The sequence below is a fragment of the Saccharopolyspora sp. 7B genome (assembly GCF_020177435.1).
GTDB lineage: Bacteria > Actinomycetota > Actinomycetes > Mycobacteriales > Pseudonocardiaceae > Saccharopolyspora_C > Saccharopolyspora_C gregorii.
Genome location: NZ_JAIUKC010000093.1, coordinates 1 through 51,532, shown reverse-complemented (window position 1 = coordinate 51,532; position 51,532 = coordinate 1). Strand labels below are relative to the sequence as shown.

General features: G+C 74.4%; 17 protein-coding genes and 1 riboswitch. Of the genes, 14 read left to right on the top strand and 3 right to left on the bottom strand.

All coding sequences use genetic code 11. The annotated features are described in order from the left end of the window. Positions 1 to 45: 45 nt before the first annotated feature. From LCD33_RS15850 to LCD33_RS15820, 7 genes are all read left to right on the top strand, one after another. A complete protein-coding gene (locus tag LCD33_RS15850; protein ID WP_224977998.1) occupies positions 46 to 5,109 on the top strand; it encodes a beta-ketoacyl synthase N-terminal-like domain-containing protein in 5,064 nt (1,687 codons plus the stop codon). Positions 5,110 to 5,149: 40 nt separating this feature from the next. Then, complete coding sequence (locus LCD33_RS15845) at positions 5,150 to 29,638, top strand: SDR family NAD(P)-dependent oxidoreductase (RefSeq protein ID WP_224977996.1); 24,489 nt, start codon at positions 5,150 to 5,152, stop codon at positions 29,636 to 29,638. Further along, positions 29,635 to 35,772 (top strand): SDR family NAD(P)-dependent oxidoreductase, encoded by a 6,138-nt coding sequence (locus tag LCD33_RS15840; RefSeq protein WP_224977995.1) that lies wholly within the window; start codon positions 29,635 to 29,637, stop codon positions 35,770 to 35,772. The genes LCD33_RS15845 and LCD33_RS15840 overlap by 4 nt, the downstream gene beginning before the upstream one ends. A gap of 1 nt (position 35,773) precedes the next feature. Then, positions 35,774 to 38,311: a PfaD family polyunsaturated fatty acid/polyketide biosynthesis protein gene (locus LCD33_RS29410; RefSeq protein WP_224967252.1), complete on the top strand. Its 2,538-nt coding sequence runs from the start codon at positions 35,774 to 35,776 to the stop codon at positions 38,309 to 38,311. Further along, positions 38,311 to 39,324: an NADP-dependent oxidoreductase gene (locus LCD33_RS15830; protein WP_224977994.1), complete on the top strand. Its 1,014-nt coding sequence runs from the start codon at positions 38,311 to 38,313 to the stop codon at positions 39,322 to 39,324. The genes LCD33_RS29410 and LCD33_RS15830 overlap by 1 nt, the downstream gene beginning before the upstream one ends. A 398-nt stretch (positions 39,325 to 39,722) precedes the next feature. Beyond that, on the top strand, positions 39,723 to 40,544 hold the full coding sequence (locus LCD33_RS15825) for a cyclopropane-fatty-acyl-phospholipid synthase family protein (protein ID WP_224977993.1): 822 nt from the start codon (positions 39,723 to 39,725) through the stop codon (positions 40,542 to 40,544). Between the two features lie 109 nt (positions 40,545 to 40,653). After that, positions 40,654 to 41,859 carry a cytochrome P450 gene (locus LCD33_RS15820; RefSeq protein WP_224977997.1) on the top strand — a complete coding sequence of 402 codons (1,206 nt, stop codon included), beginning with the start codon at positions 40,654 to 40,656 and terminating at the stop codon, positions 41,857 to 41,859. Between the two features lie 3 nt (positions 41,860 to 41,862). Here LCD33_RS15820 and LCD33_RS15815 read toward each other — a convergent pair whose 3' ends face one another. Continuing rightward, the gene (locus LCD33_RS15815) at positions 41,863 to 44,052 is read right to left on the bottom strand and encodes a DEAD/DEAH box helicase (RefSeq protein ID WP_224977992.1); all 2,190 of its coding nucleotides are present in this window, start codon (positions 44,050 to 44,052) and stop codon (positions 41,863 to 41,865) included. Positions 44,053 to 44,237: 185 nt separating this feature from the next. On the opposite strand from LCD33_RS15815, the gene LCD33_RS15810 reads away from it, so the two are divergent. From LCD33_RS15810 to LCD33_RS15785, 6 genes are all read left to right on the top strand, one after another. Next, complete coding sequence (locus LCD33_RS15810; protein ID WP_224959605.1) at positions 44,238 to 44,558, top strand: multidrug efflux SMR transporter; 321 nt, start codon at positions 44,238 to 44,240, stop codon at positions 44,556 to 44,558. Beyond that, positions 44,555 to 44,929 (top strand): multidrug efflux SMR transporter, encoded by a 375-nt coding sequence (locus LCD33_RS15805; RefSeq protein WP_224959606.1) that lies wholly within the window; start codon positions 44,555 to 44,557, stop codon positions 44,927 to 44,929. Before LCD33_RS15810 ends, LCD33_RS15805 begins: the two co-directional genes overlap by 4 nt. Beyond that, positions 44,904 to 45,440 carry a TetR/AcrR family transcriptional regulator gene (locus LCD33_RS15800; RefSeq protein WP_224959607.1) on the top strand — a complete coding sequence of 179 codons (537 nt, stop codon included), beginning with the start codon at positions 44,904 to 44,906 and terminating at the stop codon, positions 45,438 to 45,440. The genes LCD33_RS15805 and LCD33_RS15800 overlap by 26 nt, the downstream gene beginning before the upstream one ends. 295 nt (positions 45,441 to 45,735) lie before the next feature. After that, positions 45,736 to 45,869: riboswitch (cobalamin riboswitch) on the top strand. 83 nt (positions 45,870 to 45,952) lie between these two features. Beyond that, the gene (locus LCD33_RS15795; protein ID WP_224959608.1) at positions 45,953 to 46,969 is read left to right on the top strand and encodes an ABC transporter substrate-binding protein; all 1,017 of its coding nucleotides are present in this window, start codon (positions 45,953 to 45,955) and stop codon (positions 46,967 to 46,969) included. Beyond that, a complete protein-coding gene (locus LCD33_RS15790; protein WP_224977991.1) occupies positions 46,966 to 47,988 on the top strand; it encodes an iron ABC transporter permease in 1,023 nt (340 codons plus the stop codon). Before LCD33_RS15795 ends, LCD33_RS15790 begins: the two co-directional genes overlap by 4 nt. Beyond that, complete coding sequence (locus LCD33_RS15785; RefSeq protein ID WP_224959612.1) at positions 47,985 to 48,758, top strand: ABC transporter ATP-binding protein; 774 nt, start codon at positions 47,985 to 47,987, stop codon at positions 48,756 to 48,758. Before LCD33_RS15790 ends, LCD33_RS15785 begins: the two co-directional genes overlap by 4 nt. On the opposite strand, the gene LCD33_RS15780 is transcribed toward LCD33_RS15785, so the two are convergent. After that, entirely contained in the window at positions 48,748 to 49,581 is an 834-nt protein-coding gene (locus LCD33_RS15780; RefSeq protein WP_224967255.1) for an LLM class flavin-dependent oxidoreductase, read from the bottom strand. The two genes, LCD33_RS15785 and LCD33_RS15780, sit on opposite strands and share 11 nt — an antisense overlap. 424 nt (positions 49,582 to 50,005) lie before the next feature. Between LCD33_RS15780 and LCD33_RS15775 the strand changes: the two genes are divergently transcribed. Beyond that, positions 50,006 to 50,584, top strand: coding sequence for a TetR/AcrR family transcriptional regulator (locus tag LCD33_RS15775; protein WP_224967250.1), 579 nt, complete (start codon positions 50,006 to 50,008; stop codon positions 50,582 to 50,584). Between the two features lie 180 nt (positions 50,585 to 50,764). On the opposite strand, the gene LCD33_RS15770 is transcribed toward LCD33_RS15775, so the two are convergent. Beyond that, a partial coding sequence (locus tag LCD33_RS15770; protein ID WP_255617539.1) for a putative glycoside hydrolase occupies positions 50,765 to 51,532 on the bottom strand: 768 nt, incomplete at its 5' end.

The following is a 51,532-nucleotide window of genomic DNA, read 5'->3' as shown; positions in this document are numbered from 1 at the left end:
GGGTAGCGCCCCGCCGACCCCCGCCACGACCCCGGCCGGCACGACATCGCCGTCGTCGGCATGGCCGGGCGCTACCCCGGAGCGGACACCCTGGAGGAGTTCTGGGACCTGCTCAGCGAAGGCAGGCACAGCTTCGAGACCGTGCCCGCATCCCGCTGGCGCCACGGCGACATCCACTTCGACGAGCGCGACGTGCTCGGCAAGACCGTCGTGCGCACCGGCACCTTCCTGCGCGACGTGGACGCGTTCGACCCGCGCTACTTCAACATCTCCCAGCGCAACGCCGAGATCATGTCCCCGGAGGTGCGGCTGTTCCTGCAGACCGGGGTGACCGCGCTGGAGGACGCCGGGTACTCGCGGGAGACGCTGCGCCGCCGCTACGACGGCGACGTGGGCGTGCTCGTCGGCTCGATGAACAACAGCTACGCCTACTACGGCTTCCAGAACATGCTGCAACGCGGCACCACCACCAGCGGCAGCGAAGTCGGCGTGATGGCGAACATGCTGTCCTACCACTACGGGTTCACCGGCCCGTCGGTGTTCGTGGACACCATGTGCGCCTCGTCCGCGGCGTGCGTGCACCAGGCGGTGCGGCTGCTGCGCGACGGCGAGACCCGGATGGTGGTGGTCGGCGGGATCAACCTGATGCTGCACCCCTACGACCTGATCTCCACCTCGCAGGCGCACTTCACCACCAAGTCCGCCGACGTGGTGCGCAGCTACGGGCTCGGCGCGGACGGCACCATCCTCGGCGAGGGCGTCGGCGCGGTGGTGCTCAAACTGCTCGGCGAGGCCGTCGCCGACGGCGACCACGTGTACGGCGTGATCAAGGGCAGCGGGCTCACCAACGCGGGCGTGCGCAACGGGTTCACCGTGCCCAGCCCGCAGCAGCAGGCCCGCGCCGTCGAACGCGCGCTGGACGACGCCGACGTGGACGCCCGCACCATCAGCTACCTGGAGGGGCACGGTTCGGCGACCTCGCTGGGCGATCCGATCGAGATCAAGGGCGCGAGCCTCGCGTTCGGCCGGGACACCGACGACACCGGGTTCTGCGCGCTGGGCTCGGTGAAGTCGAACGTGGCGCACCTGCTGTCCGGCTCCGGGCTGGTGGGGCTGACGAAGGTGCTGCTGCAGCTGCGGCACCGCACCTTGGCGCCGTCGCTGCACTCCGAGACGCTGAGCCCGGCCATCGACTTCGCGGCGACGCCGTTCGCGGTGCAGCGGGAACGCGCCGCGTGGGAACGGCCGGTGGTGCGCGGTGAGCAGGTACCGCGCCGGGCCGGGATCACCTCGATCGGCGCGGGCGGCATCAACGTCCACCTGGTGGTGGAGGAGCACGACGGCACCGTGGTCGCCGCCCCGGACAGCGGCGGGCCGCAGCTGCTGGTGTTCTCCGCGATGACCCCGCAGGCGTTGCGCACGGTGCTCGGCGACCTGCGCGACCACCTGGGATCCGCGCGACCCGGGCTGGACGCGCTGGCCTACGGGTTGCAGACCGGCAAGAACGAGCTGCCGTGCCGGCTGGCGTTCGTCGCCACCGACGCGCGGCACGCGCTGGAGCGGATCACCGCGCTGTCCGGGGTGGACCTGACCGCCGATGCTCCGGTGCTCCCGGAGGGCGTGGAGTTCGTCGCCAGCACGCTGCGGCAGCGCCGCGCGGCGAACGCCGCCACCGTCGAGCAGGCCGTCGCCGGCCGCGACCTGGCCGCGCTCGCCCGGCACTGGTCGCAGGGCGCCGGGGTCGACTGGGACCGGCTGTGGCCGCTCGGCACCCGGCCCGCGAAGCTCTCGCTGCCCGCCTACCCGTTCGAGCGGGTCCGCTGCTGGTATCCCGAGTTCGACGACGCGCCCAGCGTGCTGCGGCCGCTGGCGTTCACCCGCCGCGCACACCCGTGGGTGGGGGAGAACCGCTCCGACCTGCACGGCGTGCGCTACGAGCTGAAGCCGCGCGGCGACGAACTGCTGGACTACGTGCACACCGCGGGCCGCAAGCGGCGGTACGCCACCCTGGCGCTGCTGGACGGCGCGCTGGCCTTCGCCCGCGTCGCCGGGATCACCGGTCCGCTGCGGGTCCGCGACGCCGAGTGGGCGGCGCTGCCCGCGCCCGCCGACGAGACCGAGACCCTGGAATGGCGGCTCGGCGGCGCGTCCGGGGCGCACCGGGTGGAGCTGCGGCACGCCGACGGCACGACGCGGTTCGCCGCCACCGTCGAAACCGTTGCGGGAGAACGGGTTCCGGACGTCCCGGTGGACGTGCCCGACGAACTCGACCAGGACGGTTTCTACGCGGCGCTGGGCGAAGCGGGCCTCGACGCGCGGCCCTACTCGCGCAGCGTCGAGGGCGTGGCCCGGCTCCGCGACGGGCGGCTGCTGGTGCGCGTCGGCGAGCCCGCGCTGTGCCAGGACCCGCACAAGCGGCACGTGCACGTCCCGGCCTGGGTGCTCGCCGGGGTGCTGCAAGGCGTGCAGCACGCGCTCGGCGACCCCGACGCGACCGTGCTGCGGGTCGCCGCGCTGCACGGCGAGGAGCTGGACCGCACCCGGGTGCTGGTGCTGGACCGGGTCGCCGACGCCGAGTTCCGCATCGACCTGGCCGACGAGCGCGGCCGGGTGCTGGGCCGGATCGAGCGGGCCGAGTTCGGGGCCGGGGAGCTGCCCGGATCGGTGCGCGGGTCCGCGGTCGCGGTGGTTCCGGCGCTCGCCGCGCCGGTGGCGGACCCGAGTTCCGCCGCCGCGCCCGAGTCCACATCGGACGATGAGTCCCGGTTGGTCCGAGCGCTGCGGAAGACCGTCGCCGACCAGCTCAAGTTCGACCTCGCCGAGATCGACGCCGACACCCACTTCCACGCCTACGGGTTCGAGTCCATCGCCCTCGCCACGCTCGCCACCGAGCTCAACGGCCTGCTCGGCGTGGAGCTGAGCCCGGCGGTGTTCTTCGAGTGCCCGAACATCCGCAGCCTGGCCGAGCACCTCCGCGAGCGGTGGCCGGACCGCGCGGCGGCACCCGCGCAGACCGCACCGACGCCCGCGCAGACCGCACCGGCACCCGCGCAGGCGCCACCGGAGCGCGCTCCTGCGGCCCCGGCTCCGCACGGCCCGGCGCAGCAGCCTCCCGCAGCCGGGTCCGCCTCGGACGCGGTCGCCGTCGTGGGCGCCGCCGGTCGGTTCCCCGGCGCCGCCGACCTCGACGAGTTCTGGCGGCGGCTGCGCGCCGGGGACGACCTCGTCACCCCCTACCCGGGCGACCGGTTCGACGAGCGCTACGCGGACACCGTGGCCCGCACCGACTTCCCGAAGTTCGCCGGGCAGCTCGCCGACGTGGACCGGTTCGACGCCGGCTTCTTCAACCTGTCCCGCCTGGAAGCCGAGCTGATGGATCCGCAGCAGCGGCTCGCACTGGAGACCACGTGGGCGGCGCTGGAGGACGGCGGGTACGCGCCGGCGCGGCTACCGGAACGCACCGGCGTCTACTTCGGGGTGTCCGGCAACGACTACCACCAGCTGCTCAACGCCAGCGGCGTCGCACCCGACGGCTACACCGCCACCGGGAACGCGCATTCGGTGCTGGCCAACCGGATCTCGTTCGTGCTCGACGTGCACGGGCCCAGCGAACCGATCGACACGGCCTGCTCCAGCTCGCTGGTGGCGCTGCACCGGGCGGTGCAGGACATCAGGTCCGGGCGCTGCGAGATGGCGCTCGCCGGTGGGGTGAACCTGCTGCTCAGCGGCGACACCTTCGCCGCCACCCAGCAGACCGGGATGCTCAGCCCCGACGGCCGGTGCAAGACGTTCGCCGCGGACGCCGACGGCTACGTGCGCGCCGAAGGCGTCGCGGTGGTGCTGCTCAAGCCGCTGGCGGCCGCGGTCCGCGACGGCGACGCGATCTGGGGCGTGGTGCGCGGCAGCGCCGAGAACCACGGCGGCCGGGCCGGATCGCTCACCGCGCCCAACGGCGTGGCGCAAGCCGCGCTGGTGCGGGAGGCGATGGGCGAGCTCGATCCCGGCAGCATCGGCTACGTCGAGGCGCACGGCACCGGCACCGCCCTCGGTGACCCGGTGGAGGTCAACGCGCTCGCCACCGCCTATCGCGACCTCGGCGGGCCCGGCCCGGACGGGCGGCCGTGGGCGCTGGGCTCGGTCAAGACGAACATCGGCCACGCCGAATCGGCCGCGGGCCTGGCCGGGGTGCTCAAGGTGCTGCTGGCGATGCGGCACCGGGAGCTCCCGCCGACGCTGCACTGCGACCGGCTCAACCCGCACCTGCCGCTGTCCGGCGGCGAGTTCGAGGTGGTGCGCCGCGGTCAGGTCTGGGAGCCGCGCGCCGACGCGGACGGGCGGGCGTGGCCGCTGCGGGCCGGGGTGAGCAGCTTCGGCTTCGGCGGCGCCAACGCGCACGTCGTCCTGGAAGCACCGCCGCGACCGCGGCGCGCCCCGGCCGACGGCGGACCGCAGGCCGTGCTGCTGTCCGCCCGCGACGACGAACGGTTGCGGGAGGCCGCGCGGCGGCTGCGGGACCACCTGCGCGGCGCCCCGGCGACCGCGCTGCCGGACCTCGCGCACACCCTGCAGGTCGGCCGGGAGGCGATGGAACGGCGGCTCGGACTGGTCGCGGACAGCGTCGAGCAGCTGGCCGGCGCCCTGGACCGCTATCTGGCCGGGGACAGCACCGGGCTGCACGTGGGCGGTGTCCCGCGTTCGCGCGGCACCGGGGTGCGGCGCGGCACCGCGCACTCCCCGGAGGTGGCCCGGGCGCTGCGGGACGGGCGGCTCGACGAGGTCGTGCGGCTGTGGTGCGCCGGGTCCGATGTGGACTGGTCGGTGCTGCACCCGGCGGGTACCGGCGTGCTCCGGTTGCCGGGCTACCCGTTCGCCCGCGAGCGGTACCGGGTACCGGACGCCACGCCCGGAAACCACTGGAACGACCGGGGAAACCCCGGTGCGCGGCCGGGAACCGGTTCGGTTGTGCGGAAAACCGCAGCGCCCGCGGAGGAAACTGCGGTGGTGGAAGGGAGATCCCCGGAGCCCGGTTTCGACACCGGTGCCTACGCGGCGCTGCTGGACGCGGTCCTCGACGACCGCCTCGGACCGGACGCCCTCAGCGATGCCTGACCACGAGCCCGCGCCACCGCGCCCCCGAACGGAGCCCCACGTGAGTCGACAGATCCTCCGCCTGCCGATCTGGCGCGACGCACCGGCGCGGCCCGGCGCCGAACCGGTCGACGCCCGGCGGCTCGTCGTGCTCTGCGACGTCCCCGGCACCGAGGCCGTCGCGCTGCGGTCCGCCGCGGTGTCGGTGGCGCAGGTGGACGGTCGCGCTGACGGTGCCGCCGCAGGCTTCGAGCACGCCTCCACCCGGCTGCTCGGCGAGCTCCAGCGGGTGCTCACCGCGGGCGGCCCGTGCCACGTGCAGGTCGTGTGCCCGGCGGGCACCGCGACCGGGTACGCCGGACTCGTCGGGCTGCTGCGCACCGCGTCCCAGGAAGACCCGGGGCTGCGCGGGCAGCTCGTCGAGTTCGACCGGGTCCCCGCCGGGCCGGAACTCGCGCGGGTGCTGGCCGCCGAGCTCGGCTCCGCCGACGAGCACGTCCGGTACGACGGCGGCCGCCGCCGGGTGCGGGACTGGGAACCGGTGTCGCGCCCGGACGCGCCGGTGCCGTGGAAACCCGGCGGCGTCTACCTGATCACCGGGGGAGCGGGCGGTCTCGGCGCGCTGCTCGCCGCCGACGCCGCCCGGCACGCCCCCGGCGCGCACCTGGTGCTGTGCGGGCGGTCCGAGTCGCGGGAGGTGCCGCACGGCGAGTACCGGCGCCTCGACGTCACCGACCGCGCCGCCGTCGCCGCACTCGTCGCCGACGTGGTGCGCGCGCACGGCCGGCTCGACGGCGTGCTGCACGCCGCCGGGCTCGTCGAGGACGACTACCTCATCCGCAAGTCCTTCCAGCAGGCGCAGCGGGTGCTGGCGCCGAAGGTCGCTGGTCTGGTGCACCTCGACCACGCCACCCGCGACCTGCCGCTGGACTTCTTCGCCGCGTTCTCCTCCGGCGCCGGGACGCTCGGCAACGCCGGGCAGGGCGACTACGCCGCCGCGAACGGCTTCCTGGACGCCCACCTGGCGCACCGCGCCGAGCTCGTCGCCGCCGGGGCCCGCTCCGGGACCAGCACCTCGATCGGCTGGCCGCTGTGGCAGGACGGCGGCATGCGCGTCGCCGCCGAGGAGATCCCGGCGCTCACCGCCCGCTTCGGGCACCCGCTCGCGACCGGCACCGCGCTGCGCGCCCTGCGCGAGGCGCTGGCCGTCGGAGCACCCCAACTGCTGGTCATCGACGAGGAGGGCGACGTGCCGGAGCGACCGGGAGACCTGCGGGCGGCGGTGCTGCCCGCGCTGAAGGAACTGGTCGCCGCGACGGTGCGGCTGGACCCGGCGAAGCTCGACGCGGCCGCGCCGCTGGACTCCTTCGGCATCGACTCGCTGGCGGTGACCCGGCTGAACCGCGGCTTCGCGCGCTGGTTCGGGGCGCTGCCGAAGACCCTGCTCTACCAGCACCCGACGTTGCACGACCTCGCCGGGCACCTCGCCGAACGGGACCCGGAGGGGTGCAGGCGGTGGCTCGCCGAGAGCGCGCCCGAGCAGCCGATGGCCGACACCGGCCCGACCCGCGCTGAACCGACCCGCGCTGAGTCGCTCAGCACCGGCCCGGCCAGCGCCGAGTCGGTCCGCACCGGATCAGCCGGCACCGGATCAGCCAGCGCCGAACCGGCCGGCACCGAACCGCGGCCCGCCCGCCCGCTCGATCCCGCCGAACCCATCGCGATCATCGGCCTCACCGGCCGCTACCCGGATGCCCCCACCCTCGACGAGTTCTGGCACAACCTGCGCACCGGGCGCGACAGCGTCCGCGAGATCCCCGCCGAGCGCTGGTCGCTGGACGGCTTCCACGAACCCGATGCGCAGCGCGCCGTGCAGCGGGGCGCCAGCTACGGCAAGTGGGGCGCGTTCCTGGACGACTTCGACCGCTTCGACGCCGCGTTCTTCGGCATCGCCCCCCGCGAGGCCGCCGACGTGGACCCGCAGGAACGGCTGTTCGTGGAAGCCGCCTGGTCGGCGCTGGAGGACGCCGGTTACACCCGGGAGCGGATCGCCGACCGGCACGGCGGCCGCGTCGGCGTGTTCGCCGGGATCACCAAGAACGGCTTCGACCGGACCGGTCAGCGCACGGACGCGGCGCCGCGGACCTCGTTCGCCTCGCTGGCCAACCGCGTCTCCTACCTGCTGGACCTGCGCGGGCCGAGCATGCCGATCGACACCATGTGCTCGTCCTCGCTGACCGCGATCCACGAGGCCTGCGAGCACCTGCGCCACGGCGACTGCGAACTGGCCGTCGCCGGGGGCGTGAACCTCTACCTGCACCCGTCGACCTACGTGGAGCTGTGCCGCTCCCGGATGCTCGCCTCCGGGCCGGCCTGCCGCAGCTTCGGCGTCGGCGGTGACGGCTTCGTGCCCGGGGAAGGCGTCGGGGCGGTGCTGCTCAAACCGCTGTCGCGGGCGGAGGCCGACGGCGACCCGATCCGCGCGGTGGTGCTCGGCTCCGCCATCGGTCACGGCGGCCGGAGCAACGGCTACACCGCGCCGAACCCGCGCGCGCAGGCGGCCGTGGTGCGCGAGGCGCTGGACCGCGCGGGCATCTCCGCCGGGGACGTGGGCTACCTGGAGGCGCACGGCACCGGCACCCGGCTCGGCGATCCGATCGAGGTCGAGGGGTTGACCGAGGCGTTCGCCGGGCAGGCCGAGCGGTGCGCACTGGGCTCCGCCAAGTCCAACATCGGCCACCTGGAAGCGGCGGCGGGCGTCGCCGGGCTCACCAAGGCGGTGCTGCAGCTGGAACACGGCGCGCTCGCGCCCACGCTGCACGCCGAACGGCCCAACCCCGACATCGACTTCGCCGCCACCCCGTTCGTCCTGCAGACCACCGCCGCCGACTGGCCGGCCGCGGCGGGCCGGCCGCGCATCGCCGGGGTGTCCTCGTTCGGCGCGGGCGGCGCCAACGCGCACCTGGTGCTCGCCGAGCACCGGCCCGCGCCCGTCGCGCCCGCCGAGCCGCACGCGGTGCTGCTGCCGCTGTCCGCCCGCACGACCGAGGACCTGCTGGCCCGCGCCGCGCAGCTCGCCGGGTGGCTGGACGCCGCCGCGGACCCGGACCTGCCCGCCGTCGCCGCGACCCTGCAGCTCGGGCGCGAACCGATGGACGAGCGGGTGTGCTTCCGCGCGAGCACCGCGGCCGAATTCCGCGAGCGGCTGCGCGACTTCCTCGCCGACCCCGACGGCGGCGGGCCGTGGCACCGCGGCCGGGTCCGCACCACCCGGGAGACGCTGAACGCGTTGGCGGGCAAGGAAGAACTGCGCGCGCTCGTCGCGCAGTGGATCGCCCGGGACGAGCTGGGCGAGCTCGCCGCGTTCTGGGCGAAGGGCATGCCGCTGGACTGGACCGCGCTGCGGCCGGTCGCGCGGCGGGTGCACCTGCCCGCCTACCCGTTCGCGGGGCGCCGGTTCCCGCTCGGGGGCGCCGGTGACGTCCGCGCGGAGAACTCGTCACCCGCGAACGGCACCGCTGCGAACGACCTCGCTGAGCAAGGCATCGCGGCGAACGGCGCCGCCGCGGGAGACCTCGTCGAGCAGGGCACCGCCGCGAGCACTCCCGAGCGGCCCGCGGCCTCCCCCGCCGAGGTGGAGCGGGTGCTGCTCGACGCGGTCGGCGAGGCACTGGACGTGCCGATCGCCGAGATCGATCGGCGCCGCCCGTTCGCCGACCACGGCCTGGACTCCATCCTCGGCGTCAACCTGGTGCACACCCTCAACGCGGCCTTCGGCACCGAGCTGGAGACCACGGACCTGTTCGACCACGGCAGCGTCGAACGGTTGCGGACCCACCTGCTCGACACCTACGGTCCGGCGCTGCGCTCGCCCGGGGCCGAGCGGGACGGGATCACGACCGGCCCGGGATTCCCCGCCGGAACGGGGAGAACCGCCGCGGCGGAAGCGGACTCCGCCGCCGGGCGGGAGGAGGCGATCGCCGTCGTCGGCATGGCCGCCCGCTACGCCGACGCCGAAGACCCGCACGCCCTCTGGGACCACCTCGTCGCGGGCGCGGACCTGCTCGAACCCGTCACCCGCTGGCAGCTCGGCCCCGAGATCACCTGCCGCTCCGGCAGCTTCCTGCGCGGCATCGACCGGTTCGACCCGGTGTTCTTCGCGATGTCCGGCGTCGAAGCCACCTACACCGACCCGCAGCAGCGGATCTTCCTGGAGCAGTGCTGGAACGCCCTCGAAGACGGCGGCTACACCGGCGAACGGCTGCGCGAGCGCAACTGCGGCGTGTACGTCGGCTGCTACACCGGCGACTACCACGACCACCTCGACGACGCCCCGCCCGCGCAGGCGCTGTGGGGCACGATGGGTTCGGTCGTCGCCTCCCGCATCGCCTACCAGCTCGACCTGCGCGGACCGGCGCTGACCACCGACACCTCCTGCTCCAGTTCGCTGGTGGCGCTGCACCTGGCCTGCCGCGACCTGCTCTCCGGCGCGACGGACCTGGCGATCTCCGGTGGCGTGTTCGTGCAGACGACGCCGCGGCTGTACCGCTCGGCGAGCCCCGCGGGCATGCTCTCGCCGACCGGGCGCTGCCACGGCTTCGACGCCCGCGCCGACGGGTTCGTGCCCGGGGAGGGCGCGGGCGCGGTGCTGCTGAAGCGGCTCGCCGACGCCGAGCGCGACGGCGACCACGTGTACGGGCTGGTCCGCGCCACCGGCGTCAACCAGGACGGCACCACCAACGGCCTGACCGCGCCCAGCGCCGCCTCCCAGGAGCGGCTGCTGCGCGAGGTGCACGCCGCGGCGGGCGTCGAACCCGGCGGCATCCAGCTGGTGGAGGCGCACGGCACCGGCACCCAGCTCGGCGACCCCATCGAGTTCCGCGCGCTCAGCCGCGCCTTCGCCGGCGCCCCCGCCGGATCGGCCTCGCTGGGCACCATCAAGCACAACCTGGGCCACACCCAATTCGCCGCCGGGATCGCCGGGGTGCTGAAGTCGCTGCTGGCGCTGCGGCACCGGCGGATCCCCGGCTGGCCCGGCTTCGGCGAGCCGAACGCGGCGCTCGCCCTCGACGGCAGTCCGTTCCGCATCGACCGGCACACCCGCGACTGGCCGGAACCCGCGTCGGGGCCGCGCCGCGCCGCGGTGAGCTCGTTCGGCGCCAGCGGCACCAACGCGCACGTGGTGCTGGAGGAGCATCGCGGCGGACCGGTCGCCGCCATCCCCGGCGAGCACGCGTTCCTGCTCTCGGCGCGGACTCCGGCCGCGCTGCGCGAGGTGGTGCGGCGGCTGCTCGCGCACCTGAACCGGGAACCGGGCCTGCCGACCGGGGTGGTGGCGCACAGCCTCGCCGCCGGGCGCGCGCACTTCCCGCACCGGCTCGCCACGACCGCCGCCGACCTGCCCGCGCTGGCCGAGCGGTTGCGCGGCTGGCTCGACGGGACCGCAGGGCCGGAGGTGCTGACCGGGGAGACCGCCGCCGATCCGCGGCCCGCGGACGGGGACCGCGCGCTCGCACCGCAGGAGCTCGCGCGGGCCTACGTGCGCGGCGAGGTGGACCGGTTCTCCGCGAGCTTCCCGGCCGCCGCGCGCCGCCAAGTGCCGCTGCCGACCTACCCGTTCGAGCGGCAGCGGTACTGGATCGAACGACCCGCCGCGACGGGCCTCGGCGCACCCGCCACCACCGCCGTCGCCGGGCCCGTGGAACCGCGGACCGCGCAGGCCACCGCCCGGACCGCGGAGGTCACCACCCGGGTGAACCCCGCCTACCGCACCCGGCTCACCGGCGACGAGTTCTTCCTCGCCGACCACCACGTCAACGGCCGGGCCGTGCTGCCCGGCGTGCTCTCGCTGGAGTTCGCCCACCGCGCCGCCACCGGGGATCGCACCGCGCCGCTGCGGCTGCGCGACGTGGTGTGGCCCGCGCCGTTCCCCGTCGCCGAGGGCGGCGCGGAACTGGCGGTGCGCCTCGACGGTGACGCGTTCCGGGTGCTGCGCGACGGCACCGAGGTGCACGCCCAGGGGCGCATCGCGGAACCCGCCGCCGCGCAACCGGAATCCCTCGACGTGCTGCGCGCCCGCTGCTCCCGCCGCACCCTCACCCGGCAGCAGTGCCACGACGCGCTGGAGGCCGTCGGCATCCGGCACGGCGACCGGCTGCGCGCCGTGCGAAGTCTGTCCATAGGGGACGGTGAGGTGCTGGCCCGGCTGGAACTGCCCGCGGACACCGGTGATCCCGGCGAGTTCGCGCTGCACCCGGCGATGCTGGACAGCGCCGTCCAAGCCGTCGTCGGCCTGCACGGCGACGCGACCGGCGCGCTCGCCGAACGCCGCGGCGCCCCCGCGCTGCCGTTCGCGCTGGAGCACGTCGACCTCTTCACCCCCACCACCGCGCGCATGTGGGCACACCTGCGCCACACCGCGGGCTACGAGCCCGCCCCCGACCGGGACGTGACCAAAGTGGACATCGACCTGTACGACGACGGCGGACGACTCAGCGCGAGCCTGCGCGGCTACGCCTCCCGCCAGGTGACCGGTGCGGAGGAGCCCGCTGCCACGCTGCTCGCCCCGGCCTGGGACGCACTGCCCGCGGACGAGGACGCGCCGCTCTGGCCGGCGCCGCAGGCCCGGGTCGTGCTCGCCGGTGGCACCCCCGAGGAGCAGGCGGAGCTGCGCCGCCACCACCCGGGCGCCACCGTCCTCGACGTCACCGCCGAGGCCACCGTCGATCAGCTCACCGGACTGCTGCCCGCCGAGGTCGAGCACGTGTACTGGACCGCCCCGGCGACCGATCGGCCCGAGCAGGCACCGATAGCGCTGTTCCGCCTGGTCAAGGCGCTGCTGGCCGGAGGTGCCGACGCCCGTGGGCTCGGCCTCACCGCGCTCACCCGGCGCGCGCGGCTGCTGCCCGGGGACACCGGATCTAACCCGGCGCAGGCCGGGGTGCACGGGCTCCTCGGCACCCTCGCCAAGGAGTACCCGCACTGGCAGGTCCGGGGCGCCGACCTCGACGGACCGGTGCCGTGGTCGGAGGTGCGCGCGCTGCCGGCCGACCCGAACGGCGAAACCCTCGCGCACCGGCACGGCGAGTGGTACCGCCAGCGCCTGCTCGAAGTCCCCGCGCCCGGCACCACCGCCGCGCCCCCGCGGCCCGGCGGCGTCGTCGTCGCCATCGGCGGCGCGGGCGGCATCGGCCAGGTGTGGACCGAACACCTGCTGCGCCACCACGGCACGCAGGTCGTGTGGCTCGGCCGCCGCCCGCAGGACGCCGAGATCACCGCCAAGCAGGACGCGCTCGCCGCGCACGGCCCCCGCCCCGACTACGTGCGGGCCGACGCCACCGACCGGGACGCGCTCGTCCGTGCCCGCGACGAGATCGTGCGCAGGCACGGCCCCATCACCGGGGTGCTGCACTCGGCGATCGTGCTCGGCGACCAGACCCTCGCCCGGATGGACGAGGAGCGGTTCCGCACCACCTTCGCCGCCAAGGCCGACGTGACGGTCAACCTCGCCGAGGTGTTCGCGGGCCAGCCGCTGCGGTTCGCCGCGTTCTTCTCCTCGATGCAGGCGTTCTTCAAGGCGCCCGGCCAGGCGAACTACGCGGCGGGCTGCACCTTCGCCGACGCCTGCGCCGAAACGCTCCAGGAACGCCTGGGCTGCCCGGTGAAGGTGCTGAACTGGGGCTACTGGGCGGGAGTCGGCATCGTCACCGCCGACGGCTACCGGCAGCGGATGGCGCAGCTCGGGCTCGGCTCCATCGAACCGGAGGAGGGAATGGCCGCGTTCGACGCGCTGCTGGCCTCCCCGCACCCGCAGCTGGCGCTGCTCAAAGCCACCGACACCCGCAGCATCGACGGCCGCTACTCCGCGGACGCGCTGACCCACCTGCCCGCCACCACCCCGTCGCTGATCGAGGCCCTGCGCGAGGGCAGGCCCGACCGGCGCGAGGAGGTGGCGCGGCTGCGAGCGGGCGCCGACGGGCACGCCGGGTCGATGCACGACGCGCTGGTGCGCATCACCTGGGCGCTGCTGCGCTCGCTCGGGCTGTTCGCCGACGACCGCGCCGCCACCGCCGCGGAATGGCGCGCGGTCGGCGGCGTGCAGGACCGCTACCAGCGGTGGATGCAGCACAGCCTCACCGTGCTCACCGAATCCGGGCACCTGCGCCACGACGGCGACGGCCGTTACGCCCGCACCGACGGTCGCCCGGTCGACCTGGACGCCGCCTGGGCGGACTGGGACCGGGACAAGGACCGCTGGCTCGCCGAGGACGCCAAGCGCGCCCAGGCCGTGCTGGTGGACACCACGCTGCGGGCGCTGCCGGACATCCTCACCGGGCGCCGCCCCGCCACCGACGTGATGTTCCCGGGCACCTCGCTGCACCTCGTCGAGGCCGTGTACAAGAACAACCCGGTCGCCGACCACTTCAACGACGTGCTCGCCGACACCCTCGTCGACTACCTGCGGCGGCGGCTGGAACAGGACCCCGGCGCGCGGCTGCGCATCCTGGAGATCGGGGCGGGCACCGGCGGCACCAGCGCCGTCGTGTTCCGCCGGTTGCAGCCGTGGGCCGAGCACGTCGAGACCTACCGCTACACCGACATCTCGAAGGCGTTCCTGCTGCACGCCAAGAAGACCTACGGCCCGATCGCGCCCTACCTGGACGGCCGGATCTTCAACGCGGAGCAGCCGCTCGCCGGGCAGGACACCGATCCCGGCCAGTTCGACGTGGTCATCGCCACCAACGTGCTGCACGCGACCCGCAACATCCGGAACACGCTGCGCAACGCGAAGGCCGCGGCCCGGCCGAACGGGGTGCTGCTGCTCAACGAGCTGTCCGACAACATCGTGTTCAGCCACCTCACGTTCGGGCTGCTGGACGGCTGGTGGCTCTACGACGACCCGGCGCCGCGCATCGCCGGATCTCCCGGGCTGTCCCCGCGGAACTGGACGCGGCTGCTGGCGGAGGTCGGGTTCCGCGGCGCGTTCGTCGGTGCCGAGGGGGCCGACGACCTCGGCCAGCAGGTGATCGTGGCGGAGAGCGACGGCGTGGTGCGCCAGCCGCGCGAGGGCTCCGCGTTCCGCGGGGTGCTGGCCGACGCGGCTCCGGTGCGCTCGGCCGCCGCGCCCGAACCGGTCGAAAACCCAGCAGTGGCGGCGGAAAGCCGTTCGTCCGATGTGGATGGTGAGCGGCGAGTCCGGGATGCCGCCGCCGACTACTTCCGGGGGCTGGTGGCCGAGACGCTGCAGCTGCCCGTCTCCGACATCCGCTCCGACGTGTCCTTCGACCGCTACGGCATCGACTCCATCCTGGTGGTGCAGCTGACCGACGCGGTGCGCCGGGTGCTCGACGGGGTGGGCAGCACGCTGTTCTTCGAGGTCCGCGACGTGGACGGGCTGGTGGCGCACTTCCTGCGGACCCAGCCGGCGGCGCTCGCGGCGCTGGTCGGGGTGACCGCGGAGGAGGAACCGGCGGCCGCGGCCGTCCAGGCACCGGCCGACACCACGAGTCCGGCCACCGCGAGCCCGGGCACCGCGAGCCCGGCCGCTGCGACTTCGGGCACCGCGAGCCCGGCCACCGCCACGTCGCCCGTCGTCACCTCGCTCGCCGCCGCTCCGGCCGCCGCCGCTCCGGCCGCCGCCGAGCCGGTGCCCGCCGAGCACGGCACCGCCATCGCCGTCGTCGGCATGGCCGGGCGTTACCCGGGCGCCCGCGACCTCGACGAGTTCTGGGCGAACCTGCTCGCCGGGCGGGACGGCATCACCGAGATCCCGGTGGACCGCTGGGACCACGACCGCTACTTCGACGAGCGGCCCGGCGTGCCCGGCAAGACCTACGCCAAGTGGGGCGGTTTCCTGGACGGCGTCGACGAGTTCGATCCGCTGTTCTTCGGCATCTCCCCGAAGGCGGCGTCCACGATGGACCCGCAGGAGCGGCTGTTCCTGCAAACCGCGTACTCGGCGCTGGAGGACGCCGGCTACACCCGCGACGCGCTGCGCGCCGCCGCCCGGGCGCGGGTGGGCGCCGACGCCGGGGACGTGGGCGTGTTCGTCGGCGCCATGTACTCCGAGTACCAGCTGCACGGCGCCGAGCGGACCGCGCTGGGCGACCCGGTGGTGGTGCCCGGCAGCCTCGCCTCCATCGCCAACCACGTCTCGTACTTCTTCGACGCGGGCGGCCCGAGCATCGCCGTCGACACCATGTGCGCCTCGTCGCTCACCGCGATCCACCTGGCCATGGGCGCGCTGGAACGCGGCGAGTGCGGGGTGGCGCTGGCCGGGGGCGTGAACCTGTCGCTGCACCCGAGCAAGTACCTGATGATCGGCGAGAGCCGGTTCGCGGCGAGCGACGGGCGCTGCCGCAGCTTCGGCGAGGGCGGCGACGGCTACGTGCCCGGCGAGGGCGTCGGTGCCGTGCTGCTGCGGCCGCTGGCCGATGCGCTGGCCGACGGGGACCGGGTGCTCGGCGTGATCCGCGGCAGCGCCGTCAACCACGGCGGGCACACCCACGGCTTCACCGTGCCGAACCCGAACGCGCAGGCCGCGGTGATCCGCCGCGCCTGGCGCGAGTCCGATGTGGACCCGCGCGGCATCGGTTACCTGGAGGCGCACGGCACCGGCACCTCGCTGGGCGACCCGATCGAGATCGCCGGACTCTCCGCCGCGTTCGCCGAGTTCACCGAGGACCGCGAGTTCTGCGCCATCGGCTCCGCCAAGTCCAACATCGGGCACCTGGAGTCGGCCGCCGGGATCGCGGGGCTGAGCAAGCTGCTGCTGCAGCTGCGCCACGGCACCCTGGTGCCCTCGCTGCACGCCGAGCGCACGAACCCGAACATCGACTTCCCGCGGACCCCGTTCGTGCTGCAGCGCGAGGCCGCGCCGTGGGAGCGCGACGGCGACGAGCCGCGGCTGGCCGGGCTCTCCGCGTTCGGCGCGGGCGGCGCCAACGCGCACCTGATCGTCGAAGAACACCTCGCTCCCGAGCCGGCGCCGCGTGCCGTGGAACCGGTCCTGGTGGTCCTCTCCGCCGCCGACCCGGAGCGGCTGCGCGAGTCCGCCGGTCGGTTGCGGGACGCGCTGCGCGCGGGGGAGTGGTCCGACGCGGACCTCGCCGACATCGCCTACACGCTGCAGGTCGGCCGGGAGGCGATGTGCGCCCGGTTCGCCGTGGTGGTGCGGGACCTGGACTCGCTGATCGAGGCGTTGGACACCTGCGCGCGCGGCGGGACGCCCCCGGGCGGGCACGTGCGCGACGGCGAGACCGGTGCCGCGCAGGGCTTCCTCGCCGACGAGGACTTCCAGGAGACCGTGCTGCGCTGGGTGCGGCGCGGGAAGCTCGCGCCGCTGGCCGAGGCGTGGGCCGGTGGGCTGCACGTCGACTGGGCGCGGGTGCACGCGGACGGGCCGCGGCCGCGCAAGGTCGGGCTGCCCGGATATCCGTTCGCGCGGGAGAAGTACTGGTACACCGACGGGCTCGGGGAACTGCCCGCGAACCCGGTGGTGCGGGTGGAGGTCGGCTCGGGCCAGGGCCAGGGCCAGGGCCAGGGCCAGGGCCACGGCCACAGCCACAGCCACAGCCACAGCCACAGCCACAGCCAGGGCCGGAGTCGGGCGCTGCCCGCGGCGGCCACCGGTGCCGAGGTGACCGCAGTGATCCCGGGCGCCTCGACCCCCGTCACCTCGAGCTCGGCCACCTCGACCCCGAACTCCACCACTCCGACCGCGAAACCCCACGAGATCCCCGCGGGCGACCTCACCCTGCACCCCGTGTGGGAACCGGCGCGGCTGCTGCGCGGCAAGCCGTTCCCCGCCCGGGACGCGCGGCTGGTCGCCATCGGCCTGGAGCCCGCCGAGCTCGCCGCGCTGCGCGAGCGGCACCCGCACCTGGTGGAGCTCGGCGCCGACGACGCGGACCGGATCACCACCCCCGTCGACCACGTGATCATGCGGTTCCCGACGCGGATCGCGGCGGACGCGGCCGGGCAGATCGCCGAGCAGCGCACCGCGACCCGGCGGCTGTTCCGGGTGCTGCGCGCGATCACCGCGCTCGGCCTGGACGACGAGCCGCTCGGGCTCACCCTGCTCACCCGCGACGCCTTCGACCCGGAGGGCACCGGCACGGCCGATCCGGCGCAGGCCGGGCTGCACGGGCTGCTCGGCGGGCTGGCGAAGGAGCAGCCGCACTGGCGGCTGCGCGCCGTGGACCTCGCCGACGGCGAACCGTTCGTCCCGGCCGAGGTGTTCGCGCTGCCCGCGGACCGGCGGGCGCACCCGTTCGCCCGCCGCGGCGGCCAGTACCTGCGCAGGCAGCTGCTGCCGGTGGCGGACGTCCCGGCACCGGCGGAGCCGGTGCTGCGCCGGGGCGGCGTGTACGTGCTCATCGGGGGCGCCGGCGACCTCGGGGTCGTGCTCACCGAGTACCTGCTGCGCGCCCACGACGCCCGCGTCGTGTGGGTCGGACGCCGCGCCGAGGACGACTCGATCCGGGCGAAGGCCGCGCAGGTCGCCGCCGGTGGCCGCGCCCCCGAGTACCTGTCCGCGGACGCCGCCGATCCGGCCGCGCTGGCCGGGATGCGGGACGAGGTGCTGCGCCGCCACGGCCGCATCGACGGCGTGGTGCACCTGGCGATGGTGTTCAGCCACACGCCGCTGGCCGAGATGACCGAGTCCGAACTGGACGCGACGCTCGGCGCGAAGGTCGACCCGTGCGTGCACTTCGCGGACGTGTTCGCGGGTCACCGGCTGGATTTCCTGCTGCTGATCTCCTCGCTGGTGAGCTTCATCCGCAACGCGAACCAGGCGCACTACTCGGCGGCCTGCGCGTTCGAGGACGCCCGCGCCGCCGAGCTGCGCAAGGCCCTCGGGTTCCCGGTGAAGGTGGTGAACTGGGGCTACTGGGGCAACGTGCCGGATGAGCTGCTGCGCGACGTGACCGCGATGGGGCTGGCGCCGATCGACGCGGCCACCGCGATGGGGGCCATCGAGCGGCTGCTGGCCGGGCCGCTGGACCAGATCGGGTTCATGCGCCTCGGCAGGCCGCTGCCGGTCGAGGGCGCGCTGACCGGGGAACTCCTGCAGCAGCATCCCGCCTCGCCGACCCGAGCCGTCGAGGCCGCGCCGGTGGCGCTGCCCGCCGCGCTCGCCGAGCACCACGCCGGACCGGTGCCGGGCGAGATCGACGCGGCGCTGAGCCGCTGCGTCGCCGCCGAACTGCGCGCGGCCGGGCTGGACCCGGCCGAGGACCTGGCGCAGCAGCACGCCCGCGGGGTGGACGCCCGCTTCGACGGCTGGCTGACCGCGACGCTGCGCACCCTCACCGAGCACGGGCTGATCGACGCAGCCGGGAACTGGGCCCCGGGCACCGAGGACGCGGCCGCGGCCCGCGCCGACTGGCAGCGGGAAGCGCCGCGGTGGGCCGAGCTGAACGCGGACCTGCGGGCCCCGCTGCGGCTGCTGGAGCGCACCCTGCCCGCGCTGGGCGACGTGCTGCGCGGCCGCACCACCGCCACCGACGTGCTGTTCCCGCAGGGCTCGTTCGACCTGGTCGCCGGGGTGTACCGGGACAACCGGGTCGCCGAGCACTTCAACGCGGTCCTCGCCGAGCAGGTCGTGGCGCACCTGCGCGCCAGGCGGGCCGCCGACCCGGCCGCCCCGCTGCGGGTGCTGGAGGTCGGCGCGGGCACCGGCGGCACCACCGGACCGGTGCTGGACGCGGTGGAGCGGAGCGGCATCCGGCTCGCCGAGTACTGCTACACCGACCTCTCGCAGGCGTTCCTGCACAACGCGCAGGACACCTTCGGGCCCGGCCGGGACTTCCTCGGCTACCGGCTGTTCGACGCGGCCATCCCGCCGCAGGAACAGGGGCTGGACGCCGGTGCCTACGACGTGGTCATCGCGGCGAACGTGCTGCACGCGACGGAGAACATCCGGCCCGCGCTGCGGAACGCGAAGGCGCTGCTGCGCGGCGGCGGGCTGCTGGCGCTCAACGAGATCAGCGGGTTCTACCTGGTCAACCACCTCACGTTCGGGCTGCTGGACGGCTGGTGGCTCTACGACGACCCCGAGCTTCGCGCGCCCGGCAGCCCCGCGCTGTCGCCGGAGAGCTGGCGGCGGGTGCTGCACCAGGAGGGCTTCACCGGGCTGGCGCACCCGGCCGCGGACGCGCTGGCGCTGGGCCAGCAGATCGTCGTCGCGCACAGCGACGGGCTCGCCCGTGCGCCGAGGGGAGAACCGCAGGTGACCGAGCTCGCGCCGGTCGCCGCGCAGGCCGCGCAGGCCGCACCGGTCGTGGAGCGGGCGACCACGACGGTCGGCGACGTGGTGCTGGCCGCGCTCGCTGAGGCGCTGCGGATGCCCGCCGAGCGGATCGGCCTGGAGCAGGCGTTCGCCGACTACGGGCTGGACTCCATCGTCGGCGCCAAGTTCGTGCAGCGGCTCAACGAGGAACTGGGCGTGGATCTGCTGACCACGGTCATCTTCGACTACCGCAGCGTCGCGCAGCTCGCCGCGCACATCGCCGCCGAGCACGCGCCGGAGCTGCCCGCCGTGCCGGAACCGGCCGCTCGGGCGGCGGAAAATGGCGCCCAGGTAAGGGAATCTTCCGTTCTGGTCGGTGAATCCTCCTTCTCGGCAGCGGAATCCTCCTTCCCGTCGGGGCAATCCACTGTTCCGGCCGGCGAATCGACCGACCGGGCAGCGGAATCCGCCGTCGCGGCCGGACGAACCTCGGCGGGCGCACCGGACCCGAGCACCGCCGCACCCGCGGCGCAATCCCGCGGCACCCGGGAACCCATCGCCATCGTCGGCATCAGCGGCCGGTTCGCCGGATCTCCCGATGTGGACGCGCTGTGGCGGCACCTCGCCGCCGGTGACGACCTGGTCGGCCCGATCGAGCGCTGGGACCTGTCCGATGTGGACGACCTGGACTGCCGGGCGGGCAGCTTCCTGGACGGCATCGACGAGTTCGACGCGAACTTCTTCAACCTCACCGGCATCGAGGCCACCTACACCGATCCGCAGCAGCGGCTGCTGCTGGAGCAGGCGTGGGCGGCGCTGGAGAACGCCGGGCACGCGAGCGCCGAGCTCAGCGGCCGCCGCTGCGGCGTGTACGTCGGCTGCACCGGCGGCGACTACGCCGACCGGTTCGACGAGGCCCCGCCCGCGCAGGCGGCGTGGGGCAACGCGCCGTCGGTGGTGCCGGGCCGCGTCGCCTACCACCTGAACCTGCACGGCCCGGCGATCGCGGTGGACACCGCCTGCTCCAGCTCGCTGGTCGCGGTGCACCTGGCCTGCCAGAGCCTGTGGGCGGGGGAGACGGAGCTCGCCCTCGCCGGCGGGGTCAGCGTCACCACCACCCCCGGCACCCAGCTCGCCGCCGGGCGCGGCGGCATGCTGTCGCCGACCGGGCGCTGCCACACCTTCGACGCCGCCGCCGACGGGTTCGTGCCCGGTGAGGGCGTGGGCGTGGTGGTGCTGCGCCGGTTGTCCGACGCGCTCGCCGACGGCGACCACGTGCACGCCGTGATCCGCGGCTCGGCGGTCAACCAGGACGGGGCCACCAACGGCATCACCGCGCCCAGCGCGCTGTCCCAGGAACGCCTGATCCGGCAGGTGCACGAGGACTTCGGCATCGACCCGGCCGAGATCGGCGTGATCGAGGCGCACGGCACCGGCACCCAGCTCGGCGACCCGCTGGAGTGCCAGGCGCTGTCCGCCGCGTTCGCCGGGGCGCCGGGGCCGATCGCGCTCGGCTCGATCAAGACGAACCTCGGGCACACCACCTCGGCCGCCGGCGTCGCCGGGCTGCTCAAGCTGGTGCTGTCGCTGCGGCACGGGCAGATCCCGGCCTCGCTGCACTTCCACCAGCTCAACCCGGCGATCCGGCTGGACGGCGGGCCGTTCCGGGTGAACACCGAGCTGCGGCCGTGGACGCCGAACTCCCGCGGCCGCCGCACCGCCGGGCTGAGCGGGTTCGGATTCAGCGGCACCAACGGGCACCTCGTCGTCGAGGACGTCCCGGCGGCCCCGCGCGGCGACACCGGAGGCACCCACCTGTTCGTGCTCTCCGCCCCGCAGCAGGCCCCGCTGCGGCAGCGCGTCGCCGACCTGCGGGCGCACCTGGACGTCGCGCCGGAGGCGGTGCTCGGGGACGTCGCCCACACCCTCGCGCGGGGACGCGACCACCACGCGCACCGCGTCGCGTTCGTCGCCGCCGACCGGGAATCGCTGCTGCGGCAGCTGTCCGGCTGGCTGGACGGCGCGCCCGTCGCGGGCGATCCCGGGCACGAGGCGGTGCGGGACCGGTACCTGTCCGGTGCGGCGGTGGACTTCGCGCCGCTGTTCGCCGGGCTGGACGTGCGGCGCACCCCGCTGCCCGCCTACCCGTTCCAGCGCAAGAGCTACTGGGTGTCGGGTGAGCCGCCGAAGCGGGCGAGCCGCGGAGCCGCCGCCGCGGCGCCGACTCCGGCGACCGCCCGGCCCGCGCTGGACGAGGCGTCGCTGCGCTACCTGGTCGGCGAGCGGGTGCTCGGCGAGCTGTCCCGCGTGCTCATGATGGAACCCGACGAGATCGACCCGCAGGCGTCCTTCTCCGACTTCGGCGTGGACTCGATCCTCAGCGTGAAGCTGGTGCGGGCGGTCAACGCGGCACTCGGCGTGGACCTGCCGAGCACGGCGCTGTTCGAGCACAGTTCGCTGGAACGGCTGGTGGCGCACCTGCTGGACGCGCACGCCGCCGTCCTGCGCGGCTCGCTCGCCGAACCCGAGGAGCACGCGCTGAACTCGTTGCCCGCCAACGGGTTCGACGTGTCGGCCGGTGCGACGGCCGCCGAGTCCGAGGTCGCCGGCCGCACGAACGGTTCCGCGGGGAACGGGTCGAGCTCGAACGGCCACGGGACCGGCGGTTCCGCGGGGAACGGGACGTACTCGAACGGCCACGGCACGAACGGTTCCGCACCGAGCGGAACGAGCCCGAACGGCCACGGCGCGGGCGGTGTCGTCGAGAACGGGACGACTGATGGTCCGCGCCCCGCGGAGTCCACATCGGACTCCGCGGCGAATCCCCAGCAGGACGAACCGATCGCCGTGATCGGCCTCGCCGCCCGCTTCGCCCGGTCCCCGGACGCCGAGGTCTTGTGGGGCCACCTCGCCGCGGGCGACGACCTCGTCGGCGACGTCACCCGCTGGGACCTCACCGCCGAACTCGGCCCCGACGGGGCGCGGCAGCAGGGCAGCTTCGTCGAGGACATCGACCGGTTCGACGCCTGGTTCTTCCGCATGTCCGGCAAGGAGGCCGCCTGCACCGACCCGCAGCAGCGCCTCTTCCTGGAGGAGTGCTGGCACGCCCTCGAAGACGCCGGCCACGCCGGGGAACGGCTCGACGGCAGCGGCTGCGGCGTCTACGTCGGCGGGCCGCCCAGCGACTACCAGCAGCTGCTCGGCGACGACGCGCCGCCGCAGGCGCTGTGGGGCAACATCTCCTCGGTCATCGCCTCCCGCATCTCCTACTTCCTGGACCTGCAGGGACCGGCGATCTCGGTGGACACGGCCTGCTCCAGCTCGCTGGTGGCCATCCACCAGGCCTGCCAGGACCTGCGGCAGCGGAACACCTCGATGGCGCTGGCCGGGGGCGTGTTCGTCCAGTCCACGCCGATCTTCTACCGGTCCGCGGTGCGGGCGAACATGCTCTCCACCCGCGGACGCTGCCACACCTTCGACTCCCGCGCCGACGGTTTCGTGCCCGGTGAGGGCGCCGGGGTGGTGGTGCTCAAGCGGCTATCCGACGCGCTGCGCGACGGCGACCACGTGCGCGGCGTGCTCCGCGGCTCCGGGGTGAACCAGGACGGCACCACCAACGGGCTGACCGCGCCCAGCGCCGGATCGCAGGAACGGTTGCTGCGCCGCGTGTACGAGCGCACCGGCATCGACCCGGCGAGCGTGCAGCTCGTCGAGGCGCACGGCACCGGCACCCCGCTCGGCGACCCGATCGAGTTCGCCGCGCTGCGCGCCGTTTTCGGCGATGCGCCCGCGGCCGGGACCGCGCTGGGGTCGATCAAGACGAACGTGGGCCACACCCAGTTCGCCGCCGGGGTCGCCGGGGTGCTCAAGGTGCTGCTCGCGTTGGAGCACGAGCAGCTGCCGCCGACGCTGCACTTCGACGAGATCAACCCGGAGATCCGGCTGGACGGCGGCCCGTTCTACGTGAACACCGAGCTGCGGTCCTGGCCGGAGCCCGCGACCGGGCCGCGCCGGGCGGCGGTGAGCTCGTTCGGCGCCGCGGGCACCAACGTGCACGCCGTGCTGGAGCAGGCCCCGCCCCGGCCGGCCGGGCACGCCGCGCGCCCCGCGTGGCTGGTCGTGCTGTCCGGGCAGGACGAGGAGGTGCGCCGCAGCCAGGTCGAACGGCTGCTCGCGCACGCCGAGCAGCACCCGGAGCTGGACCTCGGGGACGTGTCCTACTCGCTGGCCACCGGGCGCAGGCACTGCGCGCACCGGTGGGCCGCGGTGGTCGCCGACCGCGCGCAGCTGATCTCCGCGCTGCGGGAGTGGCTGCGCGCGGGCACCGCCGAACAGGTCGTCACCGGCACCACCGCCGACGGCCACCGCCGCCGGGACCCGGCCGTGCCGGCGCGCGTCGACGGGCTGCTCCGCGACGGTTCCCGGCCCGCGCTGATCGAACTCGCCGAGTTCTTCGCACAGGGGCTTGACTTCCGCTTCGCGCCGCTGTTCGCCGACGGCGGGTTCCGGATCACGCCGCTGCCGCCCTACCCGTTCGCCGGGGAGCGGTACTGGCCCGGCACCAGCCGGGTCGCGCGATCCCCGCTGGCCGGGGACGCGGTCGAGCTGACCGGACGCGAGTTCTTCCTCGCCGACCACCGGGTGCGCTCGGTGCCGGTGCTGCCCGGGGTGGCCTACCTGGAGTCGGCGGTGCAGGCGGCCCGCGCGGCGGGCGTCGAGCACCCGCGGCTGCGCAACGTCGTGTGGTCCCGGCCGTTGCAGGTTCCCGGACCGGTGCGGTTGCGCATCGCGCTGCGCGAGCAGGGTGGCGGCCACACCTTCGAGATCAGCACCGCTGCCGGGAAGCACGGTCAGGGGCTCGTGGAGGCCGGTCCGGCGGAGCCGGGCGGGCACCTGGACGTCGCATCGCTGCGCGCGGCGTGCGCGCGGCGTATCGAGCACACCGAGTTCTACGCGCACTTCGACCGGATGGGCATCGGTTACGGCCCCGCCTTCCGCGGCGTGCAGGAGCTGCACGTCGGCGACGGGCTCGTGGTCGCCCGGCTGCGGCTGCCGCACGCGGCCCGGGACGGGGCGGACTGGGCGCTGCACCCGGCGGTGCTGGACGCGGCCGTGCAGGCCACCCTCGGGCTGTCGCTGACCGGGGCCGGCGAGGTCGCCGCCGCGCTGCCGTTCGTGCTGGAGGACGTGCGCGTCCACGCGCCGAGCCCGGCCGCCGGGTACGCCGTGGTGCGCCCGGCCGCGGCGGACGGCGGTGGCGCGGTGCGGCGGATGGACGTCGAGCTGTGCGACGAGGACGGCGCGGTGTGCGTGCGGTTGCTCGGGTTCACCGCCCGGCTGCTGCCGGCCGAGGAGCCCGCCGGGGCCGATCGGACCTCCGGGACGGTCCCGCCCGCCGAAGCGGCCGGGGTCACCGGGGCGGCCGGAACCACCCGACCTGCCGGCTCCGCCCGATCCGCCGGAACGGCCGGAACCGCTGACCCGGCGGAACTCGGGAACCCGGCCGCCGACGCCGAACCGACCCTGGTGCACGTCGGCTGGCGCCCCGAACCGGCGACCGCCACCACCGAAGCACCGGCCCGCCGCGAAGTGCTGCTGGCCGGGGCGGGCGTCGACCCGCAGGCGCTGCAGGACCGGCTCGGCGTCCGCTGCGCGGCACTCCCGCACGCCGACGACCTCGCGGAACGCTTCACCGCGCAGGCCGAGTCGGTGCTGGCCCGGCTGCGCGCGGCGATCTCCGCGCTGCGCGACGGACCGGTGCTGCTGCAGGTCGTGGTGCCCGCCGCCGGTGCCGGGCGGATCTCCGCCGCGCTCGCCGGACTGCTGCGCACCGCCCGCCTGGAGCACCCGAAGCTGCGCACCCAGCTCGTCGAGGTCGCCACCCCGTTCGGTGTCGCGGACCTGGCCGCGCTGCTGCGCGCCGAAGCCGCGACCGACGTGGTGGTGGTGCGCCGCGACGGCGAGCACCGCGAGGTGCCGCGCTGGAGCGCGCTGGACGACGCACCGGAGGTCGCGCCGTGGCGGGCCGGTGGCACCTACCTGATCACCGGTGGTGCCGGCGGGCTCGGCGCCACCTTCGCCCGCGCGATCGCGGCCCGCGCACCCGGCGCGCGGCTGGTGCTGGCCGGGCGGTCCGCGCAGGGGCCTGCGGAGCTGCTGCGCGAACTCGCCGACGCCGGCGCGCACCCGAGCTACCGCCCGCTCGACGTCGCCGACCGCGCGCAGGTCGAGCGCTGCGTGCGGGAGGTGCTGGCCGAGCACGGCGCGCTGCACGGCGTGCTGCACCTGGCCGGGGTGCTGCGGGACGGCTACCTCGCGCGGAAGGACCGCGCCGAGGTACGCGAGGTGCTCGCGGCGAAGGCCACCGGGTTCGCGAACCTGGACGCCGTCACGGCCGAGGTGGACCTGGACGTGTTCTGCGGCTTCTCCTCGCTGTCCGCGTTCGGCAACACCGGGCAGGGCGACTACGCGGCGGCGAACGCGTTCCTGGACGCCTACGCGCCGCACCGCGAGGAGCTGCGGGCCCGGGGGGCGCGGCGCGGCCGGACCCTCGTGGTCGGCTGGCCGCTGTGGGCGACCGGTGGGATGGGCGTGGACGACGCCACCGCCGCCCGGATGCGCGCCGAGGTCGGCATGGTCCCGATGCGTCCCGAGCAGGGCGTGACCGCGCTGCACCGGGCGTGGGGCAGCGGTGAACCGCACGTGCTGGCGATCTGCGGGGACCGGGCGCGGATCGAGGCCACGCTGCTCTCCGGGCCGGAAACCGTTGCGGCGGAGGGGGATCCGGACCGCGCGAGCCTGCTCGCCGAACTCGTCGGGCACGCCGCGGCGGTGCTGGGCGTGCGCGCCGACGAGATCGACCCGGACGTGGAACTCGCCGACTACGGCTTCGACCGGGTGTCGCTGACCGCGCTCGCCGGGCGGGTCGAAGCGGCGCACGGCGGCACCGTCGCCCCCAAGTCCTTCATCGAACGTCCAACCCTGGGAGAGGTCGTGGATCACCTCCTCGAAGACCACGAGTTCGGGTCGCTGAACCCACCGGCCCGGCGCGAGCCCGACGCCCCCGCCGACACCGGGGGGACCGTGCGCAAGGCACTGGTCCGGGAGCTGATCGGGCGGGTCGCGGTGCTGCTGGACGTGCCGGCGAAGCGGATCACCGCCGACGCCGAGCTCACCCGGTTCGGCTTCGACTCGTTGACGCTGACCGGCTTCGCCGACGAGCTCAACGCCGCGTACGGCCTGTCGCTGGCGCCGACGCTGTTCTTCGAGCACCCGACGCTCGGCGAGGTGGCCGACCACCTGCTCGCCGAGCACGCCGTGCAGGTCGCGCCCGCGCCGGAACCGGCCCCCGCACCAAGACCGGAACCGGCACCGGCACCCCTCGCCGAATCCGCCGCCACCGCGCGCCCGGTGCCCGAGCCGATCGCCGTCATCGGCATGAGCGGCCGGTTCCCGATGGCCGACGACCTCGACCGGTACTGGGAGAACCTGCGCGACGGCCGCGACTGCACCGGCGAGGTCCCCGCCGACCGCTGGGACTGGCGCGAGCACTACGGCGACCCGATCAAGGACCCGAACAGCACGAACGTCATCGCGGGCGGCTTCATGGACGGGGTCGGCGACTTCGACCCGTTCTTCTTCGACATCTCGCCGAAGGAAGCGGAGCTGATGGACCCGCAGCAGCGGCTGCTGATGCTGCACGTGTGGAAGGCGCTGGAGGACGCCGGATATTCGGCCGCGGACGTGGCGGGCACCGACACGGCGCTGATCGCGGGCACCACCAGCACCGGCTACAGCACGCTGGTCACCCGCTACCAGCCGATGATCGAGGGCTACGACATCACCGGTGCCGCCCCCTCGATGGGCCCGAACCGGATGAGCTACTTCCTGGACCTGAACGGGCCGAGCGAGCCGGTGGACACCGCCTGCTCCAGCGCGCTGGTCGCGATGCACCGCGCGGTGCAGGCGCTGCGGGACGGGAAGTCCGCGCTGGCCATCGCGGGCGGCGTGAACACGATGGTCAGCGTCGACGGGCACATCAGCATCTCCAAGGCCGGGATGCTCAGCCCCGACGGCAAGTGCAAGACGTTCGGTGCGGACGCCGACGGCTACGCCCGCGGTGAGGGCGTCGGGTTCCTGGTGCTCAAACGGCTCTCCGACGCCGAGCGCGACGGCGACCACATCCACGGCCTGATCAGGGCCACCGCGGAGAACCACGGCGGCCGCGGCAACTCGCTCACCGCGCCGAACCCGAAGGCGCAGGCCGCGCTGCTGCGCGCCGCCTACACCGAGGCCGGGATCGACCCGCGCACCGTCGGCTACGTGGAGGCGCACGGCACCGGCACCAAGCTCGGCGACCCGGTGGAGGTCAACGGGCTGAAGGCCGCGTTCCGCGCGCTCTACGCCGACGCGGGCGCCGAGGTCGCCGAGCCGCACTGCGGCGTCGGCTCGGTGAAGACGAACATCGGGCACCTGGAGCTCGCCGCGGGCGCCGCCGGGGTGATCAAGGTGCTGCTGCAGCTGCGGCACCGCAGGCTCGTGCAGGGCGTGCGCTGCGCCGAGATCAACCCGTACGTGGACCTGGACGGCAGCCCGTTCTACCTGGTGCGCGAGGGGCAGGACTGGGTCGCGCCGCGCGACGCCGACGGCCGGGACCTGCCGCGCCGCGCCGGGGTGAGCTCGTTCGGCTTCGGCGGCGTGAACGCGCACGTGGTGCTGGAGGAGTACGTGCCGCGCCCGGCCGCCGAGCAGCCGCCGACCGGCCCGCTGCCGGTGGTGCTCTCCGCGAGCCACCCCGAGGTGCTGCGCCGCTACGCCGCCGACTGGCTGGCCGCGCTGGACGGGCGCACCGACGCGGAACTGCCCTCGATCGCGTTCACCTCGCAGACCGGGCGCACCCCGATGCGGGAGCGGCTGGCGGTGCTGGCGAGCACCGTCGCCGAGCTCCGCGACGGGATCGCCGCCTGGCTGCGGGGAGAAACCCACCCGAACGTCCACACCGGACAGGTCGTGCGCGGTGCGGAACCGCCCGAGGCGCCGGTGGAATCCGGCGATCTCACGACGATGTCCGAAGTGGACTTGGACCGGCTGGTCCGGCTGTGGGTCGAAGGCGCCGAGGTCGACTGGGCACGGCTGCACACCGGTCCGCGGCCGCGCCGGACGCCGCTGCCGACCTACCCGTTCCGGCTGCGGCGCTACTGGATGGACACCACCCGGCCCGCCGCAGGCGCCCCGCGCCGGCTGCACCCGCTGGTGCACGCCAACACCTCCGACCTCGCCGAGCACCGCTACACCTCGCGCTTCACCGGCCGCGAGTTCTTCCTCGACGACCACCGGGTCCGCGACGAGGTGATGTCGGTGGTGTCCGGCTGGCGGCCCGGCACCGACTCCGCCGCAGGCGGCGGGTCCGCGGTGCCGGTGCTGCCGGCGGTGGCGCACCTGGAGCTGGCCCGCGCCGCCGCGGCCCGCTCCACCGGCGAGGAGCTGGGCTGGACGGTCCGGCTGGCGTCCTGGCTGCGCCCGCTGACCGTCCGGGACGAGACCGAGGTGCACGTCGCGCTCACCGCCCGCGCCGATGACGGCGCCGACTACGAGGTGTACGCGGCCGACGGAGCGGGGGAGCGCACCACGTTCGCCCGCGGCCAGCTCCGCCGCCGCCCGCAGGACCCGGCGCAGCGGCTGGACTTGGCGGCGCTGCGCGCGGACTGCGACGGGCCGGTGCTCGACACCGACGCCTGCTACCAGCGCTACCGCGGGTTCGGCATGGACTACGGTCCCGCGCTGCGCGCCGTCGAGTCGCTGCACACCGGTTCGCGCCGGGCGGTGGCCCGGCTGGTGCTGCCCGCCGCGGCCCGCGACGCCGAGTTCGTGCTCAACCCGAGCCTGCTCGACTGCGCGCTGCAGGCCACCGCCGGGCTGTTCCTCGACCAGGGCGATGCGGCGGGCGCCGCGCTGCCCTACGCGCTGCGCGAGCTGGAGGTGCTGCGCCCCACGCCGGAGACCGGCTGGGCGGTGGTCCGGTTCGCCGAGGACGACCACGGCGGCGAGGTCCGCCGCATCGACCTCGACGTGTGCGACGACGACGGCGAGGTCTGCGTGCGGCTGCGCGGCTTCAGCGTCCGCCGGGTCGGCGCCGCGACCTCGGACGCCGGGACCCCGGACACCGGGACCTCGGACGCCGGGACCGCGGACACCGGCACCCCGGACACCGGCACCGCGGAGGCGCCGCAGGACGAGGACGCGCACCTGCTGGACCTGATCGAAGCCATCGGCAGGCGTTCGCTGAGCGCCGACGAGTTCAAGAGGAGCCTCGCATGAGCACCCCGATCGAATCGCTCGACGAACTGCACCTGCTGATCAGCGAGGGCCGGGTCGGTCAGGACGAGGCGCTCCGCTTGCTCCGCGCCTGGAAGAACGGCGCGCCCGCGATCCCGGCCACCGCGGAGGATCCCGGTGCCACCGGAGAAGATCGCGGCACCGCGGCCGGGGCCACCGCGGACGCCGGTGACCTCGCGGAGCAGGTGTGCGAGGTCGTGGTGGAGAAGGTCTGCGGCCTGCTGAAGGTGGACCCCACCGACCTGGACGTGGACGTGGAGCTCAGCGAGTACGGGCTCGACTCCCTGATCATCAGCCAGCTGGTGAACCTGGTGAACGAGTCGCTGGGCCTGGACCTGGTGCCGACCGTGCTCTTCGAGCACCCGACGCTGCGCGCGTTCAGCGCTTTCGTCGCCGCCGAGCACGGACCGAGCCTGGCGGCGGTCTTCGGCACGGCGGTGGAACCGGAACCCGTTGCGCCGCAACAGATCCCGGCAGCGGTGGTCGCGCCGCCGCCGCAGGTCGATCGGCGACCACCACCGGCCGCCGCCCCACCGGACCGGCCCGCTCCAGCGACCGTACCCGCCGCACCGACCCGTCCCGCCGCACCCACCGCGCCCGCCGCACCGACCCGTCCCGCTCCAGCCACCGGACCCGGCCCGGCCGCCCCGGACCCGGACGACGACCCCATCGCCATCGTCGGCATCAGCGGCCGCTTCCCGCAGGCCGACGACCTCGACGAGTACTGGGAGAACCTGCGCGACGGCCGCGACTGCATCGGCGAAGTCCCCGCCGACCGCTGGGACTGGCGCGCCCACTGGGGCGACCCGCGCCAGGAACCGGGCCGCACCAACGTCAAGCACGGCGGGTTCATGGACGGCGTCGCCGACTTCGACCCGCTGTTCTTCGGCATCGCCCCCAAGGACGCGGTGCACATGGACCCGCAGCAGCGGCTGCTGATGCTGTACGTGTGGAAGGCAATCGAGGACGCCGGGTACTCCGCCGACGACCTCGCCGGCTCCGACCTCGGCCTGTTCATCGGCACCAACGACACCGGCTACGGGCTGCTGTCCGACCGCAGCGCCGCCCGCGGGCGCAGCGTCACCCCGACCGGCAGCGTGCCCTCGGTGGGGCCGAACCGGATGAGCTACTTCCTCGACGTGCACGGGCCGAGCGAACCGGTGGAGACCGCCTGCTCCAGCTCGCTCGTCGCCATCCACCGCGGTGTCGCCGCCATCGAGCGCGGCGAGTGCGCGATGGCCGTCGTCGGCGGCATCAACACCATCGTGGTGCCGGACGGGCACGTGAGCTTCAGCCGCTCCGGGATGCTCAGCGAGGACGGGCGCTGCAAGACGTTCTCCGCCGGCGCCGACGGCTACGGCCGAGGTGAGGGCGTCGGGATGCTGGTGCTCAAGCGCCTGTCCGCCGCCGAGCGCGACGGCGACCACGTGCACGGCCTGGTGCGCGCCACCGCCGAGAACCACGGCGGCCGGGCCAATTCGCTGACCTCGCCGAACCCGAAGGCGCAGGCCGCGGTGATCCGCCGCGCCTACGCGAAGGCCGGCATCGATCCGCGCACCGTCGGCTACGTCGAGGCGCACGGCACCGGCACCGAGCTCGGCGACCCCATCGAGATCAACGGGCTCAAGGAGGCGTTCACCGAGCTCTACGCCGGGGAACCGGTCACCGCGGCGCACTGCGGCCTCGGCTCGGTGAAGACCAACATCGGGCACCTGGAGCTCGCGGCCGGGATCGCCGGCGTGCTGAAGGTGCTGCTGCAGCTGCGCCACCGCACTTTGGTGCGCAGCCTGCACGCGGAGGAGGTCAACCCGTACATCGACCTGGACGGCAGCCCGTTCCACCTGGTGCGGGAGAACCAGGAGTGGGCGGCCCCGCGCGGCGCCGACGGCCGGGAGCTGCCGCGCCGCGCCGGGGTGAGCTCGTTCGGCTTCGGCGGCGTCAACGCGCACGTCGTGCTGGAGGAGCACGTGCCGCGCGCCGAGCAGCCCGCGCCCGCGGCGGGCCCGGTGGCGATCGTGCTCTCCGCCGCGACCCCGGAGACGCTGGAAGCGCGGGTGCGCCGCCTCGCCGAGCACCTCGACGCCGGCCGCATCGCCGAGCAGGACCTGCCGAACCTCGCCTACACCCTGCAGGTGGGCCGGGTGGCGATGCCGGAGCGGATCGCGTTCCTGGCGCACTCGGTGGCGGAGGTGCGCAAGCGGATCGCCACCCACCTCGCCGGGGAGAAGGCGCACGGCCTGCACCGGGCGCGTGCCGAACGCCGCGGCCCGTGGAGCGAGCTGGTCGGCGACGACGACATCGCCGTCGCCATCGACAGCTGGGTGGCGAAGGGCAAGCTGGGACGGTTGCTGAAGCTGTGGGTCACCGGTTTCGACTTCGACTGGCGGCGGCTGCACACCGGCCGGTCGATGCGGCGGCTGCCGCTGCCGACCTACCCGTTCCGCTTGCAGCGCTACTGGATCGCCGACGGGGTGCCCGCTCCCGACGAATCGTCCGCGCTGCCGGAGGCCGCGCCGAAACCCGCCGCGGCACCGCGGCGCTCCGGCGGGCCGCACCGCCGCGAGCTGCACGCCGAGGACTTCTACCTGCGCGACCACCGCGTCGGGGGCACCCCCACCCTGCCCGGTGCCGCCTACCTGGAGTTCGCCCGCGACGCGCTCGGCGCCGACCGCGGGGTGCGGCTGCGGGACGTGACCTGGCTGCGGCCGCTCGCCGTCACCGACCCGCGTTCGGTGCGGGTCGAACTGGACCCGGCGACCGACCGGTTCGAGGTGCGCGCCGACGAATCCGGGGCCGTGCACGCCCAGGGCACCGCGCTCGTCGACCCCGCGCTGACCGGCGACGCCGAGGTGCACGACGTCGAAGCACTGCGCGCGATCTGCCCCGCCCGGCACGCCGGAGCGGAGATCTACGCGCTGTTCGACCGGATGGGCATGGGCTACGGCCCCGCGTTCCAGCCCATCGAGGAGCTGCACCGCGGCGAGGACCTCGCCGTGGCCCGGCTGCGGCTGCCGGCGGCGGCCACCGGTTCGTTCCCGCTGAACCCGAGCATGCTGGACGGGGCGCTGCAGACGACGCTCGGCCTGGTGCTCGGCGAGCAGAGCGGGGAGCCGGGCGTGGCGGCGCTGCCGTTCGCAGTGCGCGAGGTGCAGCTGCTCGGGCACACCCCGAGCTCCGGGTGGGCGGTGGTGCGCCGCGCCGCCGACGACCGCCGCGACTCCGGGGTGCGGCGGCTGGACGTCGACCTGTGCGACGAGGACGGCGCGGTGCGGGTGCGCGTGCTCGGCTTCAGCACCCGGCCGCAGCAGGGCGCCGCGAGCACGCCCGCGCCGGTGGCGGAAGCCGAGCGGGCTCCGGAAGCCGTGCGGCCTGCGGAAACCGGGCGGGCTCCGGAAGTCGTGCGGGCCGCGGAGACCGCACGTGCCGCGGAGACCGGCGACATCGCGCTGCTGCTCGAACCCGCCTGGCGGAGCGCGCCCGCGCCTGCGGACGCGCCCGATCAGCTCAACCACCACGTGGTGCTGTGCGAACTGCCCGACGTCGACGCCACCGCGCTCGGCGGGCTGCTCGGCGGCGGCTGCGAGCACTGGCAGGGCACCGGGAGCATCGAGGACCGCTACACCGGTTACGCGCAGCGGCTGCTGGAGCTGATCCGGGACCAGGCCCGCCAGCCCGCGCCGCGGCTGGTCCAGGTGGTCACCCCGGCCGAGGCGCCGTGGCTCGGCGGGCTCAGCGGGATGCTGCGCACCGCGTACTTGGAGCACCCGAAGCTGCGCACCCAGTGGATCGAGCTCGGCGACCGGCCCGGCACCGCCGACCTCGCCGACCGGCTGCGCCGGGACGCCGCCGACACCGAGCAGGAGGCCGTGCGCCACCGCGACGGCGACCGCCGCACCTCGCGGTGGCGGGAGATCCCCGAACCCGCGCCGGAGCTGCCGTGGCGCGACGGCGGGGTCTACCTGATCACCGGGGGCGCCGGTGGGCTGGGCGCGCTGGCCGCCGAGGAGATCGCCGCGCGGGTGCAGTCCCCGGCGCTGGTGCTCTGCGGCCGCAGCCCCGCCGGGCCCGACCAGGAGGACCTGCTGGCGCGGCTGCGCGCGGCCGGGGCGAAGGCCGACTACCGCAGCCTCGACGTCGCCGACCGGGACGCGGTGTGCCAGGCGGTCCGCGAGGTCGAAGCCCAGCACGGTGCGCTGCACGGCGTGCTGCACGCGGCCGGGGTGCTGCGGGACGGTTTCCTGGCCCGCAAGTCCGCCGCCGACGTCCGCGACGTGTTCGCCGCGAAGGTCACCGGGCTGCGCCACCTCGACGAGGCCACCGCGCACTCCGCGCTGGACTGCTTCATCGGCTACTCCTCGATGGCCGCGTTCGGCAACGTCGGGCAGGCCGACTACGCCGCCGCGAACGCGTTCATGGACGGCTACGCCGCGCACCGCGAAGCGCTGGTGGCCGACGGCGAGCGGTCCGGGCGGACGCTGGTGGTGAACTGGCCGCTGTGGGACAAGGGTGGCATGGGCGGCGACGCCTCCACGGTGACGCTGCTCGAATCGGTCGGCATGCGCCCGATGCGCGCCCGGGTCGGCATCGACGCGCTGCACCGCGCGTGGGCGGCGCGGGTACCGCAGGTCATCGCGCTGGACGGGGACCTCGGGCGGCTGCGGGAGCGGTTCGCGCCCGCCTCCACCGCTGTTCCCGCCGAGGACGCATCCGCCGCGCGGGCCGTCGAACCGGCCCCCGACGCGGGCTCCGGGCCCGGCACGGCTCCCGAACCGGACAGCGGTTCCGGAGCGACGGCCGCCGACCTGGCGCCCGTCGTCGCCGACCTGATGTCCTCGCTGCTGGAGATCGATCCCGCCGAACTGCCGCCGGACGCCCCGCTGCGGGACTACGGCTTCGACTCGATCTTCATGATGCAGTTCCTCACCCAGGCGCAGACGCACATCGACGCCGGCCTGACCCTCGACGTGATCGCCGACTGCGACACCCTGGAGGACGTCACCGCCGCGATCGCCGCCGCCACCGGTGCGCAGGCCGAATCCGCGGTCGCCGAGCCCCCGGTCGCCGAACCCGTGCCGGCCGAACCCGTGCAAGCCGAACCCGTGCAAGCCGAACCCGTGCAAGCCGAACCCGTGCCGCCGCTGATCCCGGCCCCGCGCACCGAAGCGGTCCCGGCGGCGCACTTCCCCGAACTGGTCCGGATGAACGGCGTCACCGCGGGCCGCCCGATCTTCTGGGTGCACCACGGCAACGGTGGCGTCGAGTCGTACGCCCCGGTCGCCGCCCGTGCCCGGCGCCCCTTCTACGGCATCCAGCCGAAGGGGTGGATCGACGACACCGAGATCCTCACCGGGCAGATCCCGATGGCCGAGTTCTACGCGGGCCTGATCCTCTCGGTGCAGCCCGAAGGCCCGTACGACATCGGCGGTTTCTCCCTCGGCGGCCTGTTCGCCTACGAGGTGGTGCGGCAGCTGCAGCTGCGCGGCGCCGAGGTTCGCACGCTGGTCATGCTCGACACCCTCGACGCGGACTCCACCAACCGGGCCAACGAGATCATCGTCGGTGGTGACTTCAGCCCCGAGGTGGTGTCGAAGGTCAGCGATTTCCGCGCGGCGAACCTGATCCTCGGCAACAACAGCTTCGAATCGCACAGCGGCGGGATGCCGATCCTGCGCCGGGACGAGGTGGACACGACGCTCGACGGCCCGGCGTTCCTGGACTCGCTGATCGCGAAGGCGCTGGAGCGCGGCGTGAAGAAGACCGAGTCGCAGCTGCGGTCCCGGGTGCGCCAGCTGTCCCGCTACCTGGAGGCCACCCAGGCCGAGCGCTACGAGCTGCACCCGCTGCCGAAGCCCGACGGGCCGAGCTGCTACTACCTGCGCAACGCCAGCCGGGAGTTCTTCGGCGCCTTCCGCGACTACATGGTGCTGTTCCCCAACGACGCACTGCCCACAGTGGACGGAACCGACTACTGGCTGGGGTGGCCGGAGCGGCTGGACGACTTCTTCACCATCGACGTGGACACCTCGATGCACTCCGAGGTGATGACCGCGCCGGCCTCGCTGGAGAAGCTGCTGCGGCTCTGCGACCGGCTGTACGGTCCGGAAGGAGGCCGCTGACGTGCGGGCGGTGATCTTCCCCGGGCAGGGCGCGCAGCGGCGCGGCATGGGGGAGGAGCTGTTCGACGCCTACCCGGACGCCGAGCAGGAGGCCTCCGAGATCCTCGGCCGCTCGATCCGGCGGTTGTGCCTGGAGGACCCGGACAAGGAGCTGGGCGACACCCGCTGCACGCAGCCCGCCCTGTACGTCGTCGGCACCCTGGCGCACCGGCGGTGGCGCGAGGACGGCGGCACGGCCGACCGGTACGCGGGGCACAGCCTCGGCGAGTACTGCGCGCTGCACGCGGCGGGCGCCTTCGACTTCGCCACCGGGCTGCGGCTGGTGCGGCGCCGCGGGGAGCTGATGGCGCAGGCGCGCGGTGGCGGCATGGTCGCCGTGCTCGGGCTGGAACCGCCGCGGCTGCGGGAACTGCTCGACGAGGGCGGGTTCGGTTCGCTGGTCGTGGCCAACGACAACGCGCCCGCGCAGCAGGTCGTCTCCGGCGCGGTCGAGGTGATCGGCGACCTGGTGCCGTACCTGGAGGCGCGCGAGGTCCGCTGCGCCCGGCTGAACGTCTCCGGCGCGTTCCACTCCCCGCTGATGGCGGCCGCGAAGGACGAATTCTCCCGCTACCTGGCGGAATTCCGGCTCGGTGATCCGCTGGTACCGGTGATCGCGAACGCCACCGCGCTGCCGTACCCGCCGGGGGGGACCGCGCGGCTGCTGGCCGAGCAGGTGGTCAGCCCGGTGCGGTGGACGGAAGGCGTGCGGCACCTGCTGGACGCGGGTGTCACCGAGTTCGTGGAGCTCGGCGGGCGCGTCGTCGGCAAGCTCGTCGAGCAGATCCGCGCGGCGCCGAGGCCGGAACCGGTCGCCGAAGCCGCCCCGAGGCCGAAACCGGCATCGCGTCCGGAACCGGTGGCCGATATGGGATCGCGACCGCAAGCCGTGGCCGAACCGGGACCGCGTCCGGGATCGGTGGCCGAACCGGCGCTGCGACCAGAACCGGCATCGCGTCCGGAACCGGTGGTCGAACCGACGCGGCGTCCGGAACCGGCCCCGAGCCCGGAACCGGCGCGGCCCCGCGCTCCGGAGCGAACCGCGCCGGTCAACGGGAGTTCCGCACCGCCGGTGGTGCCGACGGGGCCTCCCGCCGCCGACGAGCGCGCCACCCACCTCGGCAGCGAGGTGTTCCGCCGCCGCCACGGCCTGCGCTACGCCTACGCCGGTGGCGGGCTGTACCGCGGGGTCGCCTCCCCGGAAATGGTGGTGCGCTTCGGCCGTGCCGGCATGCTCGGCGTGCTCGGCACCGGTGGGCTCCCGCCCGCCGAGGTCGAGCGCGGCGTCCGCGAGATCCAGCGCGGCCTGCCGGACGCTCGGGCCTACGGGGTGAACCTGCTGGCCGACCACGACGATCCGGCGGCCGAGCGCGAGCAGGTGGAGCTGCTGCTGCGGCTCGGCGTACGCACCGTCGAGGCCTCCGCGTTCGTCCGGATCACCCCGGCGCTGGTGCGGTTCCGCGCCAGCGGGCTGCGCGCCGGTCCGGACGGGAAACCGGTGTGCGAGCACCGGATCCTCGCGAAGGTGTCCCGTCCCGAGATCGCCGCCGAGTTCCTGGCGCCACCACCGCGGTCCATCTTGGACGGACTGCGCGCGGAGGGCGCGCTCACCGACGAACAGGTGCGGCTGGCGGCCCAGGTGCCGATGAGCCACGACCTCACCGTCGAGGCCGACTCCGGCGGGCACACCGACGGCGGCATCGCGGCGGTGCTGATGCCCGCGATGCTGGGGCTGCGGCAGCGCGCGGTGCGGGAGCACGGCTACGCCGAACCGATCTGCCTCGGCCTCGCCGGTGGTATCGGCACGCCGTCGGCGGTGGCCGCCGCGTTCCTGCTCGGCGCCGACTACGTGCTCACCGGCTCGATCAACCAGTGCACCGCGGAATCGGCGATGAGCGCGCCGGTGAAGGACGTGCTGCAGGACATCGGCGTCGACGACACCGGCTACGCCCCGGCGGGCGACATGTTCGAGATGGGCGCCCAGGTGCAGGTGCTGCGCAAGGGCGTGTTCTTCCCGACGCGGGCGAACAAGCTGTTCGCGCTGCACGCGCACTACGACGGCTGGGAGCAGATCCCGCTGCGCACCAGGGAACTCGTCGAACGCACCTACTTCCGCCGCAGCGCCGAGGAGGTGTGGGACGAGGTGTGCGCCCACCTGCGCTCCCGCGGCCGCGAAGCGCAGATCGCGCAGGCCGAGCAGCAGCCGAAGCTGAAGCTGGCGCGGCTGTTCCGCTGGTACTTCCACTACAGCACCAAGCTCGCGATGAGCGGCGACGAGCACGACAAGGTCAACCGCCAGGTGCACACCGGTCCCGCGCTCGGCGCCTTCAACGACTGGGTGCGGGGCACCGAGCTGCACCCGTGGCAGCACCGGCACGTGGACGAGATCGGCCGCCTGCTGCTGGACGGTGCCGTCGAGACCATCGGCGCGGCCGTCGAGCACTGGCAGGCCACCCTGGCCCCCGGCCCGAACCCGTCGGCTGATACGAGGAGGTCCTGATGACCGCGCCGACCGCGGGAACCGAGATCCGGCTGGCCTCCCGGCCGGACGGGATGCCGGTCCCCGAGAACTTCACCGTCGCCCGGGCCGACCTGCCCGACGTCGGGCCCGGCCAGGTGCTGGTGCGCAACCTGGTGCTCAGCGTCGATCCGTACATGCGGGGCCGGATGAACAACGTGCGCACCTACGTGCCGCCGTTCCAGATCGGCAAACCCCTCGAAGGTGGTGCGGTCGGCGAAGTCCTCGTGTCGCGGTCCCCGCAGCTCGCGGCCGGTGACGTGGTGCTGCACGGGCTCGGCTGGCGCGAGTACGCCGTGGTCGGCGCCGCCGGCGCGACCCGGGTGGACACCACCGCCACCCCGCCCGAGGCGTACCTGGGCGCGCTCGGCATGCCCGGCCACGCCGCCTACGCCGGACTGCTCGAAGCCGCCGAGTTCCGGCCCGGCGACACGGTGTTCGTCTCCGGCGCGGCGGGCACCGTCGGCTCGATCGTCGGTCAGATCGCGAAGCTGCGCGGCGCCGCCAAGGTCATCGGCTCGGCGGGCGGCCCGGCGAAGGTGCGCTACCTGACCGAGGAACTCGGGTTCGACCGCGCCTTCGACTACCGGGACAGGCCGATCTGGCAGCAACTGGTCAAGGCCTCCCCGGACGGGTTCGACGTCTACTTCGACAACGTCGGCGGCGACCACCTGGACGCCGCCCTGCTGCTGGCGAGGCCCGGCGCCCGATTCGCGTTGTGCGGCGCCATTTCCCAGTACAACGAGCGCGGGGAGGTGGTGGGGCCGCGGAATCTGGTGCAGGCCATCGGCAAGGGCATCACGCTGCGCGGATTCCTGGTGGGCCACTACGAGCACGTCAAGGACCGGTTCCTCGCGGAGATGGGCGGCTGGCTCGCCCGCGGCGACGTGCGGTGCCGGGAGACCGTGGTGCAGGGAGTGGAGAACACCCCGCAGGCCTTCCTGGACATGCTCGGCGGGAAGAACACCGGCAAGACCCTCGTGCGCGTCGACTGATCCGACCAGGAGATCAAGACCAGTGAATTCCCCAGTGGTTCCGGCAGAATCCGCGGAAGAGTCCCACGTCGGCCCGCGGCCGGTGTAGTTTCCGGGAGGGGTGCGGTTCCTCGATCACGCCACGATTCCTCGGCGCAGCAAAGGTTTTCGATTGACGCGGCCGATCTCCGGTGTGCCCCGATCGTGCGGGGCAGGACGGTTTCCCCGCGCGGCGGCGGAACTCCGCTGCGGCGCCGTTTCTCCGACAGCCTCCGACGCGGCCCGGTTTCTCCACGACAGCACGGAATCCCCGACGCAGCTTCCCCGGCACAGCAACGACCTCCGGGCGCCAGGTCGCCGCCGATCGCGCGGACGCCACCGAACCGCTCCGGTCCAGTGAGAACAGAAGGAAGGCCACCATGTCCGCCCAGAACACCACCCTGTCCGTCCCCGAAGAGGTCGGCCTGCTCTACGACCGCCTCACCGCGCTCGACACCGAAGGCGCCGGCGGCAGCCTGCACCTCGGATTCTGGGACCTCGACGACACCGAGGTGCCGCTGGTGGAGGCCGCCGACCGGCTCACCGACATGATGACCGAGCGGTTGCGGTTGCGGGCCGGGAACCGCGTGCTCGACGTCGGCTGCGGACTCGGCCAGCCCGCGAGCCGCATCGCCGCCCGCACCGGCGCCCACGTCACCGGCGTGTCCATCAGCCGGGACCAGATCAGCCGCGCCACCGAGCTCGCGCAGGACGCCGGGCTCGCCGGCCAGGTCGAGTTCCAGCATGCCGACGCGATGAACCTGCCGTTCCCCGACGCCTCCTTCGACGCGGCCATCGCCATCGAGTCGATCTTCCACATGCCCGACCGCGAGCAGGTGCTGAGCGAGATCCAGCGCGTGCTCAAGCCCGGCGGCCGGCTCACCCTCACCGACTTCTTCGCCCGCGGCCCCATTCCCGCGGACAAGCAGGAGCACGTGGACCGCTGCCTGCGCGACTTCATCATGACCCTCGCCGACGGGGACGACTACCTGCCGATGCTGCGCCGCGCCGGGCTGCGGTTCGCCGAACTGCTCGACATCACCGAGCAGAGCGTGCGCCCCACCTTCCAGCAGATGAGCGCCGCCAACGACCAGCTCGACCCGGTTTTCCAGGAGGAGGCGGACACGAAGTTCAGCCCCGCCGACATGGTGGACGTGGACGAGTTCGGCTCGGTCCTGCTGACCGCCGAGAAGCCCGCCTGATCTCCGCGGGTCCACCCAGGTGAATGGCCCATCCGTCCCGGGAACGCGGGCCGGTGGGCCGTTCACCTCCCCGCCGATCGTTGATGAGGGATGGTCTGCTGTGACCGAGATGGTCGAACACGACGACACCGCCTTGGCGTTCCCGCCGCCGCGGAAGTGCCCGTACCGGTTGCCGGACGAATACCCGGAACTGCGGGAGAACTCGCCGGTGCAGCGCGTGCTGCTGCCCACCGGCAAGCACGCGTGGATCGTCACCCGCTACGAGGACGTGCGCAAGGCGCTCATCGACCCGCGGCTGAGCTCCGACCGCGGTGACCCGGACTTCCCGCACATGGTGGAGCTCGCCAAGAGCGACAACGACTCCACCCTGTCGCTGGCCGGCATGGACCCGCCGGTGCACACCCGCGCCCGCCGCGCCGTCGTCGGCGAGTTCACCGTGCGCAAGACCGAGGCGCTGCGCCCCCGCGTCCAGCAGATCGTCGACGAGGCGGTGGACGCGATGCTGGCCGGGCCGAAGCCCGCCGACCTGGTGCGCGCGCTGTCGTTCCCGGTGCCGTCGCTGGTGATCTGCGAACTGCTCGGCGTGTCCTACGCCGACCACGAGTTCTTCGAGGACCGCACCTCGACGATGCTCAACACCACCGAGCCGCCGCTGGCCCGGCAGCGCGCCTTCTTCGACCTCCAGTCCTACTTGGACGAACTGGTGACGGCGAAGGAGGCGGAGCCCGGCGACGACCTGCTCAGCCGACAGGCCGCGAAGCCGGCCGAGGAGCGCTCCTACGACCACGCCGAGCTCGTGGACCTCGCGTTCCTGCTGCTGACCGCCGGGCACGACACCACCGGCAACATGATCTCGCTGGGCTCGCTGGCGCTGATGCAGAACCCGCGGCTGCGGGACCGGGTCATCGCCGAACCGGGACGCACCCTCGAAGTCGTGGACGAGCTGCTGCGCTACTTCAGCATCACCGACCTGATCACGGTGCGGATCGCCAAGGACGACCTGGAGATCGGCGGCCAGCCCATCAAGGCGGGGGAGGGCGTGTTCGCGCTCGGCGGCTCCGCCAACCGCGACCCGGCCGCGTTCGAGCGCCCCGAGGAGATCGACGTGGAGCGCGGCGCCCGCCAGCACGTCGCGTTCGGCTACGGCCCGCACCAGTGCCTCGGCCAGAACCTGGCCCGGATGGAACTGGAGATCGTCTACAACACCCTGTTCCGCAAGGTCCCCGGCCTGCGCCCGACGGCCGCGCTCGACGAGATCCCGCTCAAGAACGACGCGGCCATCTTCGGCCTGCACGCCCTTCCCGTCACCTGGTGAGGATCAGCCGAGGCCGAGGCGGTCGCGTTCCACCTCGACGATGCGGCGTTCGACGGGGACGGTGGCGTCGTGCAGGCGGCGTTCGTCCAGAGGACGGGTGTTGAGCGCCTCGGGGTCGGTGAGCTTCGCGGCGCTCTCCCGGGCGTAGGCGTCGAACAGGCGCGATTTCCCCTCGAGGAGTTCGCGGAGCCGCTGGTCCACGGTGTCCTTGGCGAGGATGCGGTGCACGTGGACCTTGCGGGTCTGGCCCATCCGGTGGCAGCGGGCGATGGCCTGCTCCTCCGCGCTGGGTTTCAGCTGCGGTTCGGCGAGCACCACCACGTTCGCGGCCTGGATGTTGAGCCCGGTGCCGCCCGCGTCGATCTGGGCGAGCAGCACGGCGTGCCCGTCCCGCTCGGAGAACTCGTCGACGAGCCCTTGCTTGTCGGTGAGGTGGCCGTCCAGGTCCTTCGGCATCGCGGCGGGCCCGACGGCCTCGCGGACGGCGGCGAGCACCGGCCGGAAGAAGGTGAACACGACGACCTTCCACCGCTGCTGCGCGGCTTCCTCGACGATCTCCCGCAGCCGCGCCAGCTTCGCCGAACCGGCCTGCTCGTAGGCGGTGCGCCGCATGGCCATCAGGTTCCCCGACGCCACCGCGTTCCGGTAGGCGGTGTCGTCGGAGCCGGTGAGCTCGACCCAGTCCTCCAGCTCGATGAGCTCGGGCAGTTCGGTGAGCACGTCCTCCTGGTTGCGCCGCAGGTACACCGGTGCCACCGCCCGCCGGAACCGGCCCGGCGCCAGCGCGTCCCGCGCGTCGAGCCGGGCGGCCACCTCCGGTTGCAGGTAGCCGACGAGGGTGCGGAACTCGTCGACGCGGTTCTCCATCGGGGTGCCGGTGAGCAGCAGCGCGCGGTCCGCCCGGCCCACCAGGGACACCACCGCCCGGGAGCGCTGCGCCTGCGGGTTCTTCACGTAGTGCGCCTCGTCCACCACGACCATCGACAGCGGCGCGTCCGCCACCCCGCGCAGCCGTTGCAGGGTGTCGAACGAGGTGACGGCGACCCCGCCGTCGCGCAGCCACTCGCGGGTGGCTGCGTCCCGGTCCGGGCCGTGCAGCGGGTGCGGCACGAGCGCGCTGCGCCGGGACGTCTCGTGCACCCAGTTGATCAGCACTCCGGCCGGGCACACCACCAGGAAGTGGGTGCCGCCGCGCGCGGTGAGGTGCGCCATCGCGGCCAGCGCCTCCACCGTCTTGCCCAGGCCCATCTCGTCGCCGAGGATCGACTTCCGCCGCGCCAGGGCGAACTTCGCGCCGAACGCCTGGTAGCCGCGCAGCGCGACCCGCATCAGCCCGGTGTCGAGCCCGGTCGCGGTGACCTGCCGCTCCTGCTCCGGCGGCAGCTGCCCGGTGGCGGCTCCGGCGGCGGTCCCGGCGTGGCCGGTGAGCTCGGCGAGCAGCGTGTTGTAGGTGGCGGCGCGGCGTTCGTAGTCCTGCCACAGCGCCGCGGGCGCCAGCCGCTCCTCCGCGCCGACGGCGTCCGCCGCGGTGGCGCGAACCTGCCGGATGCCGGGTTCGGCGAGCAGCCCGTCCAGCCGCGCCAGCGCGTCGAGCGCGGCGCCCCCGCGACCGGCCCCGGTGAACCACATCCGCAGCCTGCTGCGGGTCCGCTGCGCAGGCGGTTCCAGCTCGTCGAGGGTGCCGAGCCCGCGCCGGATCTCCTCCTGCAGCGCGGAGATCCGCTCTCCGGCGAGTTCCCAGGCGCGCACCGCCGCCAGCAGCGCGGCGTGCTCCGGATCGCGCCGGTCCGGGTCGAGGCGCACCACGACGTCCTGCGCGCCGGCCTGCGCGAGGCGCCCGGCGGCGTCCGCGGCCTGTCGCGCGATGGCCGGGCCGACGCCGGGCACGGTCTGCAACCGCTCCGGGGTCGCGGCGGCCACGTCGGCGACGGTGCGGAAGCCGGCGCGTTCCAGCTCGCCGAGCCGCAGCCTGCCCTGCGCGGCTTCGCGGAGCCTGCCGACCGGCATCGCGCGCAACCGCTCCCACGCCTCCCGCTGCCGGAACGCGTCGTACCGCCGCCGCGCCAGCGCGCGCAGCCGGTCCGGTTCGGCGAGCAGCCCGTGCGCGGCCGCGCGAAACGACCGCGCCCCGGCCCGCGCGGCGCGCGCCGCGCGACCCGCCTTCACCTCGCCTGGCTCGTCGTCGAGCTGCATGCTTCCTCCCCAGGAATCCCGTGCTCGTCAGTACCGCACCGTCCGAGCGTGCGGGCAGCCACCGAGCGGGTGGTCCGCGACCGCGGCACCCCGACAAGCCTGCCGGATCACCGGACGCCGGTGCCGCAGGGTCCGCCGGGACGGCCGCTTGCCATTTATGAACAGCTGTACATACTCTTGTCGGCATGACGTTCGGGATGCTGTGCCTGGCCATCGCCGCGGGGCTGTGCGGTTCGCTGTGCACCCGGGCCTCGCGCGGATTCACCCGCTGGGGCTGGGGGATCGCGGCGATCGCCGGGTACGCGATCGCGACCGTGCTGCTGTCCTGGCTGGTGCAGCGGCTGCCGGTCGGACTCGTGTACGCGGTGTGGACGGGCGCCGCGGCGGTGGTGCTGGTGGCCGTGGACCGGGTCTTCTTCGCGGTGCGCACCAGCCGGGTGCAGCTCGGCGGCATGGCGGTGACGCTGCTCGGCATCGTGCTGCTCGGCACCGGGACGGGCGGATGAGCGCGGCGCGCCGGGCGTGGGCGCACCTCGCGGGCACCATCGTGCTGGAGATCGTCGCCACCCTGGCGCTGCGGGCCTCCGCCGGTTTCACCGCGCCGGTGCCGTCGGCGGTCGCGGTGGTCGGCTACGGTGCGACGGTCGTGCTGCTGTCGCGGGCGCTGCGGGTGATCCCGCTGGGCGTGGCCTACGTGATCTGGACCGGCGCGGGGACGGCCGGGGTCGCGCTGCTGGGATCGGTGCTGTTCGCCGACCACCTGCCCCCGGTGGCATGGCTCGGCGTCGCGTGCGTGATCGGCGGCGTCGCGATGATCAACCTGGCGAGGCGGGATTCGCGGGAGGAACGCGGTGCGGCCGAAGAACACCCCGAATGATCCCGAACGGCGGGAGCGGATCGTGGACGCCGCGATCCAGCTGATCCGCGACGGCGGCACCTCCCGCGTCACCGCGCGCGCCGCCGCGCAGCAGGCCGGGGTGCCCGTCGGTTCCGTCGCCTACCACTTCGAATCGGTGCGCGCGCTGCTGATCGAGGCGAGCAGGCGGGTGCTGCGTTCCCGCGCCGAGTCCCTCGACGAGTGGCTGCGCGGGGTCACCGCGGACACCGTCGTCGCCCGGCTCGCCGAGCTGGTCCACCACCACCTCACCGCGGAGCGCGGCACCAGCGTCGTCACCTACGAGCTGTACGTCCTCGGCATGCGCGACCCGGAATTCCGCGCGGTGAGCCGTGCTTCGCTGGTCCACCTGCGGGAGAAGCTGGCCGAAGTGCTGCCCGCTCCGGCGGCGGACCGGCTCGCCGCGACCGCCGACGGCTACCAGATGCAATGCCTCTTCGAGGAGCGAACCCCGCCGGTGGAGAACATCCGCACGATGTTGCAACCGGACTGATGTCTGTTCGTCCGTTGCTCGGGGGTCGTTCCCTGTCAGCGGGGAAGCCGCTGAGCAGCGACCACGCGCGCAGGTCGACCACCCGCGGGTTCTCAGCGCTTTCCTCGCGAGAACAGCGTTTTCGCATGTGGCGGAGCCACCTGTGAAAACGATCCCGCAGCGAGGAAAGCGCTGAGTCCGCCACCCATCCCCGAAAGCAGAACGAGTGGCGGTGCCCGCAGCGAGGAACATCACCTTGATGGGGTAGTGGTATGTCCGGTTAGGGTGCTCGGGAGCCAGTCGCGCCCGCGAGGGCAGGGAATCCGGTCGGAATCCGGAGCTGACGCGCAGCGGTAGGGGCGATGGGCGAGGAACGGCCGCACGGCCGCGACCACTGGACCACCGGGTCCGGGAAGGGACCTCGCCCGGCGAACCCGAGCCCGAAGACCTGGCTGGCTCCCCGGACCGCACTCGGTGCCGGGTCGCAGCCTGCCGGGCCCCGCGCATGGGTCCGGGGTGAGGAACCACGTGACATGCCGTTCTCGCGCCCCCGCGCGTTCCGGGCCGGACTGGTGGCGTTGACCGCGACCGTGCTGGCCTCCTGCGCCGCCCCCGCCGACGACACCGCACCCGCCGCCGGGGCGACGACGCTGCACAACTGCGGCACCGAGGTCACCGTCGCGGAACCGCCGCGGCGGGCGGTGTCGCTGAACCAGTCGACCACCGAGATCATGCTCTCGCTGGGACTGGCCGACCGGATGGTGGGCACCGCGACCTGGACGGAGCCGGTCGACCCGCCGCTGGCCGCGGCGAACGCGCGGGTGCCGAAGCTCGCCGAGAACACCCCGTCGTTCGAGTCCGTGCTGGACACCGAACCGGACATCGTGCTCGGCGCCTACCAGGCCATGTTCACCGACGAGCGCGTCGCCGACCGCGAGCGGTTCACCGAGCTCGGCGTGCCCACCTACCTGTCGCCGAGCAACTGCCTGCCGGAGGAGGCGCCGCTGCCGGAACCGGTGCAGCTGGCCGACATCCACCAGGAGGTGCAGGACATCGCCGACCTGTTCGGCGTCCCCGAGCGGGGCCGGGCGCTCAACGAGCAGCTGCGCGGCCGGGTGGAGGCGGCGCGGCAGAAGGTCGCCGGGCTGGACTCGCGCGGCGACATCTCGGTGCTGTTCTGGTTCGCCCGCACCGAATCCCCGTACGTGGCGGGCTCCACCGGGTCTCCGGCGATCATGGCCAGGGAGCTGGGCGTGCGCAACGCCTACGACGACGTCACCTCGATGTGGCCGCAGGTGTCCTGGGAGGACGTGCTGGCCCGCGACCCGGACCTGCTGGTGCTCGGCGATCTCACCCGCGACGGCGAAGGCGACGGGCTCGCGGCGAAGGAGCGGTTCCTGCACGAGGACCCGGCGGTGTCCCGGCTCGCCGCGGTCCGCGACGACCACCTGCTGAGCATGACCGGCACCGAGCTGAACATCAGCCTCCGCACCGTGCAGGGCATCGAGCGGCTCGCGGACCGGCTCGTCGAGCTGGACCGGCAGCGGTGACGGCGGGGCGGCTGCCCGCCTCCGCCATCGTGCTGGCCGGGATCCCGGCGCTGCTGCTGTCGATCGCCGCCGCGGTCACCCTCGGGCCCGCGGACCTGTCGGTCGCCGACGTGGGCAGCGTGGTGGGGCACCGGCTCGGGCTGGTGGACACCGAGGTGTCCCGCATCGGGCAGGGCATCGTGCTGCAGCTGCGGTTGCCGCGGGCGCTGCTGGCCTCGATCTGCGGTGCCGGGCTGGGGGTGTGCGGGGCGGTATTGCAGACGCTGGTGCGCAACCCGCTCGCCGACCCGTACCTGCTCGGGGTGTCCTCCGGCGCCTCCACGGGCGCGGTGTCGGTGGTGGTGCTGGGGCTCGGGGCCGGGGCGATCGGGTTGACCGCGGGGGCGTTCGCGGGAGCGCTGGTGGTGTTCGCGCTGGCGCTGCTGCTGGCGTCGGTCGCGGGTGGCGCCGCCGGGCACACCGTGCTGGCCGGGGTCGCGGGCACCCAGCTGTTCTCCGCGCTGACCTCCTACATCGTGATCACGTCGGCGGACGCGGAGCAGACCCGCGGGGTGCTGTTCTGGCTGCTGGGTTCGCTGTCGGGGGCGCGGTGGAACGACGTGGTGCTGGCCGGGATCGTGTGCGTGGCGTGCCTGGTGCTGTGCCTGGCCCGGGCTGGGGCGCTGGACGCGTTCGCGTTCGGCCAGGACGCGGCGGCCTCCCTCGGGGTGCACGTGCAGCGGTTGCGGATCGTGCTGCTGGTGGCGACGGCGCTGCTGGCGGCGACGCTGGTGGCCGCCGCGGGCGCGATCGGGTTCGTCGGCCTGGTGCTGCCGCAGGCGGCGCGGCTGCTGGTCGGACCGCGGCACCGCGCGCTGCTGCCGGTGACGGCGGTGCTGGGCGCGGTGCTGCTGGTGTGGGTGGACGTGCTGGCCACCACGATCGCCGCGCCGCAGGAGGTGCCGGTCGGCGTGGTCACCGCGCTCGTCGGGGTGCCCGCGTTCGCCGTGCTGCTGGCCAAGCGGGGGAGGGTCTCGTGAGCCTGACCGCGAACGACGTGTCCTGGTCGGCCGGGGGAGCGCTGATCCTCGACGGGGTGCGGCTGCGCGTGGAACCCGGGCGGACCGTGGGCCTGCTCGGGCCGAACGGATCCGGGAAGTCCTCGCTGCTGCGGCTGCTCGCGGGCCTGCGCCGACCGGCGAGCGGGACGGTGGCGGTCGGTGACCGGACCACCGACCGCTGGCCGCGCCGCGAGCTGGCCCGGCGGGTGGCGGTGGTCGAGCAGCAGGTCGGCACGGACGTGGACCTCACCGTCGCCGAGGTCGTCGCCCTCGGCCGCACCCCGCACCGCAGCGGCTGGGGCGGGCGGAGCGCGGCGGACGAGGAGATCATCCGCCGCGCCCTGGCGCAGACCGGCCTGGACGGGCTGGCGCACCGGCGCTGGCACGGGCTCTCCGGCGGGGAGCGCCAGCGCGCCCAGATCGCGCGGGCGCTGGCGCAGGAACCGGTGGAGCTGGTGCTGGACGAGCCGACGAACCACCTGGACATCGCCCACCAGCTGGACCTGCTGGCGCTGGTGCGGCGGCTACCGGTGACCAGCGTGATCGCGCTGCACGACCTGAACCTGGCGGGGATGTTCTGCGACGAGCTGGCGGTGCTCTCCGGCGGCCGGGTGGTGGCGGCGGGCACCCCGCGGGAGGTGCTGACCGAGCGGACCATCGCCGAGGTCTACGGCGTCCGCTGCGAGGTGTCCGAAGTGGACGGACATCCGCACGTCCGGTTCCTGCCGGAGCTGCCGGTCAGCGGATGAGCTCGTCGGCGACCCAGCGGGCGACCCCGGGCGGGAACGGCGCGGGCAGGCCCAGCACCACGTGGGTGAACCCGGCCTCGACCGCCGCGCCGATCGCTTCACGGGTCTCGGCGGGCCGCTTGTAGTCCACCGCCAGGTGGATCGAGCGGGTGATCTCCGCCGGGTCGCGGCCGATCTCGGCGCAGCGGCGGTCCAGCATGGCGCTGCGGGACTTCGCGTCCTCGATGTCGCCGCCGGGGATGTTCCACACGTCCGCGTGCGCGGCGACGATCCGCAGCGTCGCCGCGGCGCGCCCGCCGATGAGGATCGGCGGGTGCGGGCGCTGCACCGGCTTCGGGTTGCCGAACGCGCCGGTCAGCCGCACGTGCTCGCCGTCGAAGTCGAACGGCTCGTCCTCGGTCCACAGCCGCCGGATCACCGTGCAGGCCTCGTCGAGCGCGCCGACCGCGCGGGCGGTGTCGTGGAACGGCATCCCGTGCGCGGCGTACTCGCGGCGGGCCAGCGGGTGGTCCGGCCGGGAACCGACGCCGATGCCGAAGTCGAGCCGTCCGTCCGAGATGACGTCCACCGTGGTGGCGATCTTCGCGAGCACCGCCGGCGGCCGGAACCGGTTGCTGGTCACCAGCACGCCGACGCGCAACCGGCGGGTGGCGGCGGCGAGCGCGGCGAGCATCGTCCAGCCCTCGTAGGCGGGGCCGTCCAGATCGCCGCCGATGGGCATCAGGTGGTCGAACAGCCAGGCGTGCTCGATCTCGGGGATCGCGTCGGCCTCGCGCCAGACCTCCAGGAGGTCGCGGTGGTGCAGGTTCTGCGGGGCGGTCATGATCCCGAAGCTGGTGCGGGTGGAATGCGTCACGGGGGATCCTCCGGTGTCCTCGAGTTAATCGGAACAAAGTTCCGTTTAATGGGTGCAGATGTGGGGCTGTGGTGGGCAGGATGGGTGCGGCGCGGGTCGGCCGGTCGGCGGTGGTGGCATCCGCGGTCGCCGTGCCGCGACTTCCCTGGTGGGGAGCCGCGGAAGTGCCGTTCTTCTCAGGTTCGTCGAACGGCGGTCGCTCGATCGCGCCGGGCCCGCTCGGGGCGGGGGGCCGCGCCGGTGGAGCGCTCCCGCTCGCGCTGGTGCCGCGGTCGGGCGAGGCGTTCCGGTGGCCGTCCCGCTCTGGCATCATGGAACAAGCGGAACCGCACTCCGGAAACTATACGGAACAGCGTTCCGCATGGCAAGTCCGCATCGGGAGGGGAGCACGGTGGGCGCAGACGACGGCGCGGCGCGGCCCAAGCGGGCGGACGCCCAGCGCAACGAGAGGACGCTGCTGGACGCCGCCGCCGCGGTGTTCGTCCGCTCCGGCGTGGAAGCCCCGGTGCGCGACATCGCCGCGCAGGCCGGGGTCGGAACCGGCACGATCTACCGGCACTTCCCGACGCGGTCCGACCTCATCATCGCCGTCTACCGGCACCAGATCGAAGCCTGCGCCGAAGCCGGACCGGTGCTGCTGGAGAGCTGCGCGACCCCGTACGCCGCGCTGCGGCGGTGGATCAACCTGTTCGTCGACTTCCTGGTCACCAAGCACGGGCTGGCGAAGGTGCTGCGCTCCGACGAGGACGGGTTCGAGGCGCTGCACGCCTACTTCCTGGACCGGCTGCTGCCGGTGTGCGCGGAACTGCTCGCCGCCGCCGCGCGCTCGGGGGAGATCCGCGCCGACCTGGAGGCCATCGAGCTGATGCGCGGAGTCGGGAACCTCTGCATCGGCGCGGAAGACGACCCGCGCTACGACGCGCGCCGCCTCGTCGACGTCCTCGTCGCGGGCCTTCGTGCCGCCTCCTGAACCCGAACCCTCACCGGCCTGAGGGCGGCGGCCGAACGACCCGCCCATCCCCGGTTCCGTCGAGGTGAGCGGCCCACCCGCCCGGGGTGGTCGGTCGAACGGGCCACTCATCTGCCGGTTCTGCCGGGGTGAGCGGTCCGCCGGCCTGGCGTGGTCGGCCGGGTGTGCCACTCACCTGGGTCAGCGGATGGTCGTGCAGGGTCTCGTGTCCGGGTCCTCCGCCGTGTCGGGTTCCAGGCGCACGTCGGAGAAGGTGACGTCCAGGCGCCGCTGCGCGGAGACCAGGAACGGCGTATTCACCCGCTCCGGATCCAGGCCCGCCGCGGTGAAGCAGGTCAGCGGGATCTTCACCGTCGTCGTCCGCCCCACCGGCAGCTCCCCGAACAGCTTCGCGGCGGGCAGCGCGCCGGCGCACGGGTAGTGGCAGTGCTCGGCGATCTCCGCGGCGCCCTCGCCCGGTTCCGCGTTGAGCCGCGCTTCGAAGACCAGCGCGCCACCGCCGTCGACGTAGGGCCGCAGGTCCAGCGAGCCCTCCGGGTTCGTGGTCTGCAGGTAGACCTGCGCGGTGGAATCCCCGTTCCACACCACCCGCATCCCGTCCCCGTCGGGGGTGGCCGCGATCTCGCCGGGGTGAGAGGCACCCTCCGGCGGGATGGCGGTGCCGCTCCAGTTGCTGTCGGACCCGAGGTACCCGGCGAAGGACTCGGCGACCGCGCCGCCCTGGTACAGCGGCAGCGGTCCGCCGGGAGCGGTGGATCGGGTGGCGACGGCGAGGACGGCGACGAGGCCGACGACGACCGCCGCGGCGGCCTCGATCGCGGGCCACCACCACTTCCGGCGGGACGGCGGCCCGGGAGGGGCCGCGACCCGGACCGTCGGTTCCTCGGGCACCGCGCGGGGCGGGGGGGGCGGGGGCGGCGGGCGCGTCGTCGGTGCGTCCGCCAGGCC

Coding starts and splice junctions, on each gene's coding strand:
- LCD33_RS15830 (WP_224977994.1), top strand. CDS start 38,311: ATGACCGCGCCGACCGCGGGAACCGAGATCCGGCTGGCCTCCCGGCCG.
- LCD33_RS15795 (WP_224959608.1), top strand. CDS start 45,953: ATGCCGTTCTCGCGCCCCCGCGCGTTCCGGGCCGGACTGGTGGCGTTG.
- LCD33_RS15815 (WP_224977992.1), bottom strand. CDS start 44,052: ATGCAGCTCGACGACGAGCCAGGCGAGGTGAAGGCGGGTCGCGCGGCG.
- LCD33_RS15805 (WP_224959606.1), top strand. CDS start 44,555: ATGAGCGCGGCGCGCCGGGCGTGGGCGCACCTCGCGGGCACCATCGTG.
- LCD33_RS15840 (WP_224977995.1), top strand. CDS start 29,635: ATGAGCACCCCGATCGAATCGCTCGACGAACTGCACCTGCTGATCAGC.
- LCD33_RS15825 (WP_224977993.1), top strand. CDS start 39,723: ATGTCCGCCCAGAACACCACCCTGTCCGTCCCCGAAGAGGTCGGCCTG.
- LCD33_RS15810 (WP_224959605.1), top strand. CDS start 44,238: ATGACGTTCGGGATGCTGTGCCTGGCCATCGCCGCGGGGCTGTGCGGT.
- LCD33_RS15820 (WP_224977997.1), top strand. CDS start 40,654: ATGGTCGAACACGACGACACCGCCTTGGCGTTCCCGCCGCCGCGGAAG.
- LCD33_RS15780 (WP_224967255.1), bottom strand. CDS start 49,581: ATGACCGCCCCGCAGAACCTGCACCACCGCGACCTCCTGGAGGTCTGG.